At 68.1% G+C, this 55812-nt stretch carries 58 protein-coding genes (1 of these 58 only partly in view); 33 read left to right on the top strand and 25 right to left on the bottom strand.

Annotated elements, in window-relative coordinates:
- Positions 1-1255, top strand: the 3' portion of a protein-coding gene (mycP, locus tag AB0D34_RS19540) for a type VII secretion-associated serine protease mycosin (protein ID WP_362663036.1). 83 nt of this gene lie to the left of the window's left edge; only the last 1255 of its 1338 coding nucleotides appear in the window; its start codon lies beyond the left edge, outside the window; the stop codon is at positions 1253-1255.
- A 466-nt stretch (positions 1256-1721) separates the two neighbouring features.
- Here mycP and AB0D34_RS19535 read toward each other — a convergent pair whose 3' ends face one another.
- The 7 genes from AB0D34_RS19535 to AB0D34_RS19505 form a co-directional block, all read right to left on the bottom strand.
- On the bottom strand, positions 1722-2072 hold the full coding sequence (locus AB0D34_RS19535) for a DUF4333 domain-containing protein (protein ID WP_362663035.1): 351 nt from the start codon (positions 2070-2072) through the stop codon (positions 1722-1724).
- Between the two features lie 211 nt (positions 2073-2283).
- Positions 2284-2790 (bottom strand): hypothetical protein, encoded by a 507-nt coding sequence (locus tag AB0D34_RS19530; protein ID WP_362663034.1) that lies wholly within the window; start codon positions 2788-2790, stop codon positions 2284-2286.
- Between the two features lie 48 nt (positions 2791-2838).
- Positions 2839-3336: a hypothetical protein gene (locus tag AB0D34_RS19525; RefSeq protein WP_362663033.1), complete on the bottom strand. Its 498-nt coding sequence runs from the start codon at positions 3334-3336 to the stop codon at positions 2839-2841.
- A gap of 75 nt (positions 3337-3411) precedes the next feature.
- Complete coding sequence (locus tag AB0D34_RS19520) at positions 3412-4710, bottom strand: hypothetical protein (RefSeq protein ID WP_362663032.1); 1299 nt, start codon at positions 4708-4710, stop codon at positions 3412-3414.
- 76 nt (positions 4711-4786) lie between these two features.
- A complete protein-coding gene (locus AB0D34_RS19515; RefSeq protein ID WP_362663031.1) occupies positions 4787-5125 on the bottom strand; it encodes a hypothetical protein in 339 nt (112 codons plus the stop codon).
- Between the two features lie 182 nt (positions 5126-5307).
- Positions 5308-5511, bottom strand: coding sequence for a DUF397 domain-containing protein (locus AB0D34_RS19510; protein ID WP_362663030.1), 204 nt, complete (start codon positions 5509-5511; stop codon positions 5308-5310).
- Positions 5508-6380, bottom strand: a complete 873-nt coding sequence (locus AB0D34_RS19505) for a helix-turn-helix transcriptional regulator (protein WP_362663029.1) — start codon at positions 6378-6380, stop codon at positions 5508-5510. The genes AB0D34_RS19510 and AB0D34_RS19505 overlap by 4 nt, the downstream gene beginning before the upstream one ends.
- A 125-nt stretch (positions 6381-6505) precedes the next feature.
- Here AB0D34_RS19505 and AB0D34_RS19500 point away from each other — a divergent pair, with 125 nt between their 5' ends.
- The 6 genes from AB0D34_RS19500 to AB0D34_RS19475 all read left to right on the top strand — a co-directional run bounded on the left by AB0D34_RS19500 (position 6506) and on the right by AB0D34_RS19475 (position 13249).
- Positions 6506-6991 (top strand): ATP-binding protein, encoded by a 486-nt coding sequence (locus tag AB0D34_RS19500; protein WP_362663028.1) that lies wholly within the window; start codon positions 6506-6508, stop codon positions 6989-6991.
- 782 nt (positions 6992-7773) lie between these two features.
- Positions 7774-8538: a hypothetical protein gene (locus AB0D34_RS19495; RefSeq protein WP_362663027.1), complete on the top strand. Its 765-nt coding sequence runs from the start codon at positions 7774-7776 to the stop codon at positions 8536-8538.
- Between the two features lie 263 nt (positions 8539-8801).
- The gene (locus AB0D34_RS19490) at positions 8802-9230 is read left to right on the top strand and encodes a hypothetical protein (protein WP_362663026.1); all 429 of its coding nucleotides are present in this window, start codon (positions 8802-8804) and stop codon (positions 9228-9230) included.
- An 83-nt stretch (positions 9231-9313) separates the two neighbouring features.
- The gene (locus AB0D34_RS19485; RefSeq protein ID WP_362663025.1) at positions 9314-11509 is read left to right on the top strand and encodes a hypothetical protein; all 2196 of its coding nucleotides are present in this window, start codon (positions 9314-9316) and stop codon (positions 11507-11509) included.
- 68 nt (positions 11510-11577) lie between these two features.
- Positions 11578-12168 carry a hypothetical protein gene (locus AB0D34_RS19480; RefSeq protein WP_362663024.1) on the top strand — a complete coding sequence of 197 codons (591 nt, stop codon included), beginning with the start codon at positions 11578-11580 and terminating at the stop codon, positions 12166-12168.
- A gap of 7 nt (positions 12169-12175) precedes the next feature.
- Positions 12176-13249 carry a hypothetical protein gene (locus tag AB0D34_RS19475; protein WP_362663023.1) on the top strand — a complete coding sequence of 358 codons (1074 nt, stop codon included), beginning with the start codon at positions 12176-12178 and terminating at the stop codon, positions 13247-13249.
- A 300-nt stretch (positions 13250-13549) separates the two neighbouring features.
- On the opposite strand, the gene AB0D34_RS19470 is transcribed toward AB0D34_RS19475, so the two are convergent.
- From AB0D34_RS19470 to AB0D34_RS19460, 3 genes are read right to left on the bottom strand one after another with little or no spacing between them, the layout of a single operon-like run.
- Positions 13550-14119, bottom strand: a complete 570-nt coding sequence (locus AB0D34_RS19470; RefSeq protein WP_362663022.1) for a type VII secretion system-associated protein — start codon at positions 14117-14119, stop codon at positions 13550-13552.
- A complete protein-coding gene (locus AB0D34_RS19465; RefSeq protein ID WP_362663021.1) occupies positions 14116-14535 on the bottom strand; it encodes a hypothetical protein in 420 nt (139 codons plus the stop codon). Before AB0D34_RS19465 ends, AB0D34_RS19470 begins: the two co-directional genes overlap by 4 nt.
- Entirely contained in the window at positions 14523-14819 is a 297-nt protein-coding gene (locus tag AB0D34_RS19460) for a hypothetical protein (RefSeq protein ID WP_362663020.1), read from the bottom strand. The genes AB0D34_RS19465 and AB0D34_RS19460 overlap by 13 nt, the downstream gene beginning before the upstream one ends.
- A 178-nt stretch (positions 14820-14997) precedes the next feature.
- Here AB0D34_RS19460 and AB0D34_RS19455 point away from each other — a divergent pair, with 178 nt between their 5' ends.
- Complete coding sequence (locus AB0D34_RS19455; RefSeq protein ID WP_362663019.1) at positions 14998-15351, top strand: hypothetical protein; 354 nt, start codon at positions 14998-15000, stop codon at positions 15349-15351.
- The gene (locus AB0D34_RS19450; RefSeq protein WP_362663018.1) at positions 15345-15551 is read left to right on the top strand and encodes a hypothetical protein; all 207 of its coding nucleotides are present in this window, start codon (positions 15345-15347) and stop codon (positions 15549-15551) included. Before AB0D34_RS19455 ends, AB0D34_RS19450 begins: the two co-directional genes overlap by 7 nt.
- A gap of 58 nt (positions 15552-15609) precedes the next feature.
- On the opposite strand, the gene AB0D34_RS19445 is transcribed toward AB0D34_RS19450, so the two are convergent.
- Complete coding sequence (locus AB0D34_RS19445; protein ID WP_362663017.1) at positions 15610-16251, bottom strand: glycine zipper domain-containing protein; 642 nt, start codon at positions 16249-16251, stop codon at positions 15610-15612.
- 219 nt (positions 16252-16470) lie between these two features.
- On the opposite strand from AB0D34_RS19445, the gene AB0D34_RS19440 reads away from it, so the two are divergent.
- The 3 genes from AB0D34_RS19440 to AB0D34_RS19430 are packed head-to-tail and all read left to right on the top strand — an operon-like array spanning position 16471 to position 18418.
- Entirely contained in the window at positions 16471-16794 is a 324-nt protein-coding gene (locus AB0D34_RS19440) for a type VII secretion target (RefSeq protein WP_362663016.1), read from the top strand.
- A 2-nt stretch (positions 16795-16796) separates the two neighbouring features.
- Entirely contained in the window at positions 16797-18056 is a 1260-nt protein-coding gene (locus AB0D34_RS19435) for an amidase domain-containing protein (protein WP_362663015.1), read from the top strand.
- Positions 18056-18418, top strand: a complete 363-nt coding sequence (locus tag AB0D34_RS19430) for a hypothetical protein (RefSeq protein ID WP_362663014.1) — start codon at positions 18056-18058, stop codon at positions 18416-18418. Before AB0D34_RS19435 ends, AB0D34_RS19430 begins: the two co-directional genes overlap by 1 nt.
- Positions 18419-18508: 90 nt before the next feature.
- Here AB0D34_RS19430 and AB0D34_RS19425 read toward each other — a convergent pair whose 3' ends face one another.
- Both AB0D34_RS19425 and AB0D34_RS19420 read right to left on the bottom strand, forming a co-directional pair.
- Positions 18509-20197 carry a PQQ-binding-like beta-propeller repeat protein gene (locus AB0D34_RS19425; protein WP_362663013.1) on the bottom strand — a complete coding sequence of 563 codons (1689 nt, stop codon included), beginning with the start codon at positions 20195-20197 and terminating at the stop codon, positions 18509-18511.
- Positions 20197-21735 carry a hypothetical protein gene (locus tag AB0D34_RS19420; RefSeq protein WP_362663012.1) on the bottom strand — a complete coding sequence of 513 codons (1539 nt, stop codon included), beginning with the start codon at positions 21733-21735 and terminating at the stop codon, positions 20197-20199. The genes AB0D34_RS19425 and AB0D34_RS19420 overlap by 1 nt, the downstream gene beginning before the upstream one ends.
- A 149-nt stretch (positions 21736-21884) precedes the next feature.
- On the opposite strand from AB0D34_RS19420, the gene AB0D34_RS19415 reads away from it, so the two are divergent.
- The 5 genes from AB0D34_RS19415 to AB0D34_RS19395 all read left to right on the top strand — a co-directional run bounded on the left by AB0D34_RS19415 (position 21885) and on the right by AB0D34_RS19395 (position 24957).
- Complete coding sequence (locus AB0D34_RS19415) at positions 21885-22082, top strand: hypothetical protein (protein WP_362663011.1); 198 nt, start codon at positions 21885-21887, stop codon at positions 22080-22082.
- Positions 22083-22253: 171 nt separating this feature from the next.
- Positions 22254-22598, top strand: a complete 345-nt coding sequence (locus AB0D34_RS19410; RefSeq protein WP_362663010.1) for a hypothetical protein — start codon at positions 22254-22256, stop codon at positions 22596-22598.
- 30 nt (positions 22599-22628) lie between these two features.
- Entirely contained in the window at positions 22629-22979 is a 351-nt protein-coding gene (locus AB0D34_RS19405; RefSeq protein WP_362663009.1) for a hypothetical protein, read from the top strand.
- Positions 22976-24277 carry a putative T7SS-secreted protein gene (locus tag AB0D34_RS19400; RefSeq protein ID WP_362663008.1) on the top strand — a complete coding sequence of 434 codons (1302 nt, stop codon included), beginning with the start codon at positions 22976-22978 and terminating at the stop codon, positions 24275-24277. Before AB0D34_RS19405 ends, AB0D34_RS19400 begins: the two co-directional genes overlap by 4 nt.
- Positions 24274-24957 carry a hypothetical protein gene (locus AB0D34_RS19395; protein WP_362663007.1) on the top strand — a complete coding sequence of 228 codons (684 nt, stop codon included), beginning with the start codon at positions 24274-24276 and terminating at the stop codon, positions 24955-24957. Before AB0D34_RS19400 ends, AB0D34_RS19395 begins: the two co-directional genes overlap by 4 nt.
- A 6-nt stretch (positions 24958-24963) precedes the next feature.
- Here AB0D34_RS19395 and AB0D34_RS19390 read toward each other — a convergent pair whose 3' ends face one another.
- The 5 genes from AB0D34_RS19390 to AB0D34_RS19370 all read right to left on the bottom strand — a co-directional run bounded on the left by AB0D34_RS19390 (position 24964) and on the right by AB0D34_RS19370 (position 30620).
- Entirely contained in the window at positions 24964-26733 is a 1770-nt protein-coding gene (locus AB0D34_RS19390) for an AAA family ATPase (RefSeq protein ID WP_362663006.1), read from the bottom strand.
- Positions 26734-26779: 46 nt separating this feature from the next.
- A complete protein-coding gene (locus tag AB0D34_RS19385) occupies positions 26780-27607 on the bottom strand; it encodes a nucleic acid/nucleotide deaminase domain-containing protein (RefSeq protein WP_362663005.1) in 828 nt (275 codons plus the stop codon).
- Between the two features lie 13 nt (positions 27608-27620).
- Positions 27621-28193 carry an SUKH-4 family immunity protein gene (locus tag AB0D34_RS19380; protein WP_362663004.1) on the bottom strand — a complete coding sequence of 191 codons (573 nt, stop codon included), beginning with the start codon at positions 28191-28193 and terminating at the stop codon, positions 27621-27623.
- Positions 28193-28822, bottom strand: a complete 630-nt coding sequence (locus AB0D34_RS19375) for an SUKH-4 family immunity protein (protein WP_362663003.1) — start codon at positions 28820-28822, stop codon at positions 28193-28195. Before AB0D34_RS19375 ends, AB0D34_RS19380 begins: the two co-directional genes overlap by 1 nt.
- A 79-nt stretch (positions 28823-28901) precedes the next feature.
- Positions 28902-30620, bottom strand: a complete 1719-nt coding sequence (locus tag AB0D34_RS19370; RefSeq protein ID WP_362663002.1) for a nucleic acid/nucleotide deaminase domain-containing protein — start codon at positions 30618-30620, stop codon at positions 28902-28904.
- Between the two features lie 217 nt (positions 30621-30837).
- On the opposite strand from AB0D34_RS19370, the gene AB0D34_RS19365 reads away from it, so the two are divergent.
- From AB0D34_RS19365 to AB0D34_RS19335, 7 genes are all read left to right on the top strand, one after another.
- Positions 30838-31560, top strand: a complete 723-nt coding sequence (locus AB0D34_RS19365; protein WP_362663001.1) for a DinB family protein — start codon at positions 30838-30840, stop codon at positions 31558-31560.
- A gap of 140 nt (positions 31561-31700) precedes the next feature.
- The gene (locus tag AB0D34_RS19360) at positions 31701-32294 is read left to right on the top strand and encodes a hypothetical protein (protein WP_362663000.1); all 594 of its coding nucleotides are present in this window, start codon (positions 31701-31703) and stop codon (positions 32292-32294) included.
- 238 nt (positions 32295-32532) lie between these two features.
- On the top strand, positions 32533-32820 hold the full coding sequence (locus AB0D34_RS19355) for a hypothetical protein (RefSeq protein WP_362662999.1): 288 nt from the start codon (positions 32533-32535) through the stop codon (positions 32818-32820).
- Positions 32821-32884: 64 nt separating this feature from the next.
- The gene (locus AB0D34_RS19350) at positions 32885-34105 is read left to right on the top strand and encodes a putative T7SS-secreted protein (RefSeq protein ID WP_362662998.1); all 1221 of its coding nucleotides are present in this window, start codon (positions 32885-32887) and stop codon (positions 34103-34105) included.
- A 3-nt stretch (positions 34106-34108) separates the two neighbouring features.
- Positions 34109-34879, top strand: a complete 771-nt coding sequence (locus AB0D34_RS19345) for a hypothetical protein (protein WP_362662997.1) — start codon at positions 34109-34111, stop codon at positions 34877-34879.
- A complete protein-coding gene (locus AB0D34_RS19340) occupies positions 34876-35376 on the top strand; it encodes a hypothetical protein (RefSeq protein ID WP_362662996.1) in 501 nt (166 codons plus the stop codon). Before AB0D34_RS19345 ends, AB0D34_RS19340 begins: the two co-directional genes overlap by 4 nt.
- A complete protein-coding gene (locus AB0D34_RS19335; protein ID WP_362662995.1) occupies positions 35373-35957 on the top strand; it encodes a hypothetical protein in 585 nt (194 codons plus the stop codon). Before AB0D34_RS19340 ends, AB0D34_RS19335 begins: the two co-directional genes overlap by 4 nt.
- A 234-nt stretch (positions 35958-36191) precedes the next feature.
- On the opposite strand, the gene AB0D34_RS19330 is transcribed toward AB0D34_RS19335, so the two are convergent.
- From AB0D34_RS19330 to eccCa, 5 genes are all read right to left on the bottom strand, one after another.
- The gene (locus AB0D34_RS19330; protein ID WP_362662994.1) at positions 36192-36809 is read right to left on the bottom strand and encodes a hypothetical protein; all 618 of its coding nucleotides are present in this window, start codon (positions 36807-36809) and stop codon (positions 36192-36194) included.
- Between the two features lie 4 nt (positions 36810-36813).
- Positions 36814-37530: a hypothetical protein gene (locus tag AB0D34_RS19325; RefSeq protein WP_362662993.1), complete on the bottom strand. Its 717-nt coding sequence runs from the start codon at positions 37528-37530 to the stop codon at positions 36814-36816.
- A 13-nt stretch (positions 37531-37543) separates the two neighbouring features.
- Entirely contained in the window at positions 37544-38842 is a 1299-nt protein-coding gene (locus AB0D34_RS19320) for a hypothetical protein (protein WP_362662992.1), read from the bottom strand.
- A complete protein-coding gene (locus AB0D34_RS19315) occupies positions 38839-39150 on the bottom strand; it encodes a hypothetical protein (protein WP_362662991.1) in 312 nt (103 codons plus the stop codon). Before AB0D34_RS19315 ends, AB0D34_RS19320 begins: the two co-directional genes overlap by 4 nt.
- A gap of 87 nt (positions 39151-39237) precedes the next feature.
- Positions 39238-43185, bottom strand: a complete 3948-nt coding sequence (gene eccCa / locus AB0D34_RS19310; RefSeq protein WP_362662990.1) for a type VII secretion protein EccCa — start codon at positions 43183-43185, stop codon at positions 39238-39240.
- 260 nt (positions 43186-43445) lie between these two features.
- Here eccCa and eccD point away from each other — a divergent pair, with 260 nt between their 5' ends.
- The 6 genes from eccD to AB0D34_RS19280 all read left to right on the top strand — a co-directional run bounded on the left by eccD (position 43446) and on the right by AB0D34_RS19280 (position 50598).
- A complete protein-coding gene (gene eccD, locus AB0D34_RS19305; protein WP_362662989.1) occupies positions 43446-44909 on the top strand; it encodes a type VII secretion integral membrane protein EccD in 1464 nt (487 codons plus the stop codon).
- 253 nt (positions 44910-45162) lie between these two features.
- Positions 45163-45450, top strand: coding sequence for a 30S ribosomal protein S15 (gene rpsO / locus AB0D34_RS19300; RefSeq protein WP_005479656.1), 288 nt, complete (start codon positions 45163-45165; stop codon positions 45448-45450).
- 314 nt (positions 45451-45764) lie between these two features.
- A complete protein-coding gene (locus tag AB0D34_RS19295; protein ID WP_362662988.1) occupies positions 45765-47984 on the top strand; it encodes a polyribonucleotide nucleotidyltransferase in 2220 nt (739 codons plus the stop codon).
- Positions 47981-49360 carry a pitrilysin family protein gene (locus tag AB0D34_RS19290; protein WP_362662987.1) on the top strand — a complete coding sequence of 460 codons (1380 nt, stop codon included), beginning with the start codon at positions 47981-47983 and terminating at the stop codon, positions 49358-49360. The genes AB0D34_RS19295 and AB0D34_RS19290 overlap by 4 nt, the downstream gene beginning before the upstream one ends.
- A 25-nt stretch (positions 49361-49385) precedes the next feature.
- Entirely contained in the window at positions 49386-50138 is a 753-nt protein-coding gene (dapB, locus tag AB0D34_RS19285) for a 4-hydroxy-tetrahydrodipicolinate reductase (protein ID WP_362662986.1), read from the top strand.
- 7 nt (positions 50139-50145) lie between these two features.
- Positions 50146-50598 carry a hypothetical protein gene (locus tag AB0D34_RS19280; RefSeq protein WP_362662985.1) on the top strand — a complete coding sequence of 151 codons (453 nt, stop codon included), beginning with the start codon at positions 50146-50148 and terminating at the stop codon, positions 50596-50598.
- An 84-nt stretch (positions 50599-50682) separates the two neighbouring features.
- Here the strand turns inward: AB0D34_RS19280 and AB0D34_RS19275 are convergent, their stop codons facing one another.
- Together AB0D34_RS19275 and AB0D34_RS19270 are read right to left on the bottom strand one after the other, a co-directional pair.
- Entirely contained in the window at positions 50683-51237 is a 555-nt protein-coding gene (locus tag AB0D34_RS19275) for a phage holin family protein (protein WP_362662984.1), read from the bottom strand.
- Between the two features lie 90 nt (positions 51238-51327).
- Positions 51328-51567 carry a hypothetical protein gene (locus AB0D34_RS19270; RefSeq protein WP_362663502.1) on the bottom strand — a complete coding sequence of 80 codons (240 nt, stop codon included), beginning with the start codon at positions 51565-51567 and terminating at the stop codon, positions 51328-51330.
- A gap of 153 nt (positions 51568-51720) precedes the next feature.
- Here AB0D34_RS19270 and thyX point away from each other — a divergent pair, with 153 nt between their 5' ends.
- From thyX to AB0D34_RS19255, 3 genes are all read left to right on the top strand, one after another.
- Positions 51721-52455 carry an FAD-dependent thymidylate synthase gene (thyX, locus tag AB0D34_RS19265; protein WP_362662983.1) on the top strand — a complete coding sequence of 245 codons (735 nt, stop codon included), beginning with the start codon at positions 51721-51723 and terminating at the stop codon, positions 52453-52455.
- Positions 52456-52666: 211 nt separating this feature from the next.
- Positions 52667-53566, top strand: coding sequence for a 4-hydroxy-tetrahydrodipicolinate synthase (gene dapA / locus AB0D34_RS19260; protein WP_362662982.1), 900 nt, complete (start codon positions 52667-52669; stop codon positions 53564-53566).
- A 153-nt stretch (positions 53567-53719) separates the two neighbouring features.
- Positions 53720-55405 (top strand): ribonuclease J, encoded by a 1686-nt coding sequence (locus AB0D34_RS19255; protein WP_362662981.1) that lies wholly within the window; start codon positions 53720-53722, stop codon positions 55403-55405.
- The last annotated feature ends 407 nt before the right edge of the window (positions 55406-55812 follow it).

The raw sequence follows: 55812 nt of genomic DNA, 5'->3' as shown, positions 1-55812 counted from the left end.
TGCCGACCAGACCAGACAGGCTCAGTGGGCTCTGCAGACGCTGCAGGCCGAGACCGCGTGGAAGATCTCCGAAGGTAAAGGTGTCACCGTTGCCGTAATTGACACTGGTGTGAATGCCGAACATGTGGACCTGCAGGGAAACGTTCTAAAAGGGAAAGACTTCAGTGACGGCGACGATGATGCATCGCCGGACACTTCTGAGGAGGACCCTTCACACGGAACTGAAATGGCCGCAATTATTGCTGGCCATGGCCACGGATCAGGCGACGCCGATGGCGTAATGGGGCTGGCTCCAGAATCCAAGATTTTGCCGATTAGGGACAACACCGACCGCGACTTCAGTTTTGCCGATGAAATTCGCTACGCGGTGGACCAGGGTGCCTCAATCATCAACATTTCGGGATTCACTACCAAAGATGGTGCAGCAGACCGAGAAGCCATTGCCTATGCACTGGAACGGGATGTCTTGGTCGTCGCAGGTGCCGGAAATCAGAATAAGGACCCGCTGATCCAGTACCCTGCAAAATATCCTGGCGTCCTGGCCGTTGGGGGAGTGACGCAGGATGGGGCGATTTGGGAAGGTTCAAACACTGGACCGGAGGTCCTGCTGTCGGCCCCTGCTACTCGGATCGTAAGCGCTGGGTGGCCTGGAGATAAGCTCCGCATCTCAGACGGAACTTCGAACTCAACCGCATTCGTTTCCGCCGCAGCAGCTCTGTTGCGATCGAAGTATCCAGATCTGACAGCAGGGCAGATCGCGAATCGCCTTGTCAAGACCGCCGTCCTTCCCTCTTCGGCCAAGGGTATCTCCCTTCCTAACGAGAAGTACGGCTACGGCGAAATTCGTCCGCTGGCTGCATTGACGGATAATATCCCTGTTGGCTCGAAGTATGGACCGCTCAAGGTTTCTGGAACAGGATCTGAAAGCCCGTCTGCTGCCGCGACTGCTGGCTCGTCCAAGACCGAAGACTCTGCAGAACAAGAAAAGGCAGACCAGAAGCAAATGCTTTTCTTCGTGGTCCTTGGCATTGTCGCCCTGGTCGTGATCGGCCTCATCGTTCTCCTGATTGTGAAGCTGTCCCGACGCAACAAGAACAACAACGGTGGGCCTGGCGGCCCGGGTGGCTATCCGCAGTACGGTCAGCAGCCTGCCCCGCCGCAGCAGAATCCTTACCAGCAGCAGATTGCGCCGCAACAAAACCCGTACCAGCAGCAGCCCACGCCGCCACACAGCCAGTGGCCGCCGCAGCAATAGTAGGCCCGGGCATCAGCGGGACTCATCTGATCCGAGTATCCGTGGGCGCAATGACGACCAGTTCGTCATTGCGCCCACGCTGCTGTTATGCCCCAGGACGGTCAGACTTCGTATCGCGCGCCGGCTGATTGACGCGAGGTGCGCCTCCTGATCGCCGTGCTCGCTATGGCCTGGTGCTGTTGCTATCACCGGCCGGCGCTCAATATGTACGTCCTCGTGTCCTGGCCGTCGTGTAAGCGTGCGCTCGGGTGGCAGCTCCCGAGTACCCGGGCGTACGACGGGACGCGTACTCAGCGCTCGCCTCTGGATCGCCGGGAAGACGGTGAGGGCCTTGGGTTGTGATGGGCAGGGCTCGGCGCACGCCGGGCAGCGCCGGCCTCATGGAGGTTGAATCCCCGTTGCTGACCCAACTTCATCGGCAGCAGGAGTGGTGATCTCTGCTACGAAGCCTTGGAATGAAGATAGATCAACTTGCAGGGGAAGCCTTGTCGTCAGCTTCGAAGTTGAAGTTGATCTGGTCTCCCTCAACGGAGGAGACGGTGACCGTCACGCCCAGGGTGCTTCCATCGCCCGTCGTCAGTGTGCACCGGGTGGTGGTACCAGCCTTACCGGTGAGATCCTCGGGGCAGGTGACGTCTGGCGTCGGCTGGCCTGTTGTGGCAGCGAGCTTCTTCGCGAGTGTGGTGGCCAGTTTATCCGCAGACAGTTTGGGCTCAGACTTTTCAACGTTGGCCGTGGCCGAGCAGCCGACGAGGAGCATGCTGGCGGTTACGGCTGAAATGACTGCAGTTGTTACGAGAGGCCGGGGCATGGCCATGGGGGCTCCGATCCAGGTGATCGAGAAAAGGGATGCGCGAGAAGCACGCTTGTCAGTTGGATATCAGCCTGAACGGAGGACTTGCTCCATGCATTCTTCAGTTTAGCTGGCTTGACATCGGCGGGCTGGTTCCACGAAGAGTGCCTGTCCTTGCGAAACGCCGCCTCCGGCGAAGAGTGTTTCTACGAGAAGGCGGGTCTTTCCTGCATTCTTACAGCTTGCCGGAGATGACACCGCGCCAGATCCAGCCGGACTTCAGAACGACGTTCTGTAGAGGGTCCTTCAAGTCGTTGCTGTCGAAACTGAAGGTCTCTTCTCGGTTGCCTTCCTCGTTTCTGCTGAGCGTCCGCTGCTTTGAGACGGTCCTCACCTGACCACGCTGGACCTCGGCTGCCACGGCGAGCCGGGGTGTGTCGCCGACCCAGTCAACCTCGAATTGCTGGTCGAGGGTACGGACTTCGCATTTCTCCGGGACCAGACGCATATGGACCTTGAACACTCGGCTCAGCTGAGTGCGAACGAAGAAGGTTCGCCAGGCGGGTTCCATGAGACGCCATTCGGCTACCAGGTCCGCGCCCTCCTCGTGGCCAGCCCGGATGACGTATGGAACGTCAGGGCTGTTGAGGCTGAGCAGAGCCGTTTGAACCTCATCAGCGGACAGCGGGGTAATGCCGTCGACGGGGCGTTTCGTTCCGGTCAGCTTGTCGAAAAGTCCCATGATCTCAATCTATGAGGGTGTGAGTTGCATGTGCAAGGTGGGCTGCGGCTACGATACCGCCCTGGTGCCCGGCCGGACCGTACGCACAAAGTCTTCGAAGTCACCCAGGAGGGTGTGGTGTTGGGCCGCGCTGGACGTCAAGACCAGCCGGATCACTGCCCGTTTGTGTGGGTCTGTGACGTCCAGCAGAGACAAGTACACCTGAGCCTGGACGAGGTCGCGAGGCACGCCGCTGACAGTGGCAGAGATGGCCAGTTTCTGGATGAGGCCAGGTACCTCCGTAGAGCCCATCTCACGCCGGTCAGTGAGTTCGACCACCGCACCGGCCTTGCGCACTCGTGCCACCGAGCTGTCGGCGATTTCGCGAAGCGTCGCCGCGTCCGGCCGGTACTCGCCGTCGATCGTGATGTTCGCGGTGAATCCGGCGTCAGGCTGAGGATGCAAAGCGATGAACGCCGTATCAGGCGCACCAACATCGTCTGGCGGCGCGGCAAGCCAGCCGTCCGGCAGCTCGAACTCGATCGGTACGGGCAGAGTCGTGGCCATCTCGGTCTCTCCTTGCTACTGCTTGGTACCTGGGGTTACCGGTTCCCTGGAAGAGTGGGGCTGCGGAGTCCGGCGTCAGAACAGACGGCCAAGCCCGTTGGCGATGTCACCAATCGTGTCTCCGACCTTCCCCGGGTCGACGGTGAACTCATAGCCCACGGCGCCACCCAGGCCCAGAGCGGCACCATAATGCGTATCGATCTTCCACTTGCCGTCTTCGGCCTTACCGAGGGCCGCTTCCGCTTCATAACCGACACCGGCCCAGCCCTCTGCCGTCGCGCCCGCTCCGATACCGCCGACGTCCGCTCCGACGGCACCGCCGCCCTTCGCCCCGGCGAACGCGTCCGTGGTCAGGGTCAGGCCCTCGCGGTTGGCAGTCGCAGTGGACGTCACCTCGGCGCCCGCCTTGCCTTCTGCCCGGCCGTAGACACCGACGGGACCGACATAGGCGCTGCCCTTGGCTGAGGCCTCCCCGCCGGCGAAGGCACTGGCCCCGAACTGGCCCCCCTCATTGTTGAAGCCGCTGTTCAACCCTGCCTTGGCTCCGGCGTACGCCTCGGCCTCCCCCGCGAGTTTGAAGATGCCGTTGGTGAGCGAGCCCTCTGCGCTCGCGCGGCCGAGGTCGGCATGTGCCTCGGCCTCACCCAGGCTGCCAGCCCCGGTGTCGGGGCCGTTGGCCAACGCTCCGACGCCGAGGCCGGAAGTTTCGGCCTTGCCCTCAGCGACCCAGCCGTCGGTCTTCACGTCGGTGGTGTCTTTCTTCTTCAGTTCGGCCGCGCGGGTCGTTGCGGCGTCATCGAGGGAGACGACGGCCTTCGAGTTGAAGCCACTTCGGCTTGTGCCGAGGTCGCGGCGAAGCGCCCAACAGGCCGTCTCGTCGGCCTCGGCGGCAAGCTGTAGGACGGCTTCGACACGGCGGACGAAGGCATCGCATGCCTGCTGCTGTTCGCGGATGAGGGCCTGGCCGTCGGGATCGTGACGGGCACCGCCGTCCTGCGAGAGGTTGTGGCGTGGACTGATTACGCCGGTGCCGCTGACGTGCAAGTCCTGATTCGGGGCGTCGACGTCGGCGAGATGATGGAGGTCGGCCTTGGCTTTTTGGAGCTCTGCATGAAGTGAGGCAAGGACACCAGCGATGCCCTTCGCCTCGTTGTGAGCGTCTTCGAACTCCTGGTGGGCAGCGCGTACGTCGTTGTTCGCCTTCCCCGCCGTCAGCACGGGCTGGGTCCAGCCGGCCCTTCGGAAGGGCCGAGCCACCTGGTCATCGTACGAGGTGTGCAGATCTTTGAACTTGGTGGCCGTCTCCTGCCAGCGGTCAGCGGCGGCCTTCAGGTTGCTGAGGTTGAGGTGGTACAGCTGCTCATAGGTGGGCATGGCTGTGGTGATTCCCCCGTGGCGTGATGTGTTCGTCGGACCGGTGACTCTGGTGGCTGATGGATCTGGGGCTAGCTCAGCCGAAGGGGGAGGGCTTGCTGGACAGCGCGTGCATGGCCTGCGTGTTCGTCTCTTCGGTGCGCTGGTAGAGCATGCCTGTACCGCCGCATTGACTGGCGAGGCTGTCGCAGTCGGTTGCTAGCGCAGATACCTGACTTGACCAGACTTCCGCCAGTCCGGTCAGCGTTCCGCCCAACCCACCATCCCAGTTGCCACTGTTGAAATCCCTGGACGCCGAGCGGGTTTCGCCCACGGGGTGAGTGCCGACGGTTCGTGTTCGACTCGCCATCTCCTGCGCGCCGACGCCGGCCCGATTCAGGGCTGACGGATCGTCGATGCCCGTTCCGATTGACATGATCTATCCCTAATGTCGACTCTTTTGAAGATGGTGCAAAAAATCTAGTCAAGTGGTGCGGACCGGGTTGCCCGTGGAGACGGGGACGGCCGGCAGGGGCGTCGGCGATTTCCGCTAGTGGAGCGGACGTAGATTCCTCAAGGGGCGCTGGTACGGTCGGGCCCGCTGTTGGATACGTCTGGTCACCGCAATTGGTCGAGGAAGGTGCGCCAAGCGTCGCGGCTGACTACAAGCAAAGGGCCCCCGGGGCGCTTGCTGTCGCGGACGGGGAGTACGGCGACGAAGCCGTCGGCGACCTCCACGCAGTTGCCCTGCCCACCGCTGTAGCTGCTTGCGCGCCACGCTGCTCCCGCGAGGACGGTCGGTATGTGGTCTTCACGGTTCAACTTCGGTACTCCTTCGCGATGCGATGGATCAGCGCGAGCGATTCCGTCGGCGGTAGCGCAGTGGTGCGTGCGTCGTCGAAGAGAGCCCGGTAGTAAGCGACTTCAGCTTCCTGTTCCACCCAGATGTTGCCTGACGGGGTCTCCGTGAGTACGAGATCGAGCGAGGCGACCCGTGGGAAGCTCAACACCAGGTACGGACCGAACATACCCGAGTGTGCACCGCGCGCGAACGGCATGACCTGGACGGTGATGTTGGGCAGTTCCGCCATCGTGAGCAGGTGCTCCAGTTGAGTGCACATCACCGACTGACCCCCGACATGCTGACGTAGGACCCCTTCGGCCAGTACTGCCCAGAGCTCGAGAGGAGTCGTGTCTGTCAGCCGTCGCTGACGGGCCAGTCGTACCTCGACGAACCGGTCAATCTGCTCGGCCGTCTGCCAAGCGCGCGACGCGACCGTGACCGCGCGCCCGTACTCGGCCGTCTGCAACAGCCCGGGAACGAGCTGGACTTCGTATGTCCGAACGCGCTCGCAGATCGCTTCCAGCTCGATCTGGTCCCGGTAGGAGTCACCGAGCACGGAACCGTACTCATGCCACCAGCCGTCACGCCGGCGCCGGTTGGCCTTCCGGGCCAAGGAGGTGAGGCGATCGCGCGTCTCCGGGTTCTCGACCTTGTAGGCGCGCATCAGGGCTTCCAGATCTGGTGCGCGGACCGGCACATGGCCGTTCTCCAGACGGCTGATCTTTCCCTTGGTGCAGTCAAGCACTTCGGCGGCCTCTGCCATGGAGACTCCTGCGGCTTCACGGAAGCGCTTGAGCTCGTCGCCGAGTTGCCTGCCGAGGACGGTGGACGGTTTCACAGACGGCATGTGCAACTCCCTATCAGCCGATGCCCGTCGAGAAGCAGGCCTTTACTCGAAAGAGTGAAGAGAGCTGCTGAAGCTCTGTGCAATTTTGCACGGAGCCTACGCTGCGAGAGCCGGTTGGGCTGAGCATGGGGTCCACGCCCATAGCCCGGGGTAACGCGTATCAGCTACGAACTCCAGGGGTCGCTTTGGCGATGCAGCCCGAGCCATCAGATGCTCACGAGATCACTTGCCGCCTTCCTCGTCACCGCAGCACTGTCCCGAGACCGCGAGCACTGCTTTACGCCACAGTTGTTGGCTGGGGTGTCGATCAAGACGTTCTCGACACAGCGGAGTTGGTGCTGTCAGAACTGGTGACCAACGCTCTGCGGGCACGGGCACCAGGGGACCGCCAAGTCGGTCTGCGCATCGCCCACTTGAGGGAGGAAGCGCTGCTACGGCTGGAGGTGAGCGATGCAGGGGAGGGCCTGCCAAGGGTGCGGCACCCCGGTGAGGATGAGATCGGCGGGCGTGGGCTGATGCTGGTGGACGCGCTGACCTACCGCTGGGGCGTACAAGAACGCGAAGGCGGGATCGGGAAGACGGTGTGGGCGGAGATCAAAGCCCCGGTCTGAGGCCGCGGAGTCAGAAAGGCATCCACTGGCCCCTGCTGGAGCCAAGGATTCGGACCGTCGCCCCGTCGGATGCGAGCGCCAGGCTTCGCAAGAGCTCGGCGATCACCCCGCAGTAGTCCTCCCATGTGATCCGTGCTGGGGGTCCTGAAGGTGATCACCATCAAGTCCTGTGCGCCAGGCACTCTTTCGCCTGGAACTGGGACGAAGGCCTGGATCAGGCCGACCTCGACCGCGACCAGGTCGGCGTCCTCCGGGGCGCCGTCTCGGATGACGTAGGGAGGTCGGGTCGGTTGAGGCCGAGCAGTGCTGTCCGTACCTCCTTCGCCCAGGCCGATGCGACATCGTCGGCTGGGTGCTGGGTTCTGGTCAACTTGTCGAAGAGTCCCATCGGATCAATTTTCGAGCACGGCGCCGGGGTGTTTGAAGAGCACCCGTAATGGTTCCGCGTGGAGCGGAGAATCTCGGTGGGTTGTGTGAAGTGTTGGTGGTCATGGGGTGGGGATATCGCTGTGATTCACTGCCTGTTCGAGCGTGCGGCTGTCTGTCGCTGTTCCTTTGCTGTTTCTTGTGTCGGGCGGGCCGACTCCGGCGATTAGACTCTGTCTTCGCTTGCTCGCGAGTTCCGGTAAGCTGCGACGGCCCTATCGGTGTTGAGGTGCGTGCGATATCCCTGAGGGTTTCGGGCTATGACTCCGCCGGTGGGGAACCGAGTTGAATTGTCGGGCGATTGCTGTTGAATGATCACCTCAGTTCGCCCGCAAACGAATATCTACGGGGTATCCATGCAGAAGCACAACCTTTCCATTCGGCATGCCGTCACCGCGGTCGCCTGTACCGCCGCTCTGGTGTCTCTCACCGCCTGCAACAGCGACAGCGATGCCGCGGAGTCCGCAGCCGGTTCCACGCCGTCCACGGTCGGGTCCGCCAGTCCTGCCGCAGAGCCGAACGGAATCGAGAAGCTCTCCGCCAAGGAGATCTACGACACCGGCATGAAGGCCAATGCCGCGGCGGGATCCTTCCACGAGAAGATGGAGCGTGAGGGCACCAAGAGTGATCTGCGGCTCTCCGCCACGGAATGTGCTGGCACTGTCGAACTCTCCGGGAAGGGTTCCTTCGAGATCATCCGCAAGGGGAAGGATATCTGGGCCAAGCCCGACTCGACGTTCGCCAAAGGCATGAACTCGGCCATCGGTGAGACCGCGTTGTCCGCTGACAAGTGGGTCCATGGGACATCGAGCAACGCACTGATGGCGAAGCTCGCCTCCTGGTGCCACTCGGAGCAGATCACCGCCCCCGACACGCTCGACGCCGACACCAAGGCCACCAAGGGCAAGGTCAGCACGGTGGACGGCCAGCAGGCGGTGGCGGTCGTACTGGCGGAGAAGGGTGAGTCCGTCACGTGGTACGTGGCGACCACCGGCAAGCCGTACTTCATCAAGCAGGACAGCACCCGTTCCGACATGCAGGACCTCGCGGACTCCGACTTCGGTACGTCTGTGGGCGCGAAGGCGCCGACCGGTGCGGTCGTGGCGGCGCCGAAGTTGTGATCCGCGGCGAGTGAAGGGCGGCTCGGCGGGCGGGTGTCCGTCGGGCCGTTCGCGTTCGCGTCTCACGGTCCGGTGAACGGTGGTCCACGCAGAGGAAGATCCGGTATCTTTCGGCCTGCTTGATTGGCATGTCCGTGCCTACGGCGCCGAGCGCGCGGCTCGGCCGGAGTGGGCACCTCACGTCGTACGGATGACATGAAGGCCGTAGAACGGGGAGCGAAGCGGGCATGTCCACCACTTTGACAACGGGGATGGGACAAGGGATGAGTACTCCCTTCGATGGGCCGCAGCAGAGCGGATCCACTCAGACACGGCTGAACTCCGTGCCCGCGGACGGCGGCGGAGGGGGCGGCGGCACGAACGTCGACACCCAGCGGCTCGACGAAGCCGCCAACGCGCTCGTCGAACTCCGCGGTGACACCGAGAACGCCGACAACGGCGCCGACGACGACTGCCTGAGCGCGTCAAGGGGCCTGAACAAGCACACCGCCGGGGGCATGGCCGAGGGCGGGTCCTGGGCCACCGCCGGTTCCTTGGTGACCATGGACGTCCGCTGGGGCTCCCAGGTCATCAATCTCAAGCGTCTGCTCCAGGACATCAGCGACAAGCTCCACACCACCAGCGGCCACTACACCCGCACCGAGCAGGAGGAGCAGGCCCGGCAGAACTCGATCGGCACACCCTTCGGGTGAACCAGCCCGCCCGGGCCGGCGTCGCGCCGTCCGGGTGAGCCCATCGAGTCGGACCGAAACCCCCTCACAAGGAGCTGTCGCACATGGTGTCCCTCCCCTACCTCGACAAGGCCGACCTCGGCCCGCTGGCCGACGCCGCCGCGTCCTGGAAAGCACTGCCGGCCAAGTACGACGCGCTGCAACGGGAGTTCGAGCAGCGGGTCATCAACCACCTCAAGGGCCACTGGGACGGGGACGCGGCCGACGCCGCGTTCGTCACCATGGGCAAGGCCCGGACGGAGTACGAGAACGCCGCCACCGAGGCGGAGCGCATAGCCAAGCTGCTCCTGGACGCGCACGGTGAATTCAGCGCCTCGCAGAAGCAGTTGCACGCGCTGCTCGACGAGGCCCGTAACGACAACTTCAAGGTCTACGAAGACGGCCGCGTCGAGGACGTCGATCCGCGGCTGGACAGCCCGACCGCTTCCGCCTCGCCGTCCCTTGCCAAGGAACGCAAGGAGAAGCTGGACTCTGTCGTCTCCCGGCTGACGCGGGTCCTGGAAGTGGCTACCGCCGCGGACGAGGCCGCCAGCGCCGCCCTGGAACGCGACAACAACGGCGACAGCCAGTCCTTCAACACCAGCGTCTATACGACCCTCGACGCGGTCGAAGCCGACCAGGCGGCCGCGTTGATGAACAAGAAGGGGCGTCTCTCCGACGCCGAGATCACCAAGCTCAACCTGCTCCTCTCCGCCAACAAGAACGACCCGGAGTTCTCAAGGGACTTCGCGATCAAGACCGGCGGCGAGAACATGCTGAGCAAGTACAACGAGCTCATGAGCCCCCCGGCCGGGACCACGCTCTCCAAGGAACAGCTGGCCCAACTCAAGCAGCTCAAGGCGAACTTGGGCACGACCGTCGGTACGGCGACGACCTCGGACGACCACCGCAAGGGCGGACCCGACCCGGAGATCACCAAGTTCCAGAACGACCTCCTCAAGGCGGGCCAGCGCGACTTCAACGCCAACCCCACCGAGTCGCCGTACGGCCTCAGCGGCTACCAGCTCACCAGCAGCCTGATGAGCGACGGCAAGTGGGACAAGGACTTCCTTCAGGACTACGGCGACGCACTGATCACCGCGGAGAAGAACGGAGCCAACGCCGGGCAGAATCCGGATGCCTACTGGGGCTATCCACGGACGTTGGGTTCGACGAACATCGGGGCGCTCGACCCGATGACGGGATTCATGGACGCCCTGGGGCACAACCCGGATGCCTCCACCGAGTTCCTCACCTCCGACGCCACGATCGATGGTGAGAAGGTGGACCACCTCGACTACCTGCTGAAGGACCGGCACTGGCCTGAAGGTGCGGGCTACACGGGCGACCCCGGCAACCCCAGCGGGTACAACAACCTCGGCCACGCCATGGAGTCCGCCACTTCGGGCCGAGCTTTCGACGACGACGGCGCTCCCGTGAAGCACACCCCCGAGCGTGCGGCCCTGATGAAGGAAGTGGTCGACACCGTCGGCGGCGATACCAGCCTGGCCAGTGACGACGGTCGCGAGGCGCTCCGTGACAGCCTGGGCAACATGACGGCGGAGTACATGGCGGATGTGCAGGCCTCCATTGCCAACGAACAGGGCACGATCAAGCCCTTCGGCGCGGACGCCCACCTCGACATGGGGACGCTGGAGCCGTTCCTCTCGACGGTCGGGCGGGATCCTGACGCCTATGTCGCGATCACTGAGGCGTCCCAGGCGAACACGGCCATCTGGATGCAGGAGGTGGCCAACGGGAATCCGTCGGACCTCACCGCCGCGATGGAGAACGTCGCCTATCCCGGAGGCGTCGTGGCGGGAATTCTCAGCGACTCACGTGACCAGGCCATTTTCGAGGAACACTCCGCCTCGGACAAGGACTTCAACGACGCCGTGGCTACCGGCGACAAGTGGGCCGGTCGAGGTCTCGGCATGGCGGTCGGCGCGGCGACGGGTACGGCCGCACCGATCGTGGGAACGATCGCAGGTTGGGCCGTCGAGGACATCCAGGCAATGGTGGTGGAACAGGTTCAACAGGACACCACGGACGAAGCCGAACGAGAGGCAGCCACCAAGTACGCCGAGGGCTGGAAGGCGGCAGGTGAATCCAGCGCCTCGTCGGTAAGGGACGCCATCTTGCACTCGGGTCGGCAGATGTCGGACGAAGACCTCAACCAGCTGGCCGGTTCCGTGGAACAGGCCGCGAAGTCCGGGCACACGGCGGGAACCGCCTGGAACTCCTCAGTGAATGGACGATGATCACTGTGTTGTCACGCGCTCCTCGGAGAACTCGACACCTGATCGCACTCGCCGTTGCCTTGGTGGCCGTGGCAGGTTGCAGCAGTTCGGACAAGCAGACGAACGACGAGAGTAAGCCGGTGTGCGGCGGCAAGCTCGATGGAGACGCTTTCCAGACGCTCGCCGGCGACGGCGGCGTCATCGAGGAGGACGTCGACAAGTTCTCTCCCACCGAGTGGACTGCCGCCGGGTCTTGCTCTGTCTACGGCAAGAAGCACGCCGTGGTCGTCGACTACCTCTTTCACTCGGACAGCATCGACAACCTCGACCGGTACAGGTCTCCGGGCCCTTCCACCGTCAAGACCTTCAAGGTTGGTTCCACCACCGGATACCTGGAGACGACCAAGGTGCGGGTGGCCAAGGGAAACGTGAACCAGAACCGGGCGTGGCTGGCTCTTCCATGTGCGATTCCGGGAGAGGCGACGAGCGATCACGCCGTGCTGGAGGTCGAGGTGAAAGAACCACCCCCGGCGCGGAATCTCGACGACTCACTGACCAAGGCGTTCGTCTCCGCTCTGACCATCGCCACGAGCTACCTCGGTGACGATGTCTTCAAGTGCTCGGCGTCCCCCTCCGCAGCTGCGTCCGGGTCGGCCTCCCCGAGGGCTTCGGGCGGCTGAGACCGACATGGGTGTGGACTACCGGACTTTCCGACGTTTCCTTGGTGAGAAAAGCGGGCGTCGTCTGGTCGGTTCCGTGGTGGCGCTTGCCGTACTGAGTTCCGGTTTCTATGGATTTCAGCTGCAGTACCCCGCCACCCGGACCGGTCGGGCGTGTAGCGGGATGCTCCCGGTCGGCCCGGTGCTTGATCTCGTAGGAAAGTCGAAGCTGTCCTTGTCCGGTCTCGGTTTCCACACGTCGAGTTGGCAATTCGATGTCTCGGACGATGTGACGGAGCCCCCCGGCCTGGCCACTCGGTGCAAGGTGGGCGGAGCCGAGGTCGCCATCGAGACCTCGGCAGGCGCCCACAACGCATACGGCGCCTACACCTTCCAGCGCGATCCGAAGAGCTTTCCCGTACCTCTGAACGCGGGTTGGCAGGGGCTGATGGCTGCTGACGACGACGAAGCCACGGCGTCCGTGCTCCTCGACTGCGAGAACTGGACGCCGGAAAAGGGCAGCGGAATACTCGTGACGGCTGAGTCGCCCTACGACACCGAGGTCACGAAGGCCATACGCGTCAAGCTTGCCCGCGTGGCCACCGGAACAGCGCAACGTGCGGCGGAGAAGACCGGCTGCGAAACGGAAGCCGGGGATGCTGACAGGCTCACCGCTCCTGCTGCCACCGCCAGGACCGTGTCGGCGGACGATGCGACGGGGACCTGCGCCGGGACGACATCTGTGGCGAAGGTGCAGGAGACCGCTGCGGAGAGGGCGCCGGTGGAAGAGTGCGTCCTCGTCGGCAGTATGCAACTGACCGCCGCGTACGGACCCTTCAGCGACACCTCTGAGGCGGTCGTGAACGGCAAGTACGGCGGCCATGATTTTTCCTCGGGGGTCGAAGCGTCCACGACCTGGACGTCATCCACCTGCCAGGGTTCCCTGGGTATCGGTTACTACCACGCATCGCCGGTGGAAGGGAACGATCGCAACTTCACTTCGGCTCCGCTCACCAAGGAAGAGCGTGCGGATCTGGAGCACTTCGCCGGACAGTCGGCGGCGCGCCACGGATGTTCCACGCCGGCGCGACTCTCCTCGTGAACCGGGTGCCGGTACGGCTGCGCGAGCCGCTCTGCTCGTCGGCGGCCGGCACTCCGGGGCGAGGCGGCAGCATATGGAGGGTCCGGAGAGCGGTTGCCCCGTCCACGGCGGCGAAGGCCTGCGGCTGCGGCGCGCGAACGACACCGGGTACCACCCGCTCGGCACGGCCGACGGGACGTCCCCGGCACCACTACAGCCAAGGCGTGTCCGTCGCCCGCGAGTCCGAGCGCTGGGTGTCGCCGTACGCGATGTACCGACGGGCGGCCGCGGCCCTCGGTACGTCACGTAAGTGCGCCGAGGTCATCGCGATCCCAGTCGGCCCAAGGCCTCGACAGGGATCGTCAGGCTGACCCGACCCCCCGGATTCAGCCGCACCGGGACCCCCGCGGCCGCGAGTTGGTGGCCGGTGGTGTGGTGCCACTGGTGCCAGTTGGCGGGGGCGTGGGTGGGGTGGGTGAAGGCGGGGACGTAGCGGGTGCCGTCGTCGTCCACGACGGTGTAGAGGCCCTGTTGGCCCTCCTGGGCGAAGAGCATCAGGGTGGCGTCGCGGAAGGCGGTGAGCAGGTCGGCCTCGGTGGCGTAGCCGGTGACCGCCTGGTGCATGGCGGCGTCCAGGGCCGTGGCCGGTGCCGGGAACTCCAGCGCCACCGGCGAGGGGCGGTAGTTCGGGTTGTGCGAGAACTCGACGAGTTGGCCCGTGTCGCTGACGGACCAGCCGCCGACGATGCCGTACGGCGGGACCGCGCCGTCGGGGTCGAAGTACGGGTCGATCGCGTAGACGTAGCCGCCGCGTTGTTGGGCAGCCTGGGCGCGCAGGGCGTCGGTGATCGGGGGGGACGGCAGGGGCGGGGCCGGGGGCGGCGGGGTCACAGGGAAGCTCTCCATTGCTGTTCGAAGTGAATCTGCTCGGCGACGGTGGCCAGCTTCTCCCGGGGGGCCTCGTGGAAGGTCTGGATGAGGTCCTCGCGGGTGGGGAGGACGCCCGGGGTGAGGTGACAGACGAGGAATCCTCCGGCACCGCGGCAGGAGCCGGAGGGCCAGGTGTCGCGGCGGGCGCCGTTGACACCCAGGAACCATCCGGCGGGTTCGAGCTGCTCGCGAATCCGGGTGAGCGCGTCGAAGCAGTCCGGGCCCTTGCCGCCGACCTGGCCCCAGGGGCCGTCGGCGGTCATCGTGAAGTCGTGGTTCTCGCCCTCCCAGCGCACGATCACGGACGCTTGATGGTCGCCGTTGTAGGCGGTGACGTCGAAGCGGTCGGGGACCAGGTAGCCACTCATCGGGTCCATCCAGGAGGTAGTGAAGAGGCGGGTGGGGGGCTGGGAGGTGCTTTCGGAGTCGACGGTTGGTAGTGGGGGTTGGGCATCCATTCTCCCTTTGAACCGTCGGGGAGGATCTCCCAGGCCCCCTTGATGTGCTTGCGGTCGATGCCGCCGGGGAAGGCGACCTCCTGGTCGATATGGCGGTACGGGTTGTCCGGCATGCTCTTGTTGACGTCGAGACCGCCGGGGGCGTCGATCTCGTACCGGAATCGGGACACCCAGTTGGCGTCCGGGTTGGTGGTGGTTCCCACGAATGCCGATGGATGGTTGCCGTGCACATAGCCACGGAGATCAGTGTTGGAGGCATCGCGGGGGTGGAAGCCCGTCTGCCTGACCGAAAGCATCCGGCGGCCCACCCGCACGGTCACCACCGACTGGCACACCCTACGAGTCCCCGTCACCGGAACCGAACAGCACACCGAAGCGCCCTTGCCCGGAAGCCCCGAGGCGGCCGACGAGAAGAAGCACCGGGAGAACACCCGCCGGTTGCAGTGCCTTGTACTGGAATGCCGCGGTCAAAAGATCCCCTTCCACTCCCAGACGGGCATCGATGCAGCCGGAGCGGTCCTGTCCGGCGCGCAGGGCCGACTCCTCTGGCATTCCGGTCAGCGTCGAGGCCGTGACGTCCTCGCCGAGTTGGTGGGTGACGACGGCTGGCAACTGCCGGGCGCGGTTCCGGTCCGGGTGGCCGGGCAGGCCGTAGCGGAAGGGCTCACCGAATCCGCGCAACCGGACCCCGAACGGCGGATCAGGCTGCTGGACCTCGGGGGGGCTGGATGGTGACCGCGTCCCTGCCGGGAGTCGTGGGGTTCGCGGTGGCGTTCGGCTGCCTCGCCACCCTGCTGCTCGTCCCGGACAGCGGTGCCTGGCGGTGGTGGACCGCCGCGGTGGGGGCGCTCGCTCCGGGTGTCGGCTTCACCTTGCAGGCGATGGCCAGGATGGCACCCGGGGCGGCGACCCAGCAGTGTCAAGGCCACCGGTGAACAAGCCGCTCTCCGGCCCAGGGCGGCGGCAGCCTGAGCCAGGAGACGTCGGTCGACGTCACATCACACGGCGCCTGTTACCGATCGCATACGCCAACCCCCACGCCGCCACCCCCGCGACCACCAGCCCGAGCGGAGAGAACCAGTCCACGCCGCCGGACGCCTCGTCGTTCCACCAGGCCTTGGCCGGGAAGAAGGGCTCGGCTTGGAGGAACTGCCAGGCGGCCAGGGGAGTTTCCTCCACGGCGATGATCAGCGGAAGCGCGTTGACGTAGCCGAAGAACGCGCCGAGTGCGCCGGTGACCGCCGCGCCGATGGCCGCGCCGGTGTTGCGGCCGGCCATCCGGCCGATCAAAGCCCCCACGACGGCACCGTTGACGAGCGCGTGAGCCAGGTAGAGGGTGTTGGCGACCGTGACCGACTGTTCCTTGTACGTGGCCGCGATGAGCCCGGTGTAGAGCAGCGAGACGAGGACCGAGACCGCGAGGCCGAGAACGATCGCGCCGACCGGGTTGCCGCCGGTGGCCGGCCGCTGGGCGAAGGGCTGCGGCTGCGGCGGCGGGAACGCAGGCGCCGGGTACGACGGGGCCTGCCCGGGGACGGGCGACGGGCCGTACCCCGGCTGCAGGTAGGGATTTTGGATGCCCTGCGGCTGCTGCTGAGGCTGCGGCGGCGGTGGGTAGGGCGGCGGCTGGCTCATGGAATCCCCCGAGGAAAAAGCGACTGACAGGGGGAGCAAGCTACCAGCGAGATCAGGAGGGGGCCGTGGGAGTCGGAGCAGGCGCTGTGAAGAGCGGGAAGCGGCAGCCTTGTCTCACCAGCTCCGCCCCGACCGCGCACGTGTGAAGGTTCCGAGAAGGCCCCCCGAACCCCCCTTACGATGATCGCCGGCAGCCAGTTCATATCGGGGGAGTTGTCCATGGCCGACATCGAGATCAACGCTGCGCGCGTACGCGCCGCGGCCGATGACACCGAGTCCTTGTCCCAGCAGACGATGAAGCGTCTCAGCCACTCCCTCGACACCAGCGACGAGGTGTACGGAGCCCACTACGGCAACGGCTGGACGAGCCCGGTGCAGCTCAAGGTGTGCGCCGAGAAGTGGGAGGAGCACATGGTCTCCCTCGCCAAGAGGATGGGTGAGCTGAGCCGGAAGCTGCGGGAGTCCGCCGACGGGTACGACCGCGCGGACGCCGAGGCCGAATCGCGGCTGCGGGCCGGGCTGCACGACCTCGGGAGGGCCTGACCATGGTGTCGTACGAGGGGATCAACAACGCCCGCCCCAAGACCTGGGCGACTGCCGCCGACGAGTGGCACGCCCTCGCCAAGTACTCCCTGGACGCGGCGAAGGACCTGCGCGAGTACGGTGCGAAGCCGCTGAAGGACAACTGGACCGACGAGGTCGGTGCCACCGCGGCCGCCGAATTCGAGCTGCTCGCCAACCAGTTGGAGGCGGCCTACGACATCCTCCTGGCGGTCAACATGGTCGCGGACGGGATGACGACGACCATCGAGACCGCGCACAGCACCATGCGCGCCGCGGTGGACCTCGCCACGCAGTACGGCCTCGAGATCGGCGTCGACGGGACGGTCACCGGTCCGCCCCCGCGCAGCCGCACCGAGGCCGAGGAGATGGGGCCGTACCGCACACAGGTGCAGGATCTTGTCGACCAGGCCGTCGAACAGGTCACCTCCGCCGACGAGTTGGCCGCGAGGGAGTTCGCCAGGCTCGCGGGTCAGACGGGGCTCACCGATCCGGGCAAGGCGCTCAACGACCTTCAGACGCACGCCTCGCACGTCCAGATGCAGATGCTCGCGTCCGACATCCCGGTCAGCGAGGACCCGACCACCGTCCGTCAGTGGTGGAGCGGCCTGACCGAACGGCAGCGCAAGGACTTCATGCTGGCCCAGCCGGTCGCCATCGCCAACCTCGACGGCATCCCGGCCGACGTACGGCGGGAGTTGCGCGGCAACGGCAAGTACGACCGGGTGAAGCTCGTCGAGTACGCCCTCGCCAACTGGGACAAGGACGACCCCACCGACTTCGGCAACAACTGCACCAACTTCGTCTCCAACGCCCTGCTGCACGCGGGGATGAAGGAGAAGACCAGCATCTGGGGGACGTCCGACGACGACTCGTGGATGATCGGGAACCGTACCGGTGTCGACTCGGTCGACAAACGGCTTGCGTACTCCGACAGTTGGGCCGCCGCCGAGAACAACCAGAACTTCATGCTGGAGCACGGCGGCAGCGAGGTCCCGCGCTCCGACGTGAAGCCGGGCGACATCATCTACTACGAGCAGTCCGGGCCCAACGACTCCATCGAGAAGGGCAACACGCACCACGCGGCGATCGTCACCGCGGTGATGCCGGACGGCGAGATCAAGTACACCCAGCACAGCGACTCGTACCAGAACGTCAGCCTGGAGGGCCGGCTCCCCGCGACCGAGCAGCACGAGGGGCAGCAGAACATCCGGATCGTCCGCCCCAACCCGGACTGGTACTGATGAACACACCCGCGCACCGATGGTCCTGGCTGGTCCCGGTCCTGGTCGTCGCCTCGGCCGGCCTCCTCGCGGCCCACTTCTCCTTCGACGGCGACACCTTCCAGGACTGCCACTACCTCGGCCCCTCCACCCGCATGTACGTCACCGCCTGGGCCGCGCCCGCATGCGCCCTGACGGCACTGTTCCTCCTGCTGTTCCTGAGACGCCGGGGGCAGCGTCCGGGGACCCTCGCCCTGGTCGCCGTATGCCTTGTCCCCGTCCTGCTGCTGGCCCAACTCGCCGCCCTGTACTGGGTGTACGAGCCGGACCCCGCCGGTGGGCAGGACTGCTCGGGGCTGACCAGGGTCGTCGCGCTTCACTGACGTACGAAGGACGTACGAAGCACGTACGAAGAAAGCCCCCGTTGCCAGGAACCGGGCGACGGGGGCTCTTCGTGTACGACGGCCCGGCCGTCAGTCGGTGGTGGGGAGGGCCACCAGGGTGTACGGGGTTTCCCCGGAGATGACGGACGGGTGGGCCTCGGAGACGTAGAGCCGGTTGTCGTGCCAGTAGGGCCTGGCGAAGATGGACATGCCCTTGTGGACGTCCGCCGGATACTCGACGACGGTCTTGACGGCACCATCCTTCGTGCCCAGCTCCACCAGCTCGGAGCCCTCGTCGTTGTCGTTGTTCGCCCGGTAGGCCAGGATCCGGTCGCTTCCGGCCGCCGGCAACGGATAGAACGCTCTGAACTCGACCGCCTCGGTCTTCCACAGCTGCTTGCCGCTGTCGAGGTCGTAGGCGGCCAGCAGGTCCTTGCTCTTCTCGGTGGTCACGCCGATGACGAAGGTGTCGCCGAAGGTGCCCGCCTCCGACCAGGGGCCGCCCAGCGAGTCGTCGGTCCTGACGTACTCGGCCGGCAGGGCGGGGGAGAACTGGCTGCGCACCTTCCCCGTCTCGTCGTCGAGGGAGAAGAGGGCGTCCCCGTCGTCGCCGTGCCGGAGCAGGACGACGGGGGAGGTCGAGACGACGTCGCCGCCCTCGATCTCGCCGAAGCTGTCCTCGGGGACCTTGTGGTGGTAGGTCCAGCGCGCCTTTCCGGTGGCCGGGTCGATCAGCGAGACCTCGTCCCAGTTCTGGCCCCAGTCGGGGTCGTCGATGTCGTTGACCTGGCAGCCGCGGACCCGGATCAGTGCCTTTCCGCCGGTGAAGTCGCCGCTGTCGCAGTCCTGTGTCGCGAACTTCTTCGGATCCCAGGCCGTCGTACCGTCGGCCGCCTTCAAAGCCAGCGTCGTCTTCGCGGCGTGGATGACGACGACGTCGCCGGCCCGCGCGACCGACACCTGGTCCTTCGACGTCGTGTCGCCGGGCTTGAGGTCCTTGTCCCAGAGCTGCTTGCCGCTGCCGAGGTCGTAGGCCACCACGTGATCGCAGGCCTGTCCCTCGCCGTAGGCGACGATCCCGATGTCACCGGAGGAGTTCTCGGGTGCGACGCACGCCTCGTTGCTGTCGCCGGGCAGTGCCGTGGCCCACAGCTGCTTGCCGGTGTCGAGGTCGTACGCCTTCACACCGTTGGACAGGGTCTGGACCACCGCCTTGTCGGTGAACCAGGTGCCCCGGGTGTTCGCCTTGGGTGCCGCGCCGGGCTCGTCGCCGTTCTGCTCGGTGGCTTCCACGCTCCACAGCACGTTGTTGCTCGGCGACCCGATGAACATGTACCAGGCCCCGAACCCGGCCCCGCTCAGGACGAGCACGGCCATGACGAGCAGCACGATCATCCCGACCGGCTTCTTGCGCGAGCTCCCCGGCTGCGCCGCGCCGACAGGACCGACGGGGCCGGGATGGCCGTACGGCTGCTGCTGCGGGAAGCCGTAGCCCTGCGCGGGTTGCTGCGGAGCCCCGTACCCCGGGGGAGGCGCTTGCGGGGCTCCGTACCCGGGCGGGGGTGCCTGCGGAGTCCCGTACCCGGGCACGGGTGGCGGAGGGGCCTGCTGCGGGGACCCGTATCCGTAGCCGTACTGCTGCGGCGGGGGACCTTGCGGCGGAGCTGCCTGCGGTGGCGCCGGAGGCTGTTGCGGATAGCCGTATCCCGGCGGGGGCACGGGCGGTGGAGGCTGCCCGCCGTACGCCCCGCCGGCTCCCTGCGTGCCGTCTGTGCTCATCAGCTGTGGCTCCTCACATAACTCGCCCAGGCGGCCTGGAACTGGCTTTCCCCCATGCCCGTGGCGTCGCGCAGCTGCTGGTCGAGCTGCTTGGGGTCGCGATAGTGGTCGGCGACGAACTGAAGCGCGGCGGCGGTGCCGCTCTTCTCGGCGATGAACCGGATGGCCAGGTAGCTGACCGTGTAGTCCGTGCCCACATCGCCCCCGCTCCCGGCCGAGGTGGGCAGCGTGCCGCTGAACTCCTTGCCGGTGACGTCGTTGCGGACGCTCCACGCGCCGAGCTCGGTGTCGAAGCGGAACGCCACGTAGTCGGCGAAGCCCTCCACCACCCACCAGCGGGCGTTGGACTCGGTGACGAAGGTGCCGGTGGCCTCCAGCGGCTGGACGATGGCGTGCGCGAACTCGTGGTGGGAGATCTCCTGCACGAGCTTGGGCCAGTACGTCGCGTTGGTGAAACGGCTTCCGGACGTGTCCATCTTGACCCGGGCACCGCCGTACTCCAGGTCCTTCCGGTCCCCGCCGAAACCGGCGTCGAAGGTGGGCATCGCCACGCTCTGGCCGGCCTCCCAGTCGACGTACGGGGAGCCGTACAGGGAGGAGTAGGTCTTGCGGTCCGGTTCGAGGACCGTCACGAATCCCGTGGGCGTCTCGGTGTCCTCGGGACCGTTCGCCTTCCAGAGCGAGATGTCGTCGGCCGCCGCCTTCTCGATGTACGGCGCGTAGCGGTCCGTGTCGGCGGCGTGCTTCTTGTCCGAGATCGTGAGCGTGTGGGCCTTCTTGACGACATGCATGTCCTCGTAGAGGTCCCAGGGAGCCGGGTAGAACACATAACCCTTGGAGCCGTAGGCGCCGGGCGAGGGGCCCACCTTGGTGATCCGCGGCTCGGCGTCCTTGGACTCCCGCTTGATGATCCACCGGTACCACTCGGACACCGGCCGGACGTCCACGTCCTGGATCTTGTGGACGAAGGCGACGTCGAGGGCGATCGTGGCCCCGTCGCCGTACTCGTTCGTGCTCGATCCGGTCGTCTTGAGGACGGAGTACTCGGCCTGGGTGAAGGGGATCTTGCGCAGGTTCTCGAAGAGGTCCTTCTGCGTGTCCTTGGCCTCGCCGGCGAAGGGCGCGAGATACGTGTCCTCGTCACCGCTCTTCAACGCCCGGCTACGGCCGTCGAGCAGCTCCTCGATGTCGTCCGGGCTGAGCAGCTGCTCGCCCTGCGCATCGCCCGCCGCGGTGGGCAACGCGCCGCCGCCGAGGGCCTGGTAGGCGGCGAGGCCACCTATTCCCAGCACGGCGAGCACGGCAAGGACGACGACGCCGATGACGGCCTTCTTCAGGCCACTTCCGCCGCCCTGGCCCTTGCCGCCTCCGCCTCCGCCGCCTCCGCCGGGAGGCTGCTGTTGCGGATACGGCGCGTGGGGTGCCGTGGGCCAACCCGGCGCCGCGGTGGGCGGTTGCGGTGGATGGCCGTAAGGACCCGGCGCTGTCTGGGGCGGATAGCCGTAGTGACCCGGCGCTGTCTGGGGCGGATAGGGCACGCCACCCGGCTGCGGCTGCGGCTGCGGCGGTTGCGGAGGTGGTGCCCACCCTCCCTGCCCCTGTGGATACGCGCCGCCCGGCCCTCCGGGCGGCGGAGGGTACGACATGAACTCCCTCTCCCCATGAGTCTCGTGAGTCTCGATGATGCGTGGGAGCCGACAGCGAAATGGAGCATGCCGCTCAAGTGATCAAAAGCTCCCCCGAAATGCTCATGACACCTTACAAGCTTGTCGGTTTCCGGCTGGTGCCGCTGCTCGCGGCCTTCCTCATCCGGGCGGAAAAAGATGGTGATCCATACGGAAAAGACCGATGGGGGTGGTGTGGGCCGGTCGGGGTGATGGTGTGAATTCCTGTGTGGGAACCGTGGCCTCCGGGGGTGCAACAGCGTCGGTAGGGCCACGTAACGGACGCTTGAACGTGACGATCCGGCGGCTGTCCACCTGGCCGAATCCTTACCAGGGATCGCTAGGGTGCGGGCCCTCTGCCGTTGTCTCCTGGAGGTCCTTCCCCGATGCACATGGCCGGTGTTCCGCTCGCGGCCCCGCCCGGTGGTGTCGTCAGCCCGGTCACCCTCGGGTGGATCGGTGCCGGCGTGGCCGCACTGGTGCTCGTGAACATCCTCATCGCGTTCGGATCACGGCGTCGGCGCAGGCAGGTCCCGCCCGGGCAGCTCCGCGAGGAACTGCGCGGGGAGATCCGCAACGGCGCCCCGAACGTGCGCGGGCACATCCGGGTCAATCCCGCCCGGTACCCCGGGATTTCCGCCGGAGAGGCCGAGACCATCGCCGGGGAAGAGGGATTCGCCCGGCAGACCCACGGCACCAAGGGAATGTGGCTCTTCCTGCGCCGGGTCTCCGACTGACGCGCAGGACCGGAAGACGGGGGAAGGAACATGGCCGATTTCAGGGTCAGTCTCGACGAACTGCGCAAGCTGAAGAAGAAGCTCGAGGACAGCCAGGCCCAACTCGACGAGGCGATGCGGCGGATGAAGGACACCGGGCCGAAGGATTTGGGCAAGCGCGTGCTCGACAAGGCCTGTGAGGACTTCGAGGACGGCTGGGAGTTCGGGCTCGGCAAGACGCAGGAACGCATCAAGGTCCTCAACGACGCCCTTCCCGCCATCATCAAGGCGTACGAGCAGACCGAGCAGGAGATCCAGGGCGCGTTCCAGCACACCGGAGCCCACACCGAAGCCCCCGCCGGAGCCCCCGCCGGAGCCCACACCGCAGGGGTGGCGAAGTGAGCGACGACTGGAGCGGCCTCGGCTGGAATCCGACGCCTGGTCACCCCCACCTGGCGAGCAACCTGTCGAACAACCTGCTGCACACCGCCGAAACCCTGCAGACCACCTACGAGTTGCTGAACTCCCTCTCCAAGGAGAGCTCCTGGTGGTCGGGGGAGGCGGCCAAGGCGTTCACCGAGAAGGTGACGGACCTCCCCGACTATCTCCGGCGTGCCCATGACTCCCTCAAGGCCGCGGGCGGCGAGATCGCCAAGTGGAGCGACACCCTGCACGACCTGAAGGTCAGGGCCGGCCACTACGAGGCGGACGCCGAGCAGGCGCGCCGCAGCGCCGACCAGGCCGAGCGGGACTACGAGACCGCCCGCTCGGACCCGGATCTGCGACTGGCCGGGCAGATGTTCACCGACGAGGCCCAACTGGACAACGCCCAGGCCCGGTTGGACAGCGCCAACAGTCGGCTGGAGAACGCCGGCAAGACCCTGAACGGCGCCCGCAGCCGGCTCCAGGACCTGATCGACGACGCCAAGAGGCTGGAGACCCAGCACGGGGACCGGGCCCAGGAGTACGCCGACGCGATCCGCAAGTACGCGAGCGAGTACGCCCCCGAGGGCGGGGCCTGGGAGAAGTTCAAGGACTGGTGGAACGAGCACGGCGGTGACCTGCTCACCGTCGCGGCCACGGTGGTCGGCATCGCCGCGATCTTCTGCCCCGTCCTCGCGCCCATCGCCATCGGCCTCAGCCTGGCCGCGGCGGCCCAGCACACCTACCAGTACGTCCAAAGCGGCAAGGACATGTGGCCGCCGACGTCGAAGAACCTGAGCGAGTGGGCCACGGTCGGCGGTGACCTGCTTGGCGCGGTCCCGGGTGTGGGCCCCGCCATCGACGGTACGAAGGCCGCCATCGAGGGGGGCAGGACCGCCTTCGAGGCGGCCCGGGGCGCCGAGACGCTCGCCCGCACCGGTGCGACCGTCTCACAGGCCGTGAAGGACGGCGGCGAGGCCTTCAACTGGGCGGCGAAGGCCGCGGATCCGTCCAACCCGCTCATCGCCAGGCCCGTCGAGTGGGCCGCCGCGAAGCTCGGCTCCTCGTCCGCCGCCGGCGCGATGGCCGCGGACGTCACGCAGGCCGTGGCGACCGGAGCCCTGGCCCTGCCCACCGCCATCACCCTCGACCCCGACTACACCGACAGGTGGGCGACACCCGCCACGAACGCGACCGTCGCGGCCGACGGCGTCATGGCGGGCGGGCTCGCCGTCGAACCCCTCCAGAAGATCTTCGCCGTGGCCAGGGCCCTGTGACGGCCCAGGCGCCGGAGGCCGCCGGCACCGGCCTGCCGCTGCCGCTCTGGTACACGCTGCCGGAGGGCTTCCGGCCGGTCGAGCTCTCGACCGATCCCGAAGAGCGCCTCGAAGCCCACTACACGGCGCTCGCCGAGCTCTGCCCCGACGCGACGACCGGGCAACTGGTCGCGAGCGCCCTCGGTTTCGAGGCCGCGCTGGGCAGACTGGTCGCGGACGGCCTGGTCCACTTCAGCTCCTTCGTGCTGCGCACGGACGCCGACCTGCTTCTCACGGGGATCTGCCAGATCTCCGTGACCGACCGTCCCGCCGGAGACCCCCACCTCTACCCGCACAGCGCGCTGCGCGCCCATCCGGACCAGCCGGACACGCACAAGGCGGTCGTCCCGCTGCCGGCGGGACTCGCCGCGGTCGTGGTGGCGGACCAGGCCGTCACGGTCCCCGGAGCGCTGTTCGGCGTGGAGGGGGAGAGCACCTCGGCCGTCCGCACGGCCACGTTCCACTTCGCCTTCCCGCGGATCCCGCAGGCAGTGGTGGTGTCCCTGTCCACCGAGGTCTTCGAGGCGGAGGAGGAGTTCCTCGAACTGGCCACGCTGGTGGCCGCCGGGATCTCCTTCACGGCACCGGAACCGGCCCGGGTTCCGAAGAGCGCGCCCGCCGGCGCGAGCCCCTTCGGATAGCCCGCGTCACATCCGCGGCAACACGTCCAGCCGCAGCTGCACGGCGTACAGCCCCTCGGGATCCCCGGCGACGAGCAGCCCCTCGGGTGTGAGCGCGAGGGCGGTGCAGGGATGTAGCAGGGGCAGGACACGCACTCTGCCGGAGAACACGTGCCACAGGTGCAGTTCGCCGTCGCTCCAGGCCACGGCGAGCACCGGGCCGACGGGGGTGTCGGCGGCGGCGAGCGCGGTGGGCCGGGACCCGCGCCGCTCCACGGGTTCGGGCATCGGCTCGGCCGAGGTCTCCCACAGCCGCACGGCCCCGTCAAGGCCCGCGCTGAAGACAAGGGTGAGGCCCTTGTCGGTGAGGGGCAGGCACGCGACGGCCGTGACCGGCCCCTCGTGCGCCGGGAGGGAGCGCGGGGTGTCCTGGTACTCGGTCAGGGACCAGAGGTGGAGGGCACCGGAGCCGTCGCCGACCACCGCGTACGGGCTTTCCGGGCCGTTGCCGAGCGCGGTGACCCGGGCGTCATGCTCGGCGAGGGACTGCGAGCCGTGGTACTCGGCGATGTGCCCGAGCACGATCGCCGCCGTCGGATCGTCCTCGGGCACCCACGGCAGCAGCGCGTCGGCCCGGTCGTCGAGCAGCAGCGCCGAGCGGGCGTCGCGCGGGGCGACGGAGCCGGGCCGCACGAAGCCCGCTCCGGAGGCGGGGTGCACGCCGGTCCGGGCGCCCGTGTCCACGTCGTAGGTCCTGAACCGCCCCGTCACGTCGGCCGCCAGGAGTCCGCGCCCGGTGCCCGGCAGCAGCGCCAGCGCGGTCACCGGGAGGTCGGGTCGCGCCCATACGGCGGACCACCAGTGCCGTTGGGCGAGGGGACGCAGGAACTCCGTCAGGGGCGCGTCGGTGTCCATGGCGGCGGTGTGCAGCACGGCGGCGCGGCCGGTGCTGTCGTCGTCCTGGGCCGTCAGCCCGGGCGCGGCACGCCGCCACACCCGGCGCAACTGCCCGGGTACGGGGATGCGTTCGTCGGCGAGGACGGCGGTGAGCGCGGGCACCGAGCCGTGCACCAGGAACCCCGGATCGCTCAACAGGCCGCGTACGGCGGCCCCTTGGTCGTCGGCGGACAGCGCGGCGTCGAGGACGTGCCGGAGGACCGGGGCGGATGCCAGGGCCCAGTCCGGTCGGCCGTCGGCGGTGTGCGGGACCGTCGCGACGAGGTCCGCGAACGACTGCCGGTCGGTGTGGGGGCGTGCGGTGGTGCCGCCGCCCACGTCGATGGTCTCGGCGTCGTCCGCGGGCAGCAGGCCGGATTCACCGACTTCCACGACCGCCCGCACATGGGGGAGGGACAGCAGGGGCTCCAGCAGCTCGGCGACCAGGGTCGCCGGTGCCGCCGCCGGAAGATCCACGGGGCCCGCTCCGGCCCGGTGCAGATCCGGGACGAGCAGCAGGACCGGTCGCTCGTCCTCGCTCATCCGGTCCAGCAGCCGCGCCGGGGCCAGCGGGCCGTAGCCGAGCTGGCGCCCCGCCGCCCAGGCGAAGGACTCGGCCGTCAGCCCCTCGGCCAGGACGGTGGCGTGGACGGTGGTCGCCGGGTGGCCGCCCGACCCGGCCAGGAACCAGGCGAGCAGCCGGCTCTTGCCGCTGCCCGAGGCGCCCCGCACCAGGCACAGCCGCGGCCCGGCCCCGCCGGCGTCGGCCGCCCAGTCGAGCAACTGCCGCCCGAGAGCACGCTCTTCGTCGTCCAACGGCGGCCAGGAGGCGATGTCCGGTACGACGGCACCGACGGTCATGGCGTGCTGCTCCCCACTCTTCCCGTGTCTCCGTGTCCTACTGCGGCTACTGCTCGGCGGCCTCGCTCAGCAGCCGGATGCCCTCGGCGCGGGACTCGGCAGTCTCGCCGTAGGGGAAGTTGTGTGTCAGTTGGGCGTCGGGGAAGACCTGTCCGAGCCACAGCGAGCAGTAGTGGCCCGGCATGAAGCAGGCCTCCAACTCGGTGTGGATCCGCAGCACTTGCTCCGGCTCGACACCCGCGGCCCGCAGCCGGGACCAGAGCCGTTCCTCCGGGTGGACGCCGATTCCGCCGGCCTGCGTGACGATCTGCTTCTCACCCCGGCCGTCGACGATCTCGAACGCGGTGAACCACTCCGCGCTCGCGGTGTCCCGGATGTCGTCCAGGACGAGCGGCCACCAGTTCTCGCGCCCCTCGAAGGCCTGCGGATCGCGGGTCCTCAGCCGCTGCTCCAGCTGCGCGAACACGGCCGAGGCCTCCTGCGGCTCCTGAGTGCCGAGGATCTCGGCGAGGGCCCGGTCGAGCACGACGAGCGACTCGGCGAACGCCTCAGGGCTGGAGTTCACGAACCTCGACTCCTCGGCCCAGTCGAGGAGTACGGCCCGTACGACACCCTCGGGGTCGGCGCAGATCTCGAAGCCGCGGTCCGAGCCGAGCCGCGCCCAGTCCCGGCAGGACTCCTCCACGATCCGCCGGCCTGCGGTCTCGGCGTACTCCCCCAGGCGTAGGGCGTCGTCGGGGGCGGTGACGAAGTACGGCCCGACCTGGACGGGGACCGCGACCTCCGCCAGCCGGCGCACACTCGCGGGCACGTCGAAGGCGTCACCGGTCGCCTCCTGCCGGAAGTGCCGGACGCCGTTGTCGGGGACAGTCATGGATGGCTCCGCCTTATCGCGCTTCGGGGAATTCGACGTACTCCAGGATGTCGTGCCAGCGCGATCGGCTCACAGCCAGGGCCTCCGGATCGATCTCCCGCATCCGCTCGGTCAGCCGGCGGGCCGCTCCCTCGGGATCGAGGGTCTCCTGTTCCGATGCGAAGTCGTAGTTCGGGCGCTCCTTCTCCAGCAGGTGGAGAAAGTGCGCGAAGGAGTTGAGATCCCTGTTCAGCGGGCGGCTGTCGGATGTGTCGCCCGGCAGCAAATGGACGACCCCGGTGACCCCGTCCAGGGCGATGTCGTCGTAGGGGACCGAGCCGAGCAGGAGCCAACTCCCGGCGCCCTCGGGCAGGTTGGTCCACCGCTCGTGGAGGTCGTCGTAGCAGGCGCCGAGCGTCCTGGTCTGCTCCGGACTCCCGTCCACGAGGTCGAACCAGGGATTGGGGCGGGACGGGAGGCCGACATCACGCAGGAAACGCGCACTCGGACCGTGCTGAATGTTCGCCAGCACGGCCTCGGGAAACGTGATGAGTTCGTCCGGACCGAACTCGGTCTCCAGGGTTTCCCGGTCGATGGGGGGTGTCATCAGCCGATGGACTCGTACACGTTCGACAGGACGAGATCCCACGCGGGCATGCGCGGGGCGTCCTCGTCCTCCCAGTCGAACTCCTCCGACCAGGCGGGCTCCACACCCTCGAACGGAAGTGGATCGGCCCGGATCATCCGCTCCCGCAACGACACCGCGACGCCCTCCGAATCGGGGATCTCGTCCGACACGGTGAAGTCGTAGTTGGGGCGTTCGAGCTCCAGCAGATAGGTGAAGTAGACGAAGGAGTCGAGGCTCTGGTTGATCGGGTAGGTACCGGGCTCGCCGTCCGGAAGGCAATACACCATCCCGGACACGGGGTTCAGTGCCACGACGTCCTCGAAGATCTCCCCGATGACGAGCCAGTTCTCCCAGCCTTCCGGCATGTCCTTGTAGTCGGAGAAATGACGGAGTTCCGCGCAACGGCGAAACCGGTTGGGGGTCTCCCCCTCGAAGAGTGCTCCGTCGATCACGAAGAAGGAACTCCGGTCGTCCGGAAGGCCGACCCCGGTCAGGACCGAGCGGGCCGACTCGTGGAGTTCCGCGGGCAGCTTTCCCCCTTCCAGCGTCACAAGCCGCTCGGGGGGGAAGACCGACTCCATCATCGCGCGGTCGACAAGCTGGGGCATTTTCTGTCCTGTCGGTTATTTCACCATCACTGCTGCTGGGCGGGGCATTTTATCGGGAGCTGCCACCCCAGGTCAATTTCTACTTCTTTTTCGGATTGATACCGTTGAGGTATCGCTCCATATCGTCGTTGCCCTTCTGTTTCGATTCCGTCGTGTGGCCGTACTCCACGGTGTGCGAAACCTTCACGCCATCGGGCAGGTGTTCCGATATCCAGGCGCTGCAGTCCTTGGCCCCTGGACCCGTCGTACATGGCTCACGCTCGGTATAGAGCTCGGTCATCCCTTTCTCGGTGCCATTGTTGAGGAACGGGATACCGACCTGACGTTCCGAGTGGGAGGAGGGCCACTTGCTCCGGCCGACGAGTATGAACTCGTTTTTCCCACCCGGCTCGCCGTACCGTGCCGCGGCGTAGTTCCGGCTCGAGAACTTTCCTTTTCGCGTCTGGCCGTAATCCTTGTTCGCATCACGTGCCATACGTGTGGCCTGCGACAGATCGGTGCTGCCGAACGCGACCTGCTCCGACGACTTCCTCTTGCGGTCCGCCGCGTCGGGCAGCCGGTAGTCGCCCGCGACCCGCCGCCCGACGTTGTCGTCGCTCTGGAGATTCAGCGGGGCGAGACGCTCCCGGTCCTTGTCGGTCAGGTCCTGGTGCCCCGAGGAGGTGAGGCGGGTGACCTTCCCCTGGTCGTCCACGTGGTAGACGTGCTGCTTGCTGATGCCCTGGAGCTTGGTCGCGACGTCGTCGTCGTTGTCCCGGTGGTTCTTGGCCATCTTCCGCAGGCCGTCGGTCATGCTGTCGCCGAGATGGTCGGCGGAGCGCTTGACGCCCCGGCTGATGCCCTCCACGACCTCGTCCAGCATGGGGTCGAGGGCGCTGGTGAGCGGGTCCTTGCCCCGGGCGCGGCCGTGCGAGGACTTCACGCGGGACAGCTTGTTGCCGGCCCCGTCGCGGATCTTGCCGCCCGCGCCCTTGAGCCCGTTGCCCGCACGGTCGTAGGAGTCCAGGTCCATGCTGAACTGACCGCCACCGCCACCGCCGCCGCTGCTGGACCCGCCGGACCCGTCGCCCCCGCCGGCACCGGCCAGTTGCATCGACCCGCCCCCGCCCCCGCCCGCGCTGGCCAGCTGCATGCCCCCGCCCGACTTGAGGCTGTCGACGCCCTCGTCCAGGCCCTCCCGGCCCGCTTTCGCGGTCTGGCCGAGGTCGACGCCGTTCTGCGTCCCCAGGGCGTTACCGCCCAACTGCACCACCAGGTCGCCGGCCATCGCGCCGAGGGCCTGGAATATCGGTCCCGTCGCGACCTCGATGATCCGCCCGGCGATCTCCTCGCACACCTCCTGGAAGATGCGCTTCACCGCGATCCGGGTGGCCTGCGTACCCGCGATGCCACCCAGCGTCGACAGGCCCAGGGTGACCGGGGCGGCGGCGATGGCGGCCGCTATCTCGGCGGCGAGGATGCCGAGTTGGGCGATCGCCGCGATCTTCGCGCCCTCGATCAGTACGGCGACGGCGTCCAGGGCGGTCCCCGCCACTCGGCCCGCCTCGGCGAGGTTGGTCAGATGGGTGCCCTTGACGAGGTCCCAGTGCTTCTCCAGCGCCTGGATCGCCAGGCCCTCGTTCGCCCCGATGAGGTCGGTGATCGCCTGGTGCGCGTCCGCCGCACCGTCGTCGATGCTGTCGGCGAACTCCCGCATGGCCTGGGCCATGTCGCGGTAGTCGTCCTCGTCGACGTTGGGCCAGCTGATGCCTATCAGGTCCAGGGCCGCATCCAGCTCGCTCGGCAGGACTACACCCACAAGAACCCCCGTTCGAAAAGCAGTTGGGAAAACGTAACTTTGAACGGTTCATGGGAACAAGTTCACCAGGAGACACTTGACTTGATATGTGGCCCAGTTGGCGCAGACCTTTCCGAACGGAACCTGCGGGCGCGGAAATCCGTCGCGCCTCCCGCGGTCGAGCCGTTAGCCTCCGCGTGAGCGTGGCTTACGCACGTGGCCGCGAGGGGGAGCCGGGATGGAGACCAACCGCGTACGCACCGACCGACTGGGCGTACTGCTGGACCAGTTCGACTGCGTCCGGGAGCGGGCGCAGGTACGGCTGGAGGGGCTCGGCGACGAGGAGTACCTCTGGGAATCGGTGCCCGGCTGCTGGTCGATCCGGCGCCGGAGCGAGGCGGTGACACCCAGGGCCTACGGTCCCGGCGACTGGCTGCTCGACCAGGGCGCCCCGGACATCCCGGCCGGCGAGTACGCCGAGGTCGCCCGGCAGGCCGCCGACGGCATGAGCGTCGCCAAGATCGCCGAGGACTGGAAGGTGAGCGTCGAGCGGGTCGAGGAGGTCCTCGCCCACACCGGCCCGGTGGAACCCGACATCACGCCGGTCACGACCATCGCGTGGCGGCTCGGGCACCTGCACTCCTGCTTCGCGGGCGAGTGGGAGTGGACCTTCGGCGAACGCCTCACCGATCCCCGTGAGTTGGTCGACTTCACTCCCTCGGCGGCCCTGGCCCAGGAACGCTTCTGGTCCCTGCTCGACCGCTGGCGCGAAGCGGTCGGCCGGGTCACCGAGGAACAACTCGACACGATCGGCTTCTCCCAGTACCCGTACGGCTCCGCCCCCGACGAGCCGTACATCTCCGTGCTGTGGGGGTCCAACCTGGAACTCATCCACCACATGGCGGAGATCGCGCTGCTGCGGGATCTGTGGCAGGCGCGGTCCCTTCAAGCACCGCTGTAGCGTCCTCGGGGACATCTCGTGAACACCCTGTGCACGATTCGCCCGCCCATCGCTCGACGCCGACCGCCCCGCGACAGGGCCGACCGACCTTTGGCAGTCTGTCGGTCGTCATCGTCAACCGCGTCGACAGTTGGGCGGCCATGAACCACAGCGGCCAGGCACGGGCTCCGCAGCACCCACCGCAGACCCCTGCCCCGTCGGAGACCGTGATCGAGCTCTCCAACAAGGGGCTGCACAGGTTCGACAAGGTCGAGGCGGGGGAGTGCGCGGCCATCATCAGGCGGAGCGGCCCCGGCCCGCAGGGTGAACCGCTCGCGTACGTCCAGGTGCCCCGGGACGCCCCGAAGGGCGGGCGCCGGGCGCGTCCGCCGTTCACCGTGAGCGGCCCGGACGGCGAACCGATGGTCTCGGTACGGTCCTTCGGCGAGGGCGGTTACGAGGTGTACGGCGGGGACGGCGCACCGATCGGCCGGATCACGCGGCGTGGCGGACGAATCCTGCCCTGGCCGCGTCGCGTGCGGTGGAGCGTGCAGCCCGCCGGTGGCGGCGAATCTCCGGCCGGCGAGGTCGGGACCCGCAGGGCGTGGACGGTGTTCGCGCTGATCTCCCCGCTGTACTTCCTGTGTTGGGCGGTCATGGCCGCACAGGGAGCGATCTGGCTGCTGCTCGGCGAGAAGGGCGAGGCGAAGAAGGAGGCCGCCTGGGAGATGGAGCCGCCGACGTGGACGCGGTAGCGCTCGGCCGACGCACCGGACGTCGTCATCGAGTACCAGACCGGTCGCAGATACCGTCTCGCCTCACCCCGTCTGGACCACCGGCTGGCCTGCGCGCAGGCCGTGCTGCACGTGTGGGACCGGGCGTGAGCAGCCGTGTGGCGAATTGGCGACAGCGAACATCCCCAGCTACCTCGGAACTTGCTGCTCCGATAACCTGACCGCCGTTGACTGGATCACGACTACGGGGAGACACGGGATGGCGGACTTCCAGATCGATGTCGATCAGATGAAGACCCTGATCAACAGGTTGGACCAGGTGGACGACCGCATGCGCGGCGCCCAGCAGCGGCTGAACAAGGTCGGTCCGACAGGTCTTGGCACGGACGGTCTCGACAACGCCTGCGACGACTTCCAGGACGACTGGGGCGACGGCATCAAGCGGATCGCCGACGCCGCCAAGACCCTCCACGAGGGGCTGCAGAAGACGGTCGAGCTGTACCAGACGACCGACCAGGATTTGCAGAAGGGCTTCAGCCAGAAGTAGCCGGTGCGCCGCCACCGCACCGACACCTCGCACACACGCAACCGCAAGCAACGGGGAGAAGACGATGGGAATTCTCGACGATCCCAACTGGCCAGGTCTGACGTTCAACCCGGCCAAGGGGGATCTGCACACGATCGAGTCGCTGGCGTACGACGTCAAGACGGTCGGCGACGAGCTCGACGAGATGCGCGAGATGCTCGTGAGCATCGGCAGGACCGACGGTGTGTGGGACGGCGAGGCCGCCAAGAAGTTCCAGGAGAAGGTCGGCGAACTGCCCAAGTACCTTCAGCAGGGCCACGAGTCGATGGCCGCCTGCTCCCGGGCACTGCGCGGCTGGCACGACGAGCTCGAGACCATGCAGCGCCAGGCCAAGAACCTGGAGGAGCGCGCGGTCGAGGCCCGCAAGCGGCTCGACCAGAAGAACGCCGACGTCGACCGGGTCAACGTCAAGATCGAGGGCGCGCAGTTCCAGCAGCTCACCGAGCAGCAGGCCAAGGCTCTCTCCGAGGAGGCCAACTCGGCCTCGGCGGCGGCCAAGGACGCCGCGTCCGACCTCCAGAGCCTCATCGACAACGCCGAGGCGCTGCGCAATTACTGGAACGAGCAGTCCTCGAAGGCCGAGAAGGCCATTCGTGAGGCCGCGCAGAACCGACCGCCGGACATCAGCATCTGGGAGTCGATCGGAGACGGCCTGAAGGCCGCCTGGGACGGCTTCACGGACTTCCTCGCCGACCACGCGGACCTGTTCTCCAAGATCGGATCCGTCCTCTCCATCCTCTCCCTGGCGACCATGGCGATCCCGCCCGTGGGCGCGATCCTCGGCGGACTCGCCATCGGCGCCAGCGCCCTCGCGCTCGCAGGCTACGGCGCCAAGACGGCCCGTGGCGAGAAGGTCGGGGTGATGGACTGGGTCGGTGCCGGGCTCGGTGTGCTGCCGGGCATCGGCGCGGTCAAGGGCATGACGGCGGCCGGGAAGGCGGCCAAGGCGGCGGCGACCGGCAACCGGCTCAAGGGTGTCTTCGCCAGCGCCGACACGATGGCGACATCGACCAACATCGCCAGGGGCATGGCCGACGGCGTCATGTACAAGGGCCTGGTCCTGGCCGGCAGGGGACTGAAGCTCAGCGACGAAGCACTGGACGTCGGCAGCTGGACCATGCGTGGAACGATGATGGGGGTCAAGGGTGCGGCCCTCGGGTACGGCCTGGTGTCGGACGCGATGAGCTCCAAGCCCGCCGCCGCCCCGTCCAGCAACGCGTTCATGTCGGCGGCGGGAGCGGCGTAACCGATGAACACCACCCTTCCCGGCGACGGCTCGGCCGATTCCGCGACCGTCACCACCGAGCGCCTGACGTTCCGCGTTCCGCCCGCTTTCTTCGAACTCCCTGTCTACGAGAGTGATGAGCAGGTCGGCCAGGCGCTGATCGAGCTGGCCCAGGACATCTACCCGCAGGGCACCCCCGAGCTCTGGTTCCAGTACGCGGCGACCCAACTGCCGGTGGTCGCCCAGATGATGGACGCCGGCGTCAGCTACGCCGGGTTCTGCCTGCTCGACCTCGACGGGCGGCGCAGCACCGCGACGGTGACGGCCGCTCTGCTGGAGTCCGTACCTGACGGGCAGAAGATGACCGCGTCGAGCGTGGCCGCGGAGCTCGCCGGACTGGGAGGGGACCAGGCCCAGGTCGAGACGGTCTGGCTCGCGGCCGGCGAGGCGGTGGCCCGGTTCTCCGCGGACATCACGACCCTCCCGGCGGAGGTCACCGACTCCGGCCGCCCCGAGGACGTGGAGGTCGGGAAGATCGCCGTCTACCTGCCGCTGCGCAAGGAGGCGGAGCTGGTGCTGTTCGAACTCAGCACCCCGTGCATGCAGGACTGGGACCTGTACTCCGACCTCTTCTTCAACATCGTGAACACCATCGAGCTCAACGACGGCGGGAGTCCGGCCGGGGCGCCGGTCCCCGAGCAGCCGGAGAACCTTCCGCCCGAGGCCCCGACGGACGCGACGAGCGGCGTCCAGGCACCCCTGCAGGCGCAGTCCGTGCGAGACGTCTTCGGATGAGCATCGACGACGGCACCGTCCCCGCCGAGGCCCTCGACCTGTTGCAGGTCAGGGCCGCACAGCTGGCGACGGTGCCGGGCCTGGCCGAGACGGCGCGGAAGATCGGCGACGACCGGGGCATCGACTACCTGGCCGATCCGCAGGTCGCGGCGATGCTCCAGCGCCACCGCCGGCTGCTGGGCGGGATGAACTCACGCGGGGCTTGGGGCGGCCTGCTGCTCGCCCCCGGGGCGGTCGGGGCCTGGTTCCTGGTCGACACCGTCGACTGGGCGGCCTCCGGCACCGCGGTCGGCGCAATACTCTGCACCCCGGTGGCGCTCCTGCTCTCGCTCAGCGTGTACCTGCTGGCCCGGGCGTTCCGGCTGCGCCACGTCTGGCTGCGCGGTGGTACCCGCGATCAGGTCAACGGGTACCTTCAGGTCCTGTCGGCGGCGGGACTCCCGCATCACCAACTGCCTGCCTGGCTGAAGCCGGTCACCGGAGAGAGATGGCGATGACGACTGTATTTGGCGTGCACGCGCAGGCCACCCAGGGCACCACGGCCCTCAACCTCCAGAGTGTCATCAAGGTGCGGGGCGGGAACCCCGTCTACGTCGCACGAGGATCCTCGAACGACGGCACACCGGACGACCTCGCCTCCGAGTTCACCCTCTACGAGGACCAGGCGGGCCACAAGCCCCTGTGCTCCGTGGCCCGACGGGGACCGAACCACACGCTGACCGTGACGGCACCCGACGGCTCCGTGCTCGCCCTGCTCCACCCACCGGCCGGCGGCCGCCGGTACGAGCTGGAACTCCCGGACGGCACACGACTGGTCGGCCGGGTCGGCACGGTCCCCGCGTGGGCCGTGTACGTCGTCCTCTCGCCCCTGGCGCTCCTCTACAACGCGGCGAGCCTCGTCGGGGGCTACGGCATCGACTGGCACCTGCCCAGCCGCACGGCCTGGCGCACGGGCGGCGGTTTCGGGCCCGCCCCGCTGAAGTTCTACGGCATCACCGACAAGTACAGGCTCCGCCCCTCCCAGCTGGACCCGCGCGTGGCCTACGCCCAGGCCGTGCTGCACTTCTGGTCCACCTGACCGCCCCGGGCCCACCGCACCACGACGGTGCGCGTACGGCGGTGGTGGCACCCTTCCCGGGTGTCGCCATCCTTCCCGCCGCCTCTGCGAGGTCAGGGCCCGGGCCTCGGCGAGCTGCTGCACTTCTGGTTCACCTGACCGCCCGGGCCCACCGCACCACGACCGTGCGCGTACGGCGGTGGCGGCACCCGACCCCGGGCGCCGCCACCGCCGTACCCACAACCGCTCAGCCCCTCAACCGACCCGCGCCCCCGCCGCCCGGGCCCGCTCCCGCGCCTCGGGGCTCACGCCGCGTTTGCGGGCCGACGTCCGGTCGTCCACCGCCGTGCGCTGGGCCACCCCGAACAGCCGGCGCGGGCCCGGTACGGCGACCACGCCCAGGAAGCGGGGGTCGCCCGCGAACCAGACCTCGCCCACCTCGCCGGACCTCACCTTCCGGACCCAGAAGGTGTAACCGCTGCCCAGGAAGCTGCCGTAGCCGAGGGAGACGGTCTTGTCCGGGCGTTCGGGGTCCGTGAAGGAGAACCTGGTGGTTCCGTTCTTCGCGGTCGACGCGGCTCCGGGGACCGACTGCCAGGGGTAGACCTTCAGGATCCGGCGCAGCGACCGGATGCCCAGGACCCTCGCCGTGTTGAGCATGGCCAGGTAGATCAGCACGAACAGGGCCGGGAAGAGGACCCAGAGCGTCCACACGGGCGTCAGCAGCACCGCGTACAGCCAGGCCACGAAGGCCCCGAGCGAGAGCACGAAGGCACTGAGTCGGAACGCGGCCGTACGGCGCCAGGCCCGCCGGGTGGCCGGGTCCTCGTACGCCGTCTTCGTCAGGGGAACGTCCACTGCGTCTGTCTCCATCGGGTCAGCCGAAGACCGCGCGCACGGACGCCTCGACCTCGGACTCGGGAATCTGCGCCTTGAACTCCTCGGGGAGCGGATTGTCGAAGCTCACCATCTCCGCCATGGCACGGTGGATGTCACGGTAGTGCTCGCGGGCGTCGACGGCCGTCGTCGTCAGGGTGAGCACCGCGAGGTTCCGCCCGTCCGGGAAGGGCAGGTACGCGGTCGCCTCGTACAGGGACCGCTGCCGGGCATCGGCCTCCGCCGGAAGCTCCACCAAGGCCTCGGTGAACGCGCCGGGCCCGCAGGGCAGGTCCGTCACGGAGACCGGCAGCGCGTTGTCGCGTGCGGTCGCCGCCTGTGCCGCCGCCAGCTTCGGCGGGGTCCACGGGATCTCGCGCCGGGCGAGCATGACGACCGACTCCAGCATGGCGCCGTCGTCCCCCTCGTGCGCGCCGATGGCGAAGCTCACCACGCCTTCCTGCCGCATCTGCGAGGTCAGGGCCCGGGCCTCGGCGAGCTGCTCCAGGAAGCCGGACTGCTGCTCCGGAGGGACCAGTTCCAGGAGGGAGTTGACGGCCTCGACGACCCTCGCGCCCTCGGGCGACTCCGGATCGGCGAACAGGTCGCGGAAGGGGACCTCCACATAGCCGGGCGCGAGCGCGAACCACAGGTCGCAGCCACGCTCCATGGCCGACTCGTCGATGGCGTACTCGAACTCGTCCGTGTCGTCGGTCATGAGTTCCACTCCTTCAGTGCGTCGCGCCGAACAGGATCTTCAGCGTCTTCAGGGCGGTGGCACCATGGCCGGCCCCGTCGAAACTGCCGGCCCGGACACCGTCCGCCCCGGTCGCCGCGTTCTCCGCGACGGGGTTCTTGATCTCGTCCCACAGGTTCTTGGCCACGCCGTACGTCCCGGTGAGCGCGCCCGCGCCGGAGACCGAGACGTCGATGATCCGCGCCGCCGAGGACGGGTCGGCGGCACCCTTCACCAGCCAGGTGGTCAGCGGGTTCTCGGCGGCGTGGATGCGCTGCGCGGCCAGCCAGGTCTTGCCGCCCGCGCTGCTCAGCTTCTCGCCCAGGGTGAGCGCCTCCGCGCCGGCGCTCGCCGACCGCGCGGCACCGTTGACCCCGCGAGCGACGGCACCGATGCCCGGCACCATGCCGAGGCTGTCGCCGACCACACCCACCGCGTTGCTCCAGAAGTCCGCGTCGAACTCCCCCTTGGTGAACCCGTCCTTGAGCGACGCCCGCACCACCGGGTTCGACAACCGGCTGATCAGCGTCGCCGCGCTCGCCGCCGCCGCGACCAGCAGGAGGATCGGGCCGACCGGTACGGCGAAGAAGAGCGCCGCGAGGCCCGCGATGGCCGCGATCGTGCCGAGGATGTCGGTGAGGTTGTCGCCGACCCAGTCCATGGCCTTCTCGAACCAGTTGGGCTCCTCGGGCGCCAGCTTGTCCGTGGAGTCCCGCAGCACACGCGCCTTGCCGCGGGCGTCGGTGCCGTGCTCCTCCTGGAGCTCCTGCGCCTTCCTGATGACGTCGCTGTAGGCGGTCCTGGCGTTGGTCACCGCCTCGCGTGCCTTGGTGAGCTCCTCGGTCGCCCGGTCCAGCCGCGCCTGCGCGTTCTTCAGCTCGGCGTCGTCCGTGAAGGTCTTGCCCGCCAGCTTGAGATCGGGGTTCGCGGAAGCGGTCTTCTCCTGGCCCTCCGCGGTGTCGATCTTCCCCTTCGCCTCCTTCGCGTCACCGTCGAGAGCGCGCGCCCGCTGCTGGTAGCCGTCGAGCGCCTTCTGCCAGTCGGCCAGCGCGGTGGCCGCCCTGGTGATGGAGGAGTGGGCGTTCTTCAGGTTCGTCGGCAGTGCCCCGTCGAGCTGCTCACGGAAGGCAACGGCCGCGTCCCCCTCCCAGTCGCCGCCCGAGCGCAGGTTCTCGATCATCTTGTGAGCGTCGGAGATGGTCTGCGCGGACTTCTGGAGCCGTGACGTCAGTTCCGATACGACCGTGACGTTGCCCGGTGCCGGATCGAAGCCCAGCGAAGGATAGGAGCTCACTTGCCGCCTCCCTGCGCCGCCGCCTTGCGGAAGCCCTCTTCGAGGGCGTGGTCGACCTCGTCGTAGTTGGCCTTGCTCTGGCCCACGCTGTCCGCGAACTTCCCGGTCAGCTCGGCGATCTGCTCGGAGCCGTACTTCCAGTGCTCGTGGAACTCGGCGCAGGCGTCGTCCAGCTCCTTGGTGCCGATGCCCTCCGCGGTCACGTCCTGCATCCACTTGCGGACGTTGTCGAGTTCCGCCTTCGCGTCCTCCAACGTCTTTCTGAAGCGCCCCAGTTCGGCGGTGTCGGTCTTGAAGTAGTCCGTCACGATCTCTCTCCCCGTTCGACAGCTTCTCTTCACGACAACAAACAGGGGCGGACCGCAGACACGGCCCGCCCCCTCACCAGAGCAGGCTCAGCTCTCCGGCAGGTATCCCGTCTGGACGAGCTGGCCGCTCGACCGGCGGGAGATGAACTGGCCACGGCCCTGCGGCTGCGGAGTGGCCTTGATGTTGTTGAACACCGGGCCCTCCGACGGGTCGCCGGACAGCACGATGCCCTGCGCGCCGAGCTCCTTGATCCGGGTGAGGACCGGCTCGAAGGAGGAGCGTGAGGCACCGGAGGTGGTGCGGGCCAGGATGATGCGCAGACCGAGGTCACGCGCGAACGGCAGGTACTCCATGAGCACCGACATCGGGTTGCCCATCGACGTGGCGACGAGGTCGTAGTCGTCGATGAAGATGAACGCGTCGGGCTCGTTGTACCAGGACCGGTTGCGCAGCTGGTCCGGCGTCACGTCCGGACCCGGCATACGGCGGCTCATCGAACCGGCCAGCGACTCCATGACCTCCTGGAGCTGCGGACCCGAGGCGCAGTACTTGTACATGTGGCTCTCGGGCACCTGGCCGAGCAGCGCGCGCCGGAAGTCCGACACCACGAACAGCGCCTTGTTGGGGGCGTACCGCTCCGAGATCTGCTTGGCCATGAACCGCAGCAGCGAGGACTTGCCGGACTCGCTCTCGCCGTAGATGACGAACAGCGGGTCGGTCTCGAAGTCCACGAAGACCGGCGAGAGGGTGAGCTCGTCGACGCCGATCGCGATACCGCGGCTGCCGAAGTCGCCGCCACCGGGCAGCTCGGACGCGTGCAGCATCGTCGGGAGCATCCGCACCTTCGGGGCCGTCGGGCCCTGCCAGGCGTTGTTGACGCTCTGCACGAGGTGCGCCATGCCGTCGGCGAGGTCCTCCACCTGTGTCGACCCGTCGATCCGGGGCGTCGCGGCGAGGTAGTCCAGCTTGTCCGGGGACAGACCGCGGCCGGGCTTGCCCATCGGCACGTTCTCGGCGCGCTTGCGGTCGAACTCCGACTCCATCGCGTCACCGAGCCGCAGTTCGAGCCGGCTCAGGATCTGGTCGCGCAGTGCCGGCCGCATCTCCGTGTACCGGGTTGCGGTGATGACCAGGTGGATGCCGAAACCGAGACCCCGCTGAGCGATGTCCGCGATGACCGGGTCGAGCATCTCGTAGTCGTTCTTGAACGTCGCCCAGCCGTCGATGATCAGGAAGACGTCACCCCACTGCTGGTCGGGGTAGTGCCCCTGCGCCCGGCGGGAGCGGAAGGTGTTCATGGAGTCGATGCTCTTGGAGCGGAAGAACTCCTCACGGGCGTTGAGGATGCCGTGCACCTCAGCGACCGTACGGCGGACCTTCTCCTGGTCCAGACGGGAGGCGGCGCCGCCCATGTGGGCCAGGTTCTCCAGCGCGAGCATGCCGCCGCCGCCGAAGTCGAGGGCGTAGAACTGCACTTCGGCCGGGGTGTGGGTGAGCGCGAACGACGTGATCATCGTGCGAACGAGCGTCGACTTGCCGGACTGCGGACCGCCCACGATCAGCGCGTGACCGGCGGAACCCGACAGGTCCGCGTACATCACGTCACGGCGCTGCTCGAAGGGCTTGTCGACCAGACCGACCGGGACGATCAGCTTGCCCTGGGCGTGATAGGCCTCGGCGTGCAGACCGCGCTCCGCGCTGATGTTGAGCGCCGGCAGCACCTGGTCGAGGCTGAACGGCTCGTCCAGCGGCGGCAGCCACACCTGGTGGGCGGGCGGACCCTGCCCGTCCAGGCGGCTGACGATGACGTCGAGGACGGTGTCGGCGAGGGCGTCGTCGACCTGGTTGCTGCGGGTCTCCGGCTCCGGCTCGGCGAGGATCCGCACCGGCACCGGCGCCGCCGTGAACAGCACGGGGGAGCGGTCGATCCGGCCGCCGCCCTGCGCCATCGGGCCGTTCGCCCGGTAGGTGCCCGACACATACGCGGCCTTGAACTGCACCATCGTCTCGGTGTCGTACTTGAGGATGCCCGCGCCGGGGACGTTCGGCAGGTGGTAGGCGTCGGGCACACCGATCGCCGTACGGGACTCGGCGGCCGAGAAGGTCCGCAGGCCGATGCGGTACGACAGGAAGGTGTCCAGGCCGCGCAGCTTGCCCTCCTCAAGTCGCTGCGAGGCGAGCAGCATGTGCACACCCAGCGAACGGCCGATCCGGCCGATCTGGATGAACATCTCGATGAAGTCCGGCTTGGCGGCGAGGAGTTCGCTGAACTCGTCGATGATCAGGACGAGCGAGGGCAGCGGGTCGAGAGCGGCACCGGCGGCGCGGGCCTTCTCGTAGTCGGTGATGTTGGCGTAGTTGCCGGCCGTGCGCAGAAGCTCCTGGCGGCGGGTCAGCTCACCGGTGATGGAGTCGCGCATGCGGTCGACGAGGGTGAGCTCGTCGGCCAGGTTGGTGATGACCGCGGAGACGTGCGGCATGGAGCCCATGCCGGTGAAGGTCGCACCGCCCTTGAAGTCCGCGAGGACGAAGTTGAGCGTCTCGGAGGAGTGCGTGACCGCGAGGCCCAGCACCAGGGTGCGCAGCAGCTCCGACTTTCCGGAACCGGTGGCGCCGACGCACAGGCCGTGCGGGCCCATGCCCTCCTGCGAGGCCTCCTTGATGTCCAGCATGACCGGCTCGCCGTTCTCGCCGAGACCGATCGGCACCCGCAGCCGCTCGTGCAGCGTGCGCGGCCGCCAGGTGCGCGAGACGTCCACGCCCGCCGCGTCACCGATCTGCATCAGGTCGGTGAAGTCCAGGTTCGCCAGCAGCGGTTCGTCCGCGTCGGCGGCACCGAGCCTGAGCGGCGCCAGCTGCCGGGCCAGCGACTCGGCCTGCGCCTGCGACAGCACGTCCGGGACACCGGTGAAGACACCCGTGCCCGCCTCCAGCTCCATGCCGTCGGGCCACACCCGCACCGACAGCGAGCCGCGCGCCTCGTCGAGGTCACCGGGGACCACCTCGATGATGGTCACGCCCTGCAGGCCCTCCGCCGAGGCGAGCACCGAGTCCGCGGGGACCCCGCCGCCGTCGAGGACGACGACCACGTGCGGCTGGTCGAGCACCGCCGAGCCGTCCCGGCTCCAGCGGGGACGGCCCTCCAGCTGGTGGGCGATCATCTCCTCCAGTTCGCCGAGGTCGAAGCAGAGCAGACGGCGGCTGCCGGCGCCGTCGGACTCCTTGTGCTGCATGTGCGGCAGCCACTTGGTCCACTCCCAGTCCACCGCGGCACCGGGCGCGGCCACGACCGCGATCACCACGTCGTCGGGGGAGTGCAGCGAGGCCAACTGGCCGACCACGGCGCGGGTCTGGCCGTAGACCGTCTCCGGGTCGCCGGAGATCGTCACGTGGTAGAAGGAGCGCAGCCCGATCGCCAGCGGGAGGTCACCGAGCGTGCCGTAGCTCGCGATGAACTGCTGCATCGAGTGGGCGGTCAGCGGCTCCAGTTCGTCGACCGGCGCGGTGTCGGGCGCGACCAGCGGCGTCGCCAACTGCTGCGGGCCCAGGCCGATCCGCACCTGGACGAAGTCCTGGTCCGTCGAACGCCGCTCCCACAGCCGGGAACCCTCCGCGATCAGCGCCCACAGCTGCTCCGGCGCCGGGTGCAGGTAGTACTGCGCGTCCCGCTGCTTGTGCACCGTGCGCCGCACCTCGCGCCGCTTCTGCGCCAGGTACTTGAGGTAGTCGCGCCGGGCCTCGGCCATCTGACCGGAGGGCCCCTTGCGGGACCGCACGATCTGGGCGATGACCATGGCGACCGTGGACGCCAGCATCAGACCGCCCATGACCTTCATGAAGCCGCCGCTCGCGGAGCTGTTCGGCATGAAGAAGAACGCTGCTGACGAACCCATGCCCAGCATGGGCAGCAGGTTCATCAGCATGCTGTCGTCCTCGGTACGAGGGAGTTCGGGAGGGGACTCGAGCTTGACCTCCTCACTCGGCACCTCCGGCGGGTAAACCCGCGGCGGGCGCTTGACGATGACAACGCTCACCGATCCACCAGTCCTTCACGCAATCGCAATGTCGAACCGCCCCCGTCGTGACGGCCCCCGTACGTTCGTCGACTCATGGGGCTCAGCCCACACGTGAGTCGGGCGTTGATCCTACTGTTCTGCGGGCCCGTTGAGCCGGGAGGGGATGAGGAGATGCCGCAAGAGGACGGTAGGGTGACGCTCCAAACGAAGCGCGGAGCGGGTTTCGCCCTGGCAAACCGCGACGAATCACCGAGTACTGGACTAGGGGGAACCGTCAGGTGAGTACGGTTTCAGCAACCGGATTCTGCCGGGTCACGGTGGCGGCACCGAACAGCCGGATCGATGTGGCACTCCCCGAGGACGTGCCGCTCTCTGACGTATACCCGGAGATTCTGCGGCTGTCGGGACAGACGCCCGAAGAGGCCGCGCCCACCGGGTACAACCTCGTGCGCAGGGACGGCTCCGTCCTCGACGACGGCCGCTCGCTCGCCGAACAGCAGATACGCGATGGTGAATTGCTGCTCCTGCGGCCGTTCGCGGACTCGCTGCCGCCCGCTGTCTTCGACGATGTCGTGGACGCCGTGGCCGCAGTCGTCGAGGCCGACCGGCGCAGCTGGAACGACGGCATGATGCGAATCGTCGGCCTGACCGCCGGCGCACTGCTGCTGACCATGATGGCGCTGGCGCTGTGGTTCTCCGAGCCGCTGCGCCACGACATGCACGGCCTGCCCGGCGTCATCGCGGGCGTCACCGGTGTCGTCCTCGTCGCGCTTGCCTCCGTCCGCGCGCGGGTCTACGACGACCACCACGCGGCCGTCGCCCTCGGACTCGCCTCGCTGCCGCACCTGATGGTCGGCGGCTCCGGCATCATGGGCCTGGACGCGGGCGAGGGTCCCGGCCGGCTGAACCTCCTCGTCGGCTTCGCCGCCGTCCTCGTCGCCGCGGTGCTGCTCGTCCTGATGCTCCCGCAGAAGGACGCGCCCTTCATCGCCGCCGCGTTCGGCGCCGGCATCGGCGTCCTCGCCACCTTCGCCGCGATCGTCTCCGAGGCCGAGCCGCGCGAGACCGCCGCCGTCACCGCCGTGGTCATGGTCGCCGTGATCGGCTTCCTGCCCGGCTGGTCCGCCCGCTTCTCCCGGTTGCCCATCGGCTTCCGCTCGCCCGACCAGATCGCCAAGCGCGGTCGCGCCGAGGACCAGCAGGAGCAGGAGCCGGTCGACTACCAGCTCATCACCGACCAGGCCCGCCGCGGCCACGAGCTGCTGCTCGGCCTCGTCGGCGGCAGCGCGGTCACCGGTGTCGCCTCCGCCGGTGTGGTGCTCGGCTTCTCCACCAGCGGCTGGGCCCAGCTCCTGTCCCTGGCGGCCGGCCTCGCCATGCTGATGCGGGCCCGTCTCTTCCTGTACACGTCCCAGGTCGTGACCCTGATGATCTCGGGCATCATCACCGTCGCCCTGCTGGTCCTCGGCCTCGCCCTGAACCCGCCGGCCGACATCATGGAAGAGCTCGTCTACAACCACAACCACGCCCCGCTGGACATCCGCACCGTCTGGCTCTCCGCCGCGGTCGCGTTCGGCGCCATGCTCCTGGTGGCCGTGGCCCTGATCGTGCCGCGCAAGGGCGTGACCCCGTTCTGGGGCCGCATGCTCGACCTGAGCGAGGGCGCGGTGCTCCTCTCGCTCGTCCCGCTCTGCCTCGCGGTCCTCGACCTGTACGCGGCGGCCCGCGGCATGACGAGCTGACGACCGTCCCGCGCAGTTGACAGCGGCTGTCACCCGGTGGCAGCCGCTGCGTCATGTGTACGACGCCGGCGTGGCCCGGGGCACTCCTGCCGGGCTGATACGCTGGCTGACGGCCGTTTGTGTACGCACCCCCGGAGCCCAGCGCTCTGGAGGCCGCGCCCAGCGGATCCCCGCCTCCCGAGTTACGGAAGCTCCCCTGAGAAGTGGACCAGGGGCACTCGGTGGCTACCCAAAGAGACTACGAGGAGTACGCGTGTCGCTCGACGCCGCTACGAAGAAGCAGATCATCACCGAGTTCGGTACCAAGGAGGGCGACACCGGCTCCCCCGAGGTCCAGGTCGCGATGCTCTCGCGCCGTATCTCGGACCTGACCGAGCACCTCAAGACCCACAAGCACGACCACCACTCCCGTCGTGGTCTGCTGATCCTGGTCGGTCAGCGCCGTCGCCTTCTCCAGTACCTGGCGAAGAAGGACATCCAGCGCTTCCGTGCGCTGGTCGACCGCCTCGGCATCCGCCGCGGTGCGGCGGGCGCCAAGTAGGACGCCGTGAAGGGAGCGGTTCCCGAAACGATCGGGGGCCGCTCCCTTTGCCGTACGTACGGAAACGTGCGCGGTGTCACACCCACTTTGTAGTGTGGTAGCACAACGCAGTACCAACGCTGTATCCACGAGGAGAGAAGTGCACCTCGCCGCCGCCGGTCCTCGGTAGTGGCCCCCGGGCCTTGCGAACCCGGGTGCTTCGATCGAAGACCGGCCCGCACCAGATGGAGCGCTTCTCCGCTCATGTCCCTCCGCCACACGGGCGGACCAGGACAAAAGACGAAACGCAGACGAAAGTAACGGAGAACACGCTAGTGGAGAACGAGACCCACTACGCCGAGGCCGTCATCGACAACGGCTCCTTCGGCACCCGCACCATCCGCTTCGAGACGGGCCGCCTCGCCAAGCAGGCCGCCGGCTCCGCCGTGGCCTACCTGGACGACGACACCATGGTGCTGTCGGCCACCACCGCCTCGAAGAACCCCAAGGACCAGCTCGACTTCTTCCCCCTGACGGTGGACGTCGAGGAGCGGATGTACGCCGCCGGCAAGATCCCCGGCAGCTTCTTCCGCCGTGAGGGCCGCCCCTCCGAGGACGCCATCCTCACCTGCCGGCTGATCGACCGCCCGCTGCGCCCCTCCTTCAAGAAGGGCCTGCGCAACGAGATCCAGGTCGTCGCCACCATCATGGCGCTCAACCCCGACCACCTGTACGACGTCGTGGCTATCAACGCCGCCTCCGCGTCCACCCAGCTGGCCGGCCTGCCCTTCTCCGGCCCGATCGGCGGCGTCCGCGTCGCGCTGATCAACGGCCAGTGGGTGGCCTTCCCGACGCACTCCGAGCTCGAGGACGCCGTCTTCGACATGGTCGTCGCGGGCCGCACCCTGGAGGACGGCGACGTCGCGATCATGATGGTCGAGGCCGAGGCCACCGAGAAGACCATCCAGCTGGTCAAGGGCGGCGCCGAGGCCCCGACCGAGGAGGTCGTCGCCGCCGGTCTGGAAGCCGCGAAGCCCTTCATCAAGGTGCTCTGCAAGGCCCAGGCCGACCTCGCCTCCAAGGCCGCCAAGCCGACCGGCGAGTTCCCGATCTTCCTCGACTACCAGGACGACATCCTGGAGGCGCTGTCCGCCGCCGTCCGCCCGGAGCTCGCCTCCGCGCTGACCATCGCGGGCAAGCAGGAGCGCGAGTCCGAGCTGGACCGCGTCAAGGCGCTCGCCGCCGAGAAGCTCCTGCCGGAGTTCGAGGGCCGCGAGAAGGAGATCTCCGCCGCGTACCGCTCCCTGACCAAGCAGCTCGTCCGCGAGCGCGTGATCAAGGAGAAGAAGCGCATCGACGGCCGTGGCGTCACGGACATCCGTACGCTCGCCGCCGAGGTCGAGGCCATCCCGCGCGTGCACGGCTCCGCGGTGTTCGAGCGTGGCGAGACCCAGATCCTGGGCGTCACCACCCTCAACATGCTCCGTATGGAGCAGCAGCTGGACACCCTCTCCCCGGTGACCCGCAAGCGCTACATGCACAACTACAACTTCCCGCCGTACTCCACCGGCGAGACCGGCCGCGTCGGCTCCCCGAAGCGCCGCGAGATCGGCCACGGCGCCCTCGCCGAGCGCGCCCTGGTCCCGGTCCTGCCGACCCGCGAGGAGTTCCCCTACGCGATCCGCCAGGTCTCCGAGGCGCTGAGCTCCAACGGCTCGACGTCCATGGGCTCGGTCTGCGCCTCCACCATGTCGCTGCTGAACGCCGGTGTGCCGCTGAAGGCCCCCGTCGCCGGTATCGCCATGGGCCTGATCTCCCAGGACATCGAGGGCGAGACGCACTACGTCACGCTCACCGACATCCTCGGTGCGGAGGACGCCTTCGGCGACATGGACTTCAAGGTCGCCGGCACCAAGGAGTTCGTCACCGCCCTCCAGCTCGACACCAAGCTGGACGGCATCCCCGCCTCCGTCCTGGCCGCCGCTCTCAAGCAGGCCCGTGACGCCCGCCTCCACATCCTTGACGTGATGATGGAAGCGATCGACACGCCGGACGAGATGTCCCCGAACGCCCCGCGGATCATCACCGTCAAGATCCCCGTGGACAAGATCGGTGAGGTCATCGGCCCCAAGGGCAAGATGATCAACCAGATCCAGGAGGACACCGGCGCCGAGATCACGATCGAGGACGACGGCACCATCTACATCGGTGCCGCCGACGGCCCGGCCGCCGAGGCCGCCCGCACCACGATCAACTCGATCGCCAACCCGACCATGCCGGAGGTCGGCGAGCGCTACCTGGGCACGGTCGTCAAGACGACCACGTTCGGCGCGTTCGTGTCGCTGCTCCCGGGCAAGGACGGTCTGCTGCACATCTCGCAGATCCGCAAGCTGGCCGGCGGCAAGCGCGTCGAGAACGTCGAGGACGTGCTCGGCGTGGGCGCCAAGGTCCAGGTCGAGATCGCCGAGATCGACTCCCGCGGCAAGCTCTCCCTGATCCCGGTCATTGAGGGCGAAGAAGCGGACGACGACAAGAAGGACGACACCGACAAGTGACGTCGAGCAGCTCGACGGCGACGGCCCGCACCTCCTCGGAGGCGCGGGCCGTCGCCCGTACCCAAACCCTGATCAAGGGCGAGAACGGCATCGGCACGGTCCGCAAGACCACCCTCCCGGGCGGCCTGCGCATCGTCACCGAGACCCTCCCCTCGGTCCGCTCCGCGACCTTCGGCATCTGGGCGCACGTGGGCTCCCGTGACGAGACACCGTCCCTGAACGGCGCCACGCACTACCTGGAGCACCTCCTCTTCAAGGGCACCCAGCGCCGGTCCGCCCTGGACATCTCCTCCGCCCTCGACGCGGTCGGCGGCGAGATGAACGCGTTCACGGCGAAGGAGTACACGTGCTACTACGCACGCGTGCTCGACGCCGACCTGCCGCTCGCCATCGACGTCGTCTGCGACATGCTGACCGGCTCGCTGATCCTCGAAGAGGACGTCAACGTCGAGCGCGGCGCGATCCTCGAAGAGATCGCCATGACCGAGGACGACCCGGGCGACTGCGTGCACGACCTGTTCGCGTCCACCATGTTCGGCGACAACCCCCTCGGCCGCCCGGTCCTCGGCACGGTCGACACCGTCAACGCCCTCACCGCCGACCGCATCCGCCGCTTCTACAAGAAGCACTACGACCCCACGCACCTGGTCGTGGCAGCAGCGGGCAACGTCGACCACAACAAGGTCGTACGCCAGGTCCGCGCCGCCTTCGAGAAGGCCGGCGCCCTCAAGAACCCCGACGCCACGCCCATCGCCCCGCGAGACGGCAGGCGTGCCCTGCGCACCGCGGGCCGCGTCGAGCTGATCGGCCGCAAGACCGAACAGGCCCACGTCGTCCTCGGCATGCCGGGACTCGCCCGCACCGACGAGCGCCGCTGGGCCCTCGGCGTCCTGAACACCGCGCTGGGCGGCGGCATGTCGTCAAGGCTGTTCCAGGAGGTCAGGGAGAAGCGCGGGTTGGCGTACAGCGTCTACTCCTACACCTCCGGCTTCGCCGACTGCGGCCTGTTCGGCGTGTACGCCGGCTGCCGGCCCTCGCAGGTCCACGACGTGCTGAAGATCTGCCGCGACGAACTCGACCAGGTCGCCGAACACGGCCTCTCGGACGACGAGATCGGCCGCGCCATCGGCCAGCTGAGGGGCTCCACGGTCCTGGGCCTTGAGGACACCGGCGCGCTGATGAACCGCATCGGCAAGAGCGAGCTGTGCTGGGGCGAGCAGATGTCCGTCGACGACATGCTGTCGCGGATAGCCTCGGTCACCCCGGACGACGTGCGTGCGGTCGCCCGCGAGATCCTGGGACGGCGCCCGTCGCTGTCGGTCATAGGCCCGCTGAAGGACAAGCAGGCCGCTCGACTGCACGAAGCGGTCGCGTAAGCCCTCCCCTTAAGGAAGCAAGAAGATGAGCAAGCTGCGCGTGGCGGTCCTCGGTGCCAAGGGCCGGATCGGCGCCGAGGCGGTCAAGGCCGTCGAGGCCGCCGAGGACATGGAACTGGTCGCCGCCCTGGGCCGGGGCGACAAGCTGGAGACCCTGGCCGAGAGTGGCGCCCAGGTCGCCGTCGAACTGACCACGCCGGCCTCGGTGATGGACAACCTGGAGTACTGCGTCGGCCACGGCATCCACGCCGTCGTCGGTACGACGGGCTGGACCGACGAACGCCTCGCGAAGCTGAAGGGCTGGTTGTACGCGTCCCCGGAGACGGGCGTGCTCATCGCTCCCAACTTCTCCATCGGCGCCGTCCTGACCATGAAGTTCGCGCAGATCGCCGCGCCCTACTTCGAGTCCGTCGAGGTCATCGAGCTGCACCACCCCAAGAAGGTCGACGCCCCGTCCGGCACCGCCGCCCGCACGGCCCAGCTCATCGCCGAGGCCCGGCGCGCGGCGGGTACGGCCCCGGCCCCGGACGCCACCGAGACGGCACTGGACGGCGCGCGGGGCGCGGACGTCGACGGTGTTCCCGTCCACTCCGTCCGGCTGCGCGGTCTGCTGGCCCACCAGGAGGTCCTGCTGGGCGGCGAGGGCGAGACGCTGACCATCCGCCACGACTCCCTCCACCACAGCAGCTTCATGCCGGGCATCCTGCTCGGCGCGCGCCGCGTGGTGACCACCCCGGGCCTGACCTTCGGCCTGGAACACTTCCTGGACCTGGGCTGACACCGTCATGCGAGCCAAGCTGTCCTACGCCGTAACGGCCGCCGTCCTGCTCGTCTACTTCGTGCTGGTCGGCAGCCGCGGTGTCATGCTCATCCAGTCCGGCACCCTGCTGACGGTCACCTTCGGCGTGGCGGTGCTGATCCTGCCGGTGATCGGCCTGTGGTTCCTGTGGAAGAACACCCAGTTCGTCCGCCGGGCCAACGCCCTCGCCGCCGAACTCGACGCCGAGGGCGGCCTGCCCGTCGACGAGCTGAAGCGCACGCCCGGCGGCCGGATCGACCGTGACTCGGCCGACGAGGTCTTCGCCAAACGCAAGGCCGAGACCGAGGCGGCCCCCGACGACTGGCGCAGCTGGTTCCGCCTCGCCATCGCCTACCACGACGCCCGCGACACCCCGCGGGCCCGCAAGGCGATGCAGCGCGCGATAGCCCTGCATGACGGCAGGACGATCGAGGCCTAGCCCCACCTACGCCGACGTCTCACGCACACACCGAAGGGGCCGGCCCGCAGCTGTCGCGGACCGGCCCCTTCGGCGTACAGCCGGTCAGATACGCCCGTACTCCGCCGCCCACGCCTCCACCGCGTCCGCGGCCCGGTCGAACGCCTGGCCGCGCGCCAGGAAGTCCGCGCTGTGCGTGGTCAGCAGCGGCGGCACGTCCTCCGGCGCCCTGCCCTGTCGTACGAGGGTCAGGGCCTGTCCCTGGACCGTGCGGGGCAGTCCGAGCCAGCGCACCGGCTGCTGCGCCGTCCGCACCCCGACGACCTGGTCCCAGGGCACCGTGCGGGTGAACAGGAAACCCACCCGACGCACCCCGCGGGCGCTCACCCACACACCGACGCGCAGCAGCCGCAGCGCGCCGATGATGACGAGCACCGCGATGCCGAGCACCACGCCGGCCTCGGACGGCTTGTCGGTCAGCGCGATGATCACCGCGGCGAACAGCACGTACGAGGCGAGCAGCAGAAGGATCGCGGCCACGCCCACCCGCCACGGACCGGGCCGGTAAGGACGCCGCCAGCGGTCACGGTCGTCGAACGGCAGCGCGACGTCGTCCGGCGTCTCGAATGCGCGGTCGGCCGTCAGGAAGGGCAGGGGCACGGCGGGTCCTCACTCGATCCATACGTGGGCTGTGCCCGGTGAGGTTATCCGCCGGTGTCCCCGCGAGCCACCTTCGGGGGCGCGGTTGAGTCAGTGTCCCTGGGACGCCTGCGACTGCTGGTTCTGTGAGGGCGCCTGGTCCTGTGACAGCGCCGGCATCCCGAGGACCAGGGAGCCCACGAGTCCGGCGACGACGGTGACTCCCATCAGCCAGCGCCCGGCTATCTCACTGGCGGACGCACGCTGCCGGGGTGGCGGAGTGACATTGCTGCGGAACCTGTCGGCTTCGGCGAGAAAGGCGAACGGTACGGGCTCGCGCCGACGCAACAGCATGGGGGTACGTCTCCCTTCGGGGATCGAAACAGCAACTGCTGCCTGTACAGACGAGCGGGTACCGCAAATGGTGCCCAACTATCGCCAAATCGTCTGACGAGAGCCACGTAGAGTGGGCGCCGACCGCAGATGTGATGGGAAGGACCTTCCGTGACCCCCGCCGCCGACCCCAATATCTCCTTGCGCAGCGACGTCACCGTCGAACTGGTGAAGTCCAGCGCTTCGGACTCCGACGTCCTGTTCGCTGCCCGTGTCTCGACCCTGGGTGAGCAGTCCCTCGACGAGTTGCAGAAGGACCCCGAGCGCTCCAAGGGTTTGATCAACTACCTGATGAGGGACCGGCATGGCAGCCCCTTCGAGCACAACTCCATGACCTTCTTCATCACGGCGCCGATCTTCGTCTTCCGTGAGTTCATGCGGCACCGCGTGGGCTGGTCGTACAACGAGGAGAGCGGTCGCTACCGGGAGCTCCAGCCGATCTTCTACGTTCCCGGTGCGGACCGGAAACTCGTCCAGGAGGGCCGCCCCGGCAAGTACGTCTTCGTCGAGGGCTCCCCCCAGCAGCACGAGGTGGTCCGCAGCGTCCTCGACGACTCCTACCAGCAGGCGTACACCGCCTACCAGAAGCTGCTGGCCGAGGGCGTCGCCCGTGAGGTCGCCCGCTCGGTCCTGCCCGTCGGCCTGTTCTCCTCGATGTACGCCACCTGCAACGCCCGCTCGCTCATGCACTTCCTCGGCCTGCGCACCCAGCACGAGGAGGCGACGGTGCCGTCCTTCCCGCAGCGGGAGATCGAGATGGTCGGCGAGAAGATGGAGGCGGAGTGGGCGAAGCTCATGCCGCTCACCTACGCGGCCTTCAACACGAACGGCCGTATGGCGCCGTAACGGACGCCTGTTTCCCGGTAGGGCACAGATGTGCGGATCCACCTCGCGAAGTGTCCGGATTGCGGCATTTGGAGAAGTTCATCTAGCCTGATCAAACGGACCCGGCACTGCTTGAACCCCCGAGCAGGCAGTGCCGGGCTCCGCATTTGTCCGGACTTTCCCGAGCCCCCGAGGGCAGACCGTGTGATGAGCACCGAGTAGCGTGTATGCCATGGCTCCGACCTCCACTCCGCAGACCCCCTTCGGGCGGGTCCTCACCGCCATGGTCACGCCGTTCACGGCGGACGGCGCACTCGACCTCGACGGCGCACAGCGGCTCGCCACCCACCTGGTGGACGCAGGCAACGACGGCCTGATCGTCAACGGCACCACCGGCGAGTCCCCCACCACCAGCGACGCGGAGAAAAAGGACCTAGTACGAGCCGTACTGGAGGCGGTCGGCGACCGAGCCCACGTCGTCGCCGGCGTCGGCACCAACGACACCCGCCACAGCATCGAGCTGGCCCGCACCGCCGAGAAGACCGGCGCGCACGGCCTGCTGATCGTGACGCCGTACTACAACAAGCCCCCGCAGGAGGGCCTGTACCGGCACTTCAAGGCCGTCGCCGACGCCGCCGAGCTGCCCGTCATGCTCTACGACATCCCGGGCCGCAGCGGTGTCCCGATCAGCACCGAGACGCTGGTCCGGCTCGCCGAGCACCCGCGGATCGTCGCCAACAAGGACGCCAAGGGCGACCTCGGCCGCGCGAGCTGGGCCATCTCCCGCTCCGGCCTCGCCTGGTACTCCGGCGACGACATGCTGAACCTCCCGCTGCTCTCCGTGGGCGCGGTCGGCTTCGTCTCGGTCGTCGGCCATGTGGTCACCCCGGACCTGCGCGCCCTGGTCGAGGCGTTCGTCTCCGGCGACGTCCAGAAGGCCACCGAGATCCACCAGAAGCTGCTTCCCGTCTACACGGGGATGTTCCGCACCCAGGGCGTGATGACGACCAAGGCGGCGCTCGCCCTCCAGGGCCTGCCCGCCGGGCCCCTGCGCGCCCCCATGGTCGAGCTTTCCGCCGAGGAGATCGAGCAGCTCAAGATCGATCTTGCCGCCGGCGGGGTACAGCTCTAGCACCAGACTTCGCGCGCCCGGCGCGCAACCAGACTCAACAACTGAATACGCGGGCCACCGGTGCCCGCACCACAACGACAACTGCTACACGCACGAACGTCACGCACGCCATGTGCCCCACCGGTACGTGGCGTGAGTGGTGAGGAGAGTCTTTTGAGTCATCCGCATCCCGAACTGGCCCCGCCCCCGCCGCTCCCCGAGGGCGGCCTGCGGGTCACCCCACTCGGCGGTCTCGGCGAGATCGGCCGAAACATGACGGTCTTCGAGTACGGCGGCCGCCTGCTGATCGTCGACTGCGGCGTGCTCTTCCCGGAGGAGGAGCAGCCCGGAATTGACCTGATCCTGCCGGACTTCTCGTCTGTGCGGGACCGCCTCGACGACATCGAGGGCATCGTCCTCACGCACGGCCACGAGGACCACATCGGCGGCGTCCCCTATCTCCTCCGCGAGAAGCCGGACATCCCGCTGATCGGCTCCAAGCTGACCCTCGCGCTCATCGAGGCCAAGCTCCAGGAGCACCGCATCCGCCCGTACACCCTTGAGGTGGCGGAGGGGCACCGCGAGCGCATCGGCCCCTTCGACTGCGAGTTCGTCGCGGTCAACCACTCCATCCCCGACGCCTTGGCCGTGGCCATCCGTACCCCCGCGGGCATGGCGGTCCACACCGGCGACTTCAAGATGGACCAGCTCCCGCTGGACGGCCGCCTCACGGACCTGCACGCCTTCGCGCGGCTGAGCGAGGAGGGCATCGACCTGCTTCTCTCGGACTCGACGAACGCCGAGGTCCCGGGCTTCGTCCCGCCCGAGAAGGACATCTCGAACGTCCTGCGGCAGGTCTTCGCCAATGCCCGCAAGCGGATCATCGTGGCGAGCTTCGCCAGCCACATCCACCGCATCCAGCAGATCCTGGACGCGGCCCACGAGTACGGCCGCCGGGTCGCCTTCGTCGGCCGCTCCATGGTCCGCAACATGGGCATCGCGAGGGACCTCGGCTATCTGAAGGTCCCCCCGGGCCTGGTGGTCGACGTCAAGACGCTCGACGACCTCCCGGACCACGAGGTGGTCCTGGTCTGCACGGGCTCGCAGGGCGAACCGATGGCCGCCTTGTCCCGCATGGCCAACCGCGACCACCAGATCCGGATCGTCAACGGCGACACGGTCATCCTCGCCTCCTCGTTGATCCCGGGTAACGAGAACGCGGTCTACCGCGTGATCAACGGCCTGACCCGCTGGGGTGCCAACGTCGTCCACAAGGGCAACGCCAAGGTGCACGTCTCGGGCCACGCGTCCGCGGGCGAGCTCCTGTACTTCTACAACATCTGCCGCCCGAAGAACCTGATGCCGGTCCACGGCGAATGGCGCCACCTGCGCGCCAACGCCGAGCTGGGCGCCCTGACCGGCGTCCCGCATGACCGCATCGTCATCGCCGAGGACGGCGTCGTCGTCGACCTCGTCGAGGGCAAGGCGAAGATCTCGGGCAAGGTCCAGGCGGGCTACGTCTACGTCGACGGCCTCTCGGTCGGCGATGTCGGCGAGCCGGCGCTCAAGGACCGCAAGATCCTCGGAGACGAGGGCATCATCTCGGTCTTCCTGGTCGTCGACTCGTCCACCGGCAAGATCACCGGTGGCCCGCACATCCAGGCGCGCGGCTCGGGCATCGAGGACTCGGCGTTCGGCGACGTGATCCCCAGGATCACCGAGGTCCTGGAGCGCTCGGCACAGGACGGCGTGGTCGAACCCCACCAGCTGCAACAGCTGGTGCGTCGGACCCTGGGCAAGTGGGTCTCCGACACGTATCGCCGCAGGCCGATGATCCTCCCCGTGGTGGTGGAGGTCTGACGGTTCGTCGGACGGCCGTCCGAGTGAACTGGGAGCGGGGCGCCTCGATTTGCATCGAGGCGCCCCGCTCCAGTACGTTTACGGCTCCGCCTCGGGGGGAACCCGGCCGCTTCGTGCGCCGGACCCAGTCCCCGAACGGGGCGGGAAATCCGACTCAGGACTTCTGATAAAGTCGGAGCCGCCGGAAAGGGAAACGCGGAAGCGGGAACCTGGAAAGCACCGAGGAAATCGGAACCGGAAACGGTCTGATAGAGTCGGAAACGCAAGACCGAAGGGAAAAGCACCGGAGGAAAGCCCGAGAGGGTGAGTACAAAGGAAGCGTCCGTTCCTTGAGAACTCAACAGCGTGCCAAAAATCAACGCCAGATATGTTGATACCCCGTCTCCGGTCATTCGGCTGGGGCGAGG

The sequence above is a fragment of the Streptomyces sp. NPDC048420 genome (assembly GCF_040651535.1).
Taxonomy (GTDB): Bacteria; Actinomycetota; Actinomycetes; order Streptomycetales; family Streptomycetaceae; genus Streptomyces.
This window is presented reverse-complemented; position numbering and strand designations above follow the sequence as displayed.

Bases quoted from the DNA above. Each gene is read 5' to 3' on its own strand.
- AB0D34_RS19340 (WP_362662996.1), top strand. From the start codon at position 34,876: ATGAGCATCGACGACGGCACCGTCCCCGCCGAGGCCCTCGACCTGTTG.
- AB0D34_RS19495 (WP_362663027.1), top strand. From the start codon at position 7,774: ATGCAGAAGCACAACCTTTCCATTCGGCATGCCGTCACCGCGGTCGCC.
- AB0D34_RS19360 (WP_362663000.1), top strand. From the start codon at position 31,701: ATGAACCACAGCGGCCAGGCACGGGCTCCGCAGCACCCACCGCAGACC.
- AB0D34_RS19440 (WP_362663016.1), top strand. From the start codon at position 16,471: ATGGCCGACATCGAGATCAACGCTGCGCGCGTACGCGCCGCGGCCGAT.
- AB0D34_RS19525 (WP_362663033.1), bottom strand. From the start codon at position 3,336: ATGGCCACGACTCTGCCCGTACCGATCGAGTTCGAGCTGCCGGACGGC.
- AB0D34_RS19445 (WP_362663017.1), bottom strand. From the start codon at position 16,251: ATGAGCCAGCCGCCGCCCTACCCACCGCCGCCGCAGCCTCAGCAGCAG.
- AB0D34_RS19475 (WP_362663023.1), top strand. From the start codon at position 12,176: ATGGGTGTGGACTACCGGACTTTCCGACGTTTCCTTGGTGAGAAAAGC.
- AB0D34_RS19425 (WP_362663013.1), bottom strand. From the start codon at position 20,197: ATGAGCACAGACGGCACGCAGGGAGCCGGCGGGGCGTACGGCGGGCAG.
- AB0D34_RS19335 (WP_362662995.1), top strand. From the start codon at position 35,373: ATGACGACTGTATTTGGCGTGCACGCGCAGGCCACCCAGGGCACCACG.
- AB0D34_RS19500 (WP_362663028.1), top strand. From the start codon at position 6,506: ATGGGGTCCACGCCCATAGCCCGGGGTAACGCGTATCAGCTACGAACT.
- AB0D34_RS19505 (WP_362663029.1), bottom strand. From the start codon at position 6,380: ATGCCGTCTGTGAAACCGTCCACCGTCCTCGGCAGGCAACTCGGCGAC.
- AB0D34_RS19350 (WP_362662998.1), top strand. From the start codon at position 32,885: ATGGGAATTCTCGACGATCCCAACTGGCCAGGTCTGACGTTCAACCCG.
- AB0D34_RS19520 (WP_362663032.1), bottom strand. From the start codon at position 4,710: ATGCCCACCTATGAGCAGCTGTACCACCTCAACCTCAGCAACCTGAAG.
- dapA (WP_362662982.1), top strand. From the start codon at position 52,667: ATGGCTCCGACCTCCACTCCGCAGACCCCCTTCGGGCGGGTCCTCACC.
- AB0D34_RS19430 (WP_362663014.1), top strand. From the start codon at position 18,056: ATGAACACACCCGCGCACCGATGGTCCTGGCTGGTCCCGGTCCTGGTC.
- AB0D34_RS19280 (WP_362662985.1), top strand. From the start codon at position 50,146: ATGCGAGCCAAGCTGTCCTACGCCGTAACGGCCGCCGTCCTGCTCGTC.
- AB0D34_RS19325 (WP_362662993.1), bottom strand. From the start codon at position 37,530: ATGACCGACGACACGGACGAGTTCGAGTACGCCATCGACGAGTCGGCC.
- AB0D34_RS19385 (WP_362663005.1), bottom strand. From the start codon at position 27,607: ATGACTGTCCCCGACAACGGCGTCCGGCACTTCCGGCAGGAGGCGACC.
- AB0D34_RS19330 (WP_362662994.1), bottom strand. From the start codon at position 36,809: ATGGAGACAGACGCAGTGGACGTTCCCCTGACGAAGACGGCGTACGAG.
- AB0D34_RS19355 (WP_362662999.1), top strand. From the start codon at position 32,533: ATGGCGGACTTCCAGATCGATGTCGATCAGATGAAGACCCTGATCAAC.
- AB0D34_RS19410 (WP_362663010.1), top strand. From the start codon at position 22,254: ATGGCCGGTGTTCCGCTCGCGGCCCCGCCCGGTGGTGTCGTCAGCCCG.
- dapB (WP_362662986.1), top strand. From the start codon at position 49,386: ATGAGCAAGCTGCGCGTGGCGGTCCTCGGTGCCAAGGGCCGGATCGGC.
- AB0D34_RS19365 (WP_362663001.1), top strand. From the start codon at position 30,838: ATGGAGACCAACCGCGTACGCACCGACCGACTGGGCGTACTGCTGGAC.
- AB0D34_RS19390 (WP_362663006.1), bottom strand. From the start codon at position 26,733: ATGACCGTCGGTGCCGTCGTACCGGACATCGCCTCCTGGCCGCCGTTG.
- AB0D34_RS19485 (WP_362663025.1), top strand. From the start codon at position 9,314: ATGGTGTCCCTCCCCTACCTCGACAAGGCCGACCTCGGCCCGCTGGCC.
- AB0D34_RS19490 (WP_362663026.1), top strand. From the start codon at position 8,802: ATGAGTACTCCCTTCGATGGGCCGCAGCAGAGCGGATCCACTCAGACA.
- AB0D34_RS19515 (WP_362663031.1), bottom strand. From the start codon at position 5,125: ATGTCAATCGGAACGGGCATCGACGATCCGTCAGCCCTGAATCGGGCC.
- AB0D34_RS19345 (WP_362662997.1), top strand. From the start codon at position 34,109: ATGAACACCACCCTTCCCGGCGACGGCTCGGCCGATTCCGCGACCGTC.
- AB0D34_RS19405 (WP_362663009.1), top strand. From the start codon at position 22,629: ATGGCCGATTTCAGGGTCAGTCTCGACGAACTGCGCAAGCTGAAGAAG.
- AB0D34_RS19375 (WP_362663003.1), bottom strand. From the start codon at position 28,822: ATGCCCCAGCTTGTCGACCGCGCGATGATGGAGTCGGTCTTCCCCCCC.
- AB0D34_RS19450 (WP_362663018.1), top strand. From the start codon at position 15,345: ATGGTGACCGCGTCCCTGCCGGGAGTCGTGGGGTTCGCGGTGGCGTTC.
- AB0D34_RS19465 (WP_362663021.1), bottom strand. From the start codon at position 14,535: ATGGACCCGATGAGTGGCTACCTGGTCCCCGACCGCTTCGACGTCACC.
- AB0D34_RS19535 (WP_362663035.1), bottom strand. From the start codon at position 2,072: ATGGCCATGCCCCGGCCTCTCGTAACAACTGCAGTCATTTCAGCCGTA.
- AB0D34_RS19530 (WP_362663034.1), bottom strand. From the start codon at position 2,790: ATGGGACTTTTCGACAAGCTGACCGGAACGAAACGCCCCGTCGACGGC.
- AB0D34_RS19380 (WP_362663004.1), bottom strand. From the start codon at position 28,193: ATGACACCCCCCATCGACCGGGAAACCCTGGAGACCGAGTTCGGTCCG.
- AB0D34_RS19435 (WP_362663015.1), top strand. From the start codon at position 16,797: ATGGTGTCGTACGAGGGGATCAACAACGCCCGCCCCAAGACCTGGGCG.